The sequence below is a fragment of the Allobosea sp. CS1GBMeth4 genome, from assembly GCF_900185715.1.
Lineage (GTDB): Bacteria > Pseudomonadota > Alphaproteobacteria > Rhizobiales > Beijerinckiaceae > Allobosea.
Genome location: NZ_FYAS01000026.1, coordinates 1 through 53,770, shown reverse-complemented (window position 1 = coordinate 53,770; position 53,770 = coordinate 1). Strand labels below are relative to the sequence as shown.

Here is a 53,770-nt window from a genome sequence, read left to right as displayed (position 1 = left end):
CCGCCGGTCGAAGACGAGGCCGCGCGAAAAGCCGCGGGCACCGGAGGCGGAGGGGCTGTCCTGCGCGTAGAGCAGCCACTCGTCGGCCCGGAAAGGCCGGTGGAACCAGAGCGCATGGTCGAGGCTGGCGCCCTGGATGCGCCGGTCGAAGACGCTGGTGCCATGCGCGATCAGGCTGGAATCGAGCAGCAGCAGGTCGGAGGCATAGGCGAGGACGCTCCGGCGCAGGGCCGGCTCGTCGGGCAGGGTCTGAGAAGCCCGGACCCAGACGTTGAACTTCGGCTCGCGCGGACCGTCGACAGCGTAGCGACTGATCTCGACCGGCCGGATCTCGATGGGCCGCTCGCGCCGGTAATAGGCGCGCACGGTTTCGGGCATGTGAGGAAGCACGTCGCGCTCCATGCCGTCGCGGCCCGGAAGCTCCTCCGGCATGGGCACGGCGGGCATCGGCATCTGGTGGTCGTAGCCGGGCTCGGCGATCTGGAACGAAGCGGACATGGCGAAGATCGCCGCCTCCCTCTGCAGCGCGAGCACGCGCCGCGTCGAGAACGAGCCGCCGTCGCGCAGGCGCTCGACCTCGTAGAGGATCGGAAGCTGCGGGTCCCCCGGCAGCAGGAAATAGGCATGGAGCGAGTGCGGCTGCCGGTCCTCGACCGTCCGGCAGGCGGCATAGAGCGCCTGGCCGATCACCTGCCCGCCGAAGACCCGCGTCCAGCCATTGTCGGGGCTGCGACCGCGGAACCGGTTGTTTCCGAGCGCTTCGAGGTCGAAGATCGAGAGCAGGGTGTCGGCGGCGCGGGTCATCGGCTTGGGGCTGGCTCGCTGCGGGGCTTGCGGCGCGGTTCGGCGGAAGGCAAGACGGCACGGTTGCATCAGCGCCGAGCGGCCTTGCCGCGTCAAGCGAGGCGATACGGGGAAGGCCATGGCGCAGAGTTCCGAACCAGCGAGCCGGCGCATCGTCATCGCCGGCGGCGGCATCGCCGGGTTGACGCTCGCGGTCGCGCTGAAGCAGGCGCTGGGCGAGGGTTTCGGCGTCGTGGTCGCCGATCCGGCGCTGGCCGGACCGCCGCGCGCCGACAGCCGCGCCTACGCGGTCGCCGCCGCCGCCCGCAACATGCTGGAGGCGCTCGGGGTCTGGCGCCTGGCCGAGGCGGCGTCGACGCCGATGACCGAGATGATCATCACGGACAGCCGGACCCCCGACGTGGTGCGGCCGGTCTTCCTGACCTTCGACGGCGAGGTCGAGCCCGGACAGCCCTTCGCGCACATGGTCGAGAACGCCGCCCTCACGGCGGCGCTGCTCCAGGTCGCGCGGGCCAACGGCGTCGCGCTGCGGACAGCGGGCGTCAGCTCCGGCGCCATGGAGGAGGGTGGCGGCGTGATCGCGGTAACCTTCTCCGATGGCGGGAGCCTCGATGCGGCGCTGCTCGTCGCCGCCGACGGGGCGCGTTCCAAGTTGCGCGAGCAGGCCGGGATCGGCTGGGTCGGCTGGTCCTATCCGCAATCGGGAATCGTCGCGACGATCGGCCATGAACGGCCGCATGAAGGGCGGGCGATCGAGCATTTCCTGCCTTCCGGCCCCTTCGCAATCCTGCCGCTGCCGGACGGCGGCAAGCTCGGCCACCGCTCCTCGATCGTCTGGACCGAGCGGAGCGCGAACGTTCCGGCGCTGCTGGCGCTCGACGAGAGCGACCTGCTGCTCGAGATCGAGCGCCGCTTCGGCCTCGAACTCGGCGAGATCGCGCTGGAGAGCCGCCCCGGCGCCTATCCCCTCTCCTTCGGCATGGCGCGCCGCTTCGTCGCGGACCGGCTGGCCCTGCTCGGCGACGCCGCCCATGTCGTCCATCCGATCGCCGGCCAAGGGCTCAATCTCGGGCTGAAGGATGTCGCGGCCCTGGCCGAAGTCATCGTCGACGCCGCCCGGCTCGGCCTCGACGTCGGCGGCCCGGACGTGCTGGAAGGCTACGAGACGGGACGGCGTTTCGATACGCTCGCCATGGGCGTCGTCACCGATGGGCTCAACCGGCTGTTCTCGAACGATTCGACGCCGCTGCGGCTGGCGCGCGATCTCGGCCTCGGCCTGGTCGAGCGCATGCCGGGGCTGAAGCGCTTCTTCATCCGCGAGGCCGCCGGGCTGGCCGGCCCGACGCCGCGGCTGCTGAAGGGCGAGATGCTCTGAGGTACTACTCGCCGCGGCGTCCCTGAACCCGGTGGGTCATACCGAGTCGGACCGGCAGGATGCGCGATGCCAGGCCCTACCCGTCCAGTGGCCGCGCTTCCTCCGGCAGCATGATCGGGATGCCGTCGCGGATCGGATAGGCGAGCTTCGCCGCGCGGCTGATCAGTTCCTGGCGGGCGGCATCATATTCGAGCGTCGCCTTGCTCACCGGGCAGACGAGGATCTCCAGCAGCTTCGGGTCGATCCGCGTCGCGGCCGGTGCCGCATCCTCCTGGTCGGGCTTCATCGCAGAGTCCTCCTCAACCCCGGCGGTGCGGCAGATCGGCCAGCATGCCGGCGGCGACCATGAGCTTTGGCAGGGACAGGCCCGACATGGCAATGGCCGAGACGGTGGCGCGGGTGCGCTCGGCCTCGGCGCCACGTTCGTCGAGCCAGCCCTTCACCGCATCGGCTCCGGATTTCCCGGTTGCGATCTCCTGGGTCAGGCTCGCATGGGCGTCGGTGAGGGTCTCGACCGCGCGCTGGCGCGCCAGACGTTCGTAATCGTCGGTCGCCGGCACGGAAGCGGCGGCCGCGGCCAGGGTCGAGAAGCCGAAGATCGAATCGGCTCCGAAATGGATCCGGGCCACCTCGACGAGGTCGCGCTTCGTCCGGCTGGCGATGTCGACGATGTCGGTCGCCTCGGCCAGCCAGGGCAGGCTGGCGACGCGCGCCGCCAATGCGTCCGGCACGCCTTCCGCCGCGAGCGCGGCGATCCGGGCCGCGCGGGCCTGGGCGGCGATGTCCGGCAGTAGCTCGGCGAGCGCGGCCTCGAGCGTCGCGACGCCCGAGGCATAATGGGCCACGGTCTGCTCGATCGCGCCGGGCTCGGCGACGCCGCGGCGCAGGAACCAGCGCATCCGGTCGACGACAAGTTCCTGCGCGGCGGCGTAGAGGCCGATCTGAGTCCTGCCCGGCAGCTTGGCGTCGAGCGCGTCGATGGCGCCGTTCAGCGCGATCAGATCGAAGGAATCGCGGGCGACGGCATAGGCGGCCGCGATCGCCGGGGCGTCGGCGCGGGTCTGGTCGGCCAGCATGGCGACGATGGCAGGACCGCCCCGGTTGATGATGGCGTTAGCGAGCTGGGTGGCGACGATCTCGCGGCGCAGCTTGTGCCCGGCGATCTCGTCGCCATAGCGCTCGCGCAGCGGCTGCGGGAAATAGCGGACGAGCTCGCTGCGCAGGTAGGGGTCGTCCGGCACGGAGGATTCGAGCAGCGCGTCGTGCAGGGCGAGCTTGGCATAGGCGAGCAGCACGGCCAGCTCCGGCCGCGTCAGGCCCTCGCCGCGCTTCTCGCGCTCGATCAGGACCGCATCGGGCGGCAGATATTCGACGCCGCGATCGAGGCGACCCTCGTTCTCGAGCTGCACCATCAGGCGGCGCAGATGCGGCGTCGCCTGGACGCCCTGCGCCTCGGTCAGGGAGAGAGCCAGCGTCTGCAGATAGTTGTTGCGCAGGACGAGCAGGCCGACCTCGTCGGTCATCTCGGCGAGGAGCGCGTTGCGCTTCTCCTCGGGCAGGCGGCCGTCGCGGACCGGACCGGCGAGCGCGATCTTGATGTTGACCTCGACGTCAGAGGTGTTGACGCCGGCGGAGTTGTCGATGGCGTCGGTATTGAGGCGCACGCCGCGCCGGGCCGCCTCGATGCGGCCACGCTGGGTGCAACCGAGATTGGCGCCCTCGCCGACCACGCGGGCGCGGAGATCGGCGCCGCTGACGCGGATCGCATCGTTGGCGCGGTCGCCGACCTGGGCGTCGGTCTCGTCGCTGGCACGGATATAGGTGCCGATGCCGCCGAACCAGAGCAGGTCGACCGGGGCCTTCAGAATCGCCGTCATCAGCTCGGCCGGCGTGACCTCGGCCTTGTCGAAGCCGAGCACCTGCCGGATCTCTGCCGAGAGCGGGATGCTCTTGGCCTGGCGCGAGAACACGCCGCCGCCTTGCGAGATCAGCGACTTGTCGTAATCGGCCCAGGAGGAGCGCGGCAGGGCGAACATGCGCTGGCGCTCGAGCAGGCTCCTGGCCGGGTCGGGATCGGGATCGAGGAAGATGTCGCGATGGTCGAAGGCAGCGACCAGCCTGATCGCCGGCGAGAGCAGCATGCCGTTGCCGAAGACGTCGCCCGACATGTCGCCGACCCCGGCGACGGTGAAGGGCGTGGTCTGGATGTCGACGTCCATCTCGCGGAAATGCCGCTTCACCGCCTCCCAGGCGCCGCGGGCGGTGATGCCCATGCCCTTGTGGTCATAGCCCTGCGAGCCGCCGGAGGCGAAGGCGTCGCCGAGCCAGTGGTGCTTCTCGGCCGAGAGCGCATTGGCGGTGTCGGAGAAGGTCGCGGTGCCCTTGTCGGCGGCGACGACGAGATAGGGGTCGTCGCCGTCATGCCGGACCGTGTCCGGCGGCGGCACCACCGTCTCGCCGTCGAGATTGTCGGTCAGCTCCAGCAGGGTGCGCACGAAGATGCGGTAGCTCTCGGTGCCTTCGGCGAGCCAGGCCTGGCGGTCGCTCGCCGGCGGCAGGCGCTTGGGCACGAAGCCGCCCTTGGCGCCGACCGGCACGATGACGGCGTTCTTGACCTGCTGCGCCTTGACCAGGCCGAGCACCTCGGTGCGGAAATCCTGCGGCCGGTCCGACCAGCGCAGGCCGCCGCGCGCGACCTTGCCGAAGCGCAGATGGACGCCCTCGACCCGCGGCGAATAGACGAAGATCTCGTAGAGCGGGTGCGGCAGCGGCATGCCGTCGACGCGGCTGGAGGCGAATTTGAACGAGATCGTGCCGCGCGGATGTCCGTCCTCGCCGATCTGGAAGAAATTGGTCCGCAGAGCGGCGTCGATCAGGTTGACGAAGCGGCGCAGGATCCGGTCCTCGTCGAGGCTGGTGACGTCGGCGAGCGCCGCTTCGATCCGCTCGCGCTCGGCCTTGACGCGCCCGGCCCGTTCCGCCTCGGGCAGGCGCGGATCGAATTTGGCGACGAAGAGCTCGACCAGGCCGGTGGCGATGCCGGCATGCCGCGTCAGCGCATCGGCGATGTAGTCCTGCGCATAGGGAGCGCCGACCTGACGCAGATAGCGGCCGAGCGCGCGCAGCAGCGCCGCCTCGCGCCAGGCGAGGCCGGCGGCGAGGACGAGCTGGTCGAAGCGGTCGGATTCGGTCAGGCCGCGGAACTGCGCCATCAGCGCCGCCTCGACCGTGGGATCGAGCTTCTCGATGTCGATCTCGCCGCCGCCGGCGCGCTCGAGCGTCATGTCGTGCAGCCAGACGCGGGCTTCTCCGCCGGCCTCGGCGCTCTGCTGCGGCGCGATGTTGAAGGTGCGCTCGTTGACGACGCGGAAGCCCATGTTCTCCAGCATCGGCACGCGCTCGGAGAGCGAGATCGCGATGTCGCGCGAGAACAGCTTGAGGTTGGCGCGAACCGCGCCGTCGCCCTCGCGGCGATAGAGATCGACTGCGCGCGGCCGGTCGTCCGAGAGCTTCTGCAGCACCTCGATGTCGATCAGCGCGTCCTCGGCCGAATAGCGCTCGCGATAGGCGGCGCCGAAGGCTTCGGCGTAGCGCTCGGCGAGGGCGCGCGCGGCGGGGCCGGCCTTCTGCCCGTCGAGCGCATCCTTGAGCCCGTCGCCCCAGGTGCGGACGATCGACGCGATGCCGGCTTCGAGCGCCTTGCGGTCGATCTTGGGCGTGCGGCCCTCGTCGCGGCCGATGATGTAGTGCGTGCGGGCGAGCGGGCCCTCCGGATAAGCCGGATAGGCGGCGGAGACGCGGCCCTGGTAGATGCGGGCGAGGAACTCGCCGACGCGACGGCGCACCGTGGTGTCGTAGCGGTCCTTCGGGATGAAGATGAGCGCCGAGACGAAGCGGTCGAACTCGTCGGCGCGGGCGAGGGCGCGGATGCGTGGCCGCTCGGTCAGCTGCATGATGTCGAGGGCGAAGCGTTCCAGCGTCTCGACATCGATCTGGAAGAGCTCGTCGCGCGGGAAGGCGTCGAGCACGTTGTAGAGGGCGCGGCCGGAATAGCTCGACGGGTCGAAGCCGGTGCTCTTCAGCACGCGCGCGACCTTGAGCCGCAGATAGGGAATGGCGCGGGCGCTGCCGGTATAGGCATTGGAGGTGAGCAGGCCGACAATGCGCAGCTCGCCGTCGAGCCGGCCGTCGGCGGTGAAGAGCTTGACCCCGACATAGTCGAGATGGACGCGGCGGTGGACCCGGCTCTTGACGTTGGCCTTGGTGATGATCAGCGCCTGGGGCTTGGCCAGGAAGGCGCGGATCTCCGGCGTCATCACCACGAGCTCGCGATTCTTGCGCAGAACCCGGACATGCGGGTCGCGCAGGATGCCGAGGCCGGAGGAATCGACCGGGTCGGCCGCGGTGTCGCCACCCGCGAAGCGGTAGGCGCGGACGCCGAGCAGGGTGAAATTGTCGCTGGCGATCCATTCGAGGAAGTTCAGCGCCTCGGCGACCTCGTCCTCCGGCAGCGGCGGCGGGTTGGCGCGATAGGACTGGATCACCTCGGTGATGCGGCCGCGCATCGCCGCCCAGTCGTCGACGGCGAGGCCGACATCGACATAGACGCGGGCGAGGCCGGCGGCGAGCCGCTCGCGCGCTTCGGGCGTGTCGATCCGGTCGAGATGGATATGGATCAGGCTCTCCCGGCGGGTGCCTTCGACCGCGCGGGCCGCGGCCTCGCCCGCGAGCGAGGCGAAGGCACCGTCCTCCTTGCGCATCACGGCGAGGATGGGGTGAGCGACCAGGCGCGGCTCGTAACCCTGCTCGGCCAGCTCGGCCAGGGTCGAATCGAGCAGGAAGGGCTTGTTGTCGTTGACGACCTCGAGGATGGTGATCTGGCGCTCGCGCTCGCCTTCCGCCACCGCTTCGTCCCGGAAGCGCAGATTGGGTTCGCCGGGCTTGCGTCGGCCGCTCAGATGGGCGTAGGCCGCTTCGGCGGCGCGGGCCAGCAGATCCGGCGGCAGCGCGACGAGATCCTCGGCGACGGTGCGGCCATAGAGCAGCTTGGGGAATTCGACAGGCATCGCGGAGCCGAGCTCGCGGGCCGCCACCTCGATCGCGGTGACGGCCGCAGCCGTGGCATTCGCTTCCCGCTTGGCCATAATCGCCTTCCCCCTGCTATTTTGCCGAAGCGATGACATAGCTCATCTGCCGCCGCAACTTTCGTCGCATCGCGGCAGACAGATTGCACCAATATGGCGCGGAAGCGGCAGGATCTGCCCGATCCGCGCGCATATCAGCGCGAGGAGTGCAGAGATGACGACCAAGCATGACAAAGCGATGGTGGGCGAAGCACCGGCGAAGCAGGATGCTCCGCCTGCCGTCATGGCGCTCGCGCTGGCGCCGGCCGAACTGTCCGGGGAGATGCAGGCCTATTTCGCCAAATGCGAGGAGAAGCTCGGCTATGTGCCGAACGTGCTGCTGGCCTACGCGCATGACGATGCCAAGCTCACGGCCTTCGCCACCCTCTACAACGACCTGATGCTGGCGCCCTCCGGCCTGTCGAAGCTGGAGCGCGAGATGATCGCCGTCGCCGTCTCGAGCGTGAACCGCTGCTATTACTGCCTCACCGCGCATGGACAGGCGGTGCGGCAGCTGTCCGGGGACCCCGTGCTCGGCGAGATGCTGGTGATGAACTATCGCGCCGCGCAACTCTCGCCGCGGCACCGCGCCATGCTCGATTTCGCGGTGAAGCTGACCGAGACGCCGCACCGGATCGAGGAGGAGGATCGCGAAGCCCTGCGCAAGGTGGGGTTCGGCGAGCGCGACATCTGGGACATCGGCGCGGTCGCGGCCTTCTTCAACATGTCGAACCGGCTCGCCTCGGCGGTCGATATGCGGCCCAATGCCGAGTACCACGGGGCGTCCCGGTAGCCGCCAAAGAAAACGGCCGGCGGAGACCGCCAGCCGTGAGTTAGCCTGGACTGGTTGGCCCGGCCCGCCGCAGCGCCGGAGGGGCTGGGGGGCTGACGTGTCCGGAGCCGGACAGGCCGGGCCGTCTAGGCAACGAATCGGAGTTGAACGCCGCAACGGGGCGGTCGCTTGGCGCAAGCGCGGCGAAATCGTGGCAATTGGACCGCCGCCGGCCGAGCGGTAGGAAGGTGGCCGGGCCGTCTTGCCAGCGGCGGGAGCCAGGCGCATCATTCCTTGCCGGATAAGGGGCCCGGGGGCGCCGCGCCGGCGAATTCCGACCATTCCAGGCGGAACGGCCGGATGGGAGGCGCGCCGGCCAACATCGGACAGGAGGCGCCATGAGCGAAAGCGAAACTCCGCCAGCGCAGCGAGCGGGCGCGGTCGTCGCCTTCCCCGCTGCCGCCGCGCCCTCTTCCGTCACCTTCGACCGGCGTGAGCTGAACGAGCTGTTCAATCTCTATGGCCGCATGGTCGCGGCCGGCGAGTGGCGGGACTACGCCATCGATTTCCTGCGCGACAAGGCACAGTTCTCGGTCTTCCGGCGGGCGGCCGAGGTGCCGCTCTACCGGATCGTCAAGGATCCGTCGCTGGCGCGGCGCCAGGGCGCCTATTCGGTGGTGACGGCGACCGGGCTGGTGCTGAAGCGCGGCGCCGAGCTCGGCCGCGTGCTGCGCGTGCTCGACAAGCGGCTGAGCGTGGTGAGCTGAGCCGCCCAGCGGGACTCTGCCCAAAGCAAAGCCCCGGCCGCAGGCCGGGGCTTCGTGTCTTCAGGCTGTCGGCCCGGTCACTCCTGGCGATTGCCGAAGAGCGAGAGCAGCAGCTGGAACATGTTGACGAAGTCGAGGTAGAGCGACAGCGCGCCGTTCACCGAGAGCTTCGCGGCGCTCTCCGCGTCGAGGCCCGAATACAGGTACATCTCCTTCAGGCGCTGCGTGTCCCAGGCGGTCAGGCCGGCGAAGATCAGGACGCCGATCACCGAGACCGCGAAGCCGAGCGCGCTCGAGGCGAGGAAGATGTTGACGACCGACGCCAGGATCAAACCGATCAGGCCCATGATCAGGAAGGAGCCCAGGCCCGAGAGCGACTTCTTCGTGGTGTAGCCGTAGAGGCTGAGGCCGCCGAAGGTCGCCGCGGTGATGAAGAACACCCGCGCGATCGATTCGCTGGTGAAGACGACGAAGATCGACGACAGCGAGACGCCCATCACCGCCGCGAAGGCGAAGAACATGGCGCGCGCCGAAGACGAGCTCATCTGCTCGGCCCGGAACGAGAAGAAGAAGATGAAGGCGAGCGGCGCCAGCATCACCACCCATTTCAGCGGGCTGAGATACAGCGCCTGGCCGAGCGGCGTCAGCGCGGTGACCTTGCCCGTGGGCGAGTAGCCGGCGATCGCCAGCATGGAGATGCCGATGGCGAACAGGCCGGTGATGGCCAGGCCGATCGTCATGTTGTTGTAGACGCCGAGCATGAACGAGCGCAGGCCCTGGTCCAGCTCGACGGCGCTGGTCTGCTGTGCGCGGCCGGCACCCCAGACCTGAGCGTTGCGGTCGAAATCGCTCATGGAGAGAATTCCCCTTGAAACTATGCCTGGCCGGCAGCGCGCATCGCGCCGCCCGCCGTCGCGCACCATCGTCGCGACAGCGTGAAATATGAGGTGGATCGCGCGGCCTTACAAGGGGTCAGCATGGTTAGCGCTGCCGCCGGCATAGAAATTCGCCGGACAGTGGATGCAACATTACCAACTGTCCATGTTTATGATGCGCTGCGACGACTCAGAACTCATAAATTCCTCAGATGAGAAGCGGGCGCTTTCGACAGTATTTGTAGCGTCCCGATCAACCCGAACACGACGGTGACCACGACCGCCGCAGTCGCAACGACAATAGCGCCCGTCGGATCGGGAACGAAATCTATCTTCATCACTTGCGTGACGACACCCCAGCCCGCCGCGGCACCTGCCAGAAGTCCGAACAGGGCCGAAACGACGCCGATGCCTGCGTATTCGAGGATGTACGACGAAAGTATGAAGCGCCGGGTCGCGCCGAGGGTCTTCAGGATCATCGCGTCATAGAGCCGCGCCCTCTGGCCGGCAGCGAGCGCGCCGGCCAGAACCAGCAGGCTCGCGGCGATGGCGAGGCTGGAGGCGCCGCGAATCGCGCCGGCGAGCTGGCCGACGATGCCGTTGACCGCGTCCAGCGCGTCCTTGACCCGGACCGCGGTCACCGCCGGGAAGGCGATGGCGAGCTGGCGCATCAGGGCGGCGTCGCCGGTCGCGGGCGTGGCGCCGGCGTCGGTCACGGTGGCGAGATTGGTGTGAGGTGCGCCTGCGAAGGTGTTGGGCGAGAACACCATGACGAAGTTGATGCCGAGCGAGCGCCATTCGATGTCGCGGAAATTGGCGATGCGCGCGGTGATGGTGCGGCCGAGCACGTTGACGCTGAGACGGTCGCCGAGCTTGAGCCCGAGACCCTCGATCGCGCGGGCGTCGAAGGAGACCAGGGGCTCGCCGCGATAGTTCTCCGGCCACCATTCGCCGGAGGCGAGCCGGGAACCCTCCGGCATGGTCCGGGCGTAGGTGATGCCGCGGTCGCCTTCGAGCACCCAGGCCATCTGCTCGCTCGCCTTGACCTGCTCGGCCGGCACGCCGTTCAGGCTGACGATGCGCCCGCGCATCATCGGCACGCGCTCGACATGTGCGCCCGGGCGCCGTTCGGCGAGGAAGCCGTCGAAGGCGGCGGCCTGGGCGTTGGGAATGTCGAGGAAGAAGAAGCTCGGCGCCTTCTGCGGCAGCGACTGGGTCAATTGCCGCCTGAGGCTGACGTCGATGAAGGCGAGAGTCGAGAGCAGAGCGACGCCGAGCCCGAGCGAGAGCACCAGCGAAGGCGTCAGGGCGCCGGGCCGGTAGCTGTTGGCGAGCGCCATGCGCAGCGCCGGCCGGCGCGGGCGTCCGGCGCGGCGCGCCAGCGCCATCACCCCCCAGGCGACGAGGCGGAGCAGCAGGAAGACGCCGGTGGCGGCGGCGATGTAGATCAGCGCGATGCGGCGGTCGTAGGCGAAGACGAGCGCGACGCCGACCAGGCCGGCGAGCGCGGCGAGGAAAAGCGCGAGATAGATCCAGCGCGGCCGGCGCCGGTCGGGCTCGACCTGATCGCGGAACAGGGCCGAGACCGGCACGTCATGGGCGCGGCCGAGCGGAAGAATGGCGAAGACCAGTGCCGTCAGCAGGCCGTAAAGGGCGGCGATGGCGAGCTCGGCCGGGGCGAGCGTCGGCTCGAAGGGCAGCGGCAGGATGTCGGCCAGCGCATAGCCCAGCGCGAAGGGCGCCGCCGCGCCGAGCGCGAGTCCGATCGCGATGCCGAAGCCGGCGACGAGCATCACCTCGGCGAGGTGGATGGCGACGACGCGGCCGCCGGTCGCGCCGATCGCCTTGAGCGTGGCGAAATCGAGCCGCTTGGCCTCGACGAAGCGGCGGACCGCATTGGCGACGCCGACGCCGCCGACCAGGAGAGCCGTCAGTCCGACCAGGGTCAGGAACTGGGTGAAGCGCTCGATATTGCGCTGGAAGTTCGGAGCGGCATTGGCGCGCGACCGGATCTCCCAGCCGGCATCGGGCTGCTCGCGCGCGGCATCGGCCAGCAGGCGGTCGAGGGCGGCGTCGGAATTGTCGCCGGCCGGCAGGATGACGCGGGCGGTCCAGCGCACCAGACTGCCCGGCTGGAGCAGGCCCGAAGCGCGCAGCGCTTCCTGCGAGACGATCAGGCGGGGGCCGAAGCCGACGCCGGCCGCGATCTTGTCCGGCTCGGAGACCAGGCTGGCACGCAGCTGGATGCGCGCCGAGCCGATCAGCACGGTGTCGCCGGGCTTGAGGTCGAGCCGGCCGAACAGGACGGGGTCGGCGATGCCGCCATAGGTGCCGTCGCGCGGCGCGAGCAGATCGGCGCTCGGGGTCGCCGGATCGGTGCGCAATTCGCCGATGCTCGGATAGGCGCCGTCGACCGCCTTGAGCTCGACCAGGGCCGCGCCCTTCTCGCCCGCATTGGCCATGCTGCGCAGGGTCGCGATGGTCGAGACGCGGCCATGGCGGGCGAGGAAGGCGTGCTCGCCGGCGGTCGGCTCGCGATGAATCAGGCTGAAGGCGGCATCGCCGCCGAGGATGCGCCGGCCTTCGCGGCCGAGGCCTTCGCTGAGGCCGCGCGAGGCCGAGGAGACGGCGGCGATCGCCATGACGCCGAGCGCGAGGCAGGCGATGAAGACGCCGAAGCCGCGCAGGCCGCCGCGCAGGTCGCGCCAGGCGAGGCGCAGGGCCAGCTTCAGGCCGGCGGAGCGGCGCGCCGGAGCGGAGGAAGGAGCCGGCGACGGTCTGACGGGGGCGTGCATCAGATCGCCAGCGCCTCGGTGCCGGCTTCGGTCTCGATGCGGCCGGCGCGCAGACGTACGGTGCGGTCGCAACTCGCCGCGAGCGACAGATCATGGGTGACGAGCACGAGCGTCGCGCCGCGCTCGCGCCGGAGCGCGAAGATCAGGTCGACGATGGAGCGGCCGGTACTCTCGTCGAGATTGCCGGTCGGCTCGTCGGCGACGAGGATCGCCGGATCGGGCGCGACGGCGCGGGCGATGGCGACGCGCTGCTGCTCGCCGCCGGAAAGCTGGGCCGGGTAGTGGTCCATGCGTTCGCCGAGGCCGACATTGCGCAATTCGGCCGCGGCGCGCTCGAAGGCGTCCTCCATGCCCGCCAGCTCCAGCGGCAATGCGACGTTCTCGCGCGCCGTCATGGTCGGCACGAGATGGAAGGACTGGAAGACGATGCCGATATGGCGGCCGCGGAAGACGGCGAGCGCATCCTCGCCGAGCACGCTGAGATCCTGGCCCGCGACCTTCACAAGCCCGGAATCGGGCCGCTCCAGCCCGGCCATGGTCATCAGCAGGGTCGACTTTCCGGATCCGGACGGGCCGACCAGGCCGGTGGCCTGTCCTTGCGGGATCGCCAGCGAGACGCCTTTCAGGATATGGACGCGGGCGGCGCCGCGCCCCAGACTGAGGTCGACATCGCTGAGTTCGATCGCCGGGGTTGCCTCGCTCGCCGCCATGTTTCCGCTTTCATCCCATCCGATGCCGCCGCTTCGACTTCCGCTCCGAGCCGAAGGGATCAGAACCGCCATGCGTCGCGCCGCCACCCGATATGGGCGCTTGCCTCCGCGAATCCAGCCGTCGCCGCGGATTTGGGCGATGCTGCTGCTCGTCCTGGCCAGCCTGGGTTCCCTTGCCATGAACAGTTCGAGCTTCGCCCAGACCGGGACCGTCAAGCTGGTCGCGCTCGGCGACAGCCTGACGGCCGGCTACAACCTTCCCGGCAGCGCCGCCTTCCCGTCGGTTCTCGAGACGATGCTGCGCGCCAAGGGAATTTCCGTTGAGATCGTCAATGCCGGCGTCTCCGGGGACACTTCGCAAGGCGGGCTCGAACGGCTCGACTGGTCGGTGCCCGACGGAACCGACGGCGTCATCCTCGAGCTCGGCGCCAACGACGCCTTGCGGGGCGTCGACCCGGCGCTGACGGAAAAGTCGCTCGACGCGATCGTGACCAGGCTGAAAGCGCGCGGCATCCCGGTCCTGCTCGCCGGAATCTATGCGCCGCGCAGCAACGGCCCCGATTACGTCGCGCGTTTCGATGCGATCTATCCCAGGCTCGCCGAGACGCACGGGCTGATCCTCTATCCCTTCTTTCTGGACGGGATCGCCGGGGACCGGGTATTGAACCAGCCCGACATGCTGCATCCGACGGCTGAAGGCGTGCGCGTCATCGCGCAGCGCATCCTGCCGACGGTGGAGCGGTTCCTCGCCTCCCTGCGCCCGCGCTCCTGAGCAAGGGCGCGTCCCGTCGCCATCTTGTCGTGCGCGGCGCGCCACCGGCGCCCGCCATCGGAGCCTTTCGTCATGGAATATCGCCGTCTCGGCCGCACCGACCTCCAGGTCTCGGCGATCTGCCTGGGCACGATGACCTGGGGCCAGCAGAACACGGAAGCCGAGGGCCATGAGCAGATGGACTATGCGCTCGACCAGGGCGTGACCTTCTTCGACACGGCCGAGCTCTATTCGATCCCGCCCAAGCCGGAGACGCAGGGCTCGACCGAGCGGATCATCGGGAGCTGGTTCAAGGCGCGCGGCAATCGCGACAAGGTGATCCTCGCCTCCAAGGTGATCGGCCGCTCGGCCAATGACTGGTTCCGCGACGACAAGGGCCCGACCCGCGTCAACCGCAGGCAGATCGAGGAGGCCGTCGACAAGAGCCTGAAGCGGCTGCAGACCGACTATATCGACCTCTACCAGATCCATTTCCCCGACCGGCCGATGGCGTGGGGCTCGAACCCGACGCGCTTCAACCAGGCGGCGTTCACCCAGGCCGAGGACGAGACGCCGATCGCAGAGCAGCTCGACGCCTTCGCCGCGATGGTCAAGGCCGGCAAGATCCGCCATCTCGGCCTGTCGAACGAAAGCGCCTGGGGCACGATGAGCTTTCTCGCCGAGGCGAAAGGGACCGACCGGCCGCGCGTGCAGTCGATCCAGAACGCCTACAACCTGCTGAACCGGACCTTCGAGACGGCGCTGGCCGAGATCGCGATGCGCGAGCAGGTCGGGCTCCTGGCCTATTCGCCGCTCGCCCAGGGCTATCTCTCCGGCAAGTACCTCGACGGCGCGCGTCCGGCGGGGGCGCGCACGACGCTGTTCGACCGCGGTCAGCGCTACCAGACCCCGGGTGCGGAGGAGGCGATCAAGGCCTACATCGCGCTCGCCCGCGAGGCCGGGCTCGATCCCGTCCAGATGGCGCTGGCCTTCGTGACCTCGCGCTGCTTCGTCACCTCCAACATCATCGGGGCGACCAGCATGGCGCAGCTCAGGACGGCGATCGGCTCGGCCGCGGTCGGGATTCCGCCCGAGCTCGAGGCGCGGATCGACGCGATCCACCAGCGGTTCGGCAATCCCTGCCCGTGACCGCTCCGTCGTGTTCCGGTCTCCGCCCGAGCATGACGGCGGCCAGGCCGGCTTGTGAACCGCGGCGCATGGTGCGAGGTTGCCGTCTCGCCAGAGTCACAAATGCCAGGCACTGATTCGCCATGCCCCGGCTGTTCACCGCCCTGGAGATTCCCGCCGAGGTCGCCTCGAGCCTGACGCTGCATCGCGGCGGATTGGTCGGAGCCCGCTGGATCGAACCCGCCGATTATCACGTCACGCTGCGCTTCCTCGGCGATGTCGACCGGCGCACGGCCCATGACGTCGACAGCGTGCTCCACGATGTCGGCGGCGAGCCGCTGACGATCACGCTCGACCAGCTCGGCAGCTTCGGCGGCGACCGGCCGCGCGCGGTGTTCGCGCGGGTCCAGCCCTCGCAGAAGCTCAACGACTTGCAGGCCGAGCTGGAGCGCCTGATGCGGCGGCTCGGCTTGCCGCCGGAATCGCGCAAGTTCACGCCGCATGTGACGCTGGCGCGCCTGCGCGACGCCTCGCCGGCCGACGTCGCGCATTATCTCGCCCTGCATCCGATCGTCAGGCCGATCAGCTTCACGGCACGGCGCTTCGCGCTGATGTCGTCGCGCGATTCGATCGGTGGCGGGCCCTATGTGCTCGAGGCGGCCTATCCGCTCGGCCTGTCCTATCCGAATCGGCCGGGCGGCGCGATTTCGCAGCGCAGGTGACGGAGGAGGGACGAGATGGGACATGACCGGCCGAAGCGCCTCAGCCCGGAAGCGCGCCAGGAGGCGTTGTCGATCCTGACGGGCTGGACGCTGGTCGACGGCCGGGAGGCGATGAGCAAGCGCTTCGTCTTCCATGACTTCAACGAGGCGTTCGGCTGGATGAGCCGGGTGGCGCTGCTCGCGGAGAAGCTCGATCATCATCCGGAATGGTCGAACGTCTACAAGACCGTCGAGGTGACGCTGTCGACGCATGATGCGGGCGGGCTGACCGAGCTCGATGTCAGGCTGGCGCGCGCCATGGACGCGATGGCGAACTAGGCTAGGCCGGGCCTGCAAAGCGCCGGACCCAGCCGGGCGGCAGGCGCTTGGCGACCGCCTTCAGCGTCGGGCGAAGATGCGGCAGCGCGAAGTCACAGGCGAGCTGGCCACGCCAGCTCAGCGGCACCGTGAAGTCGTGCACCGGCACGGCCCCGTCGGCGTGCTCGCGCTTGGAAGCGTCGGACGGCGCCAGAAGATCGAAGACCGTGCTGCCGCGCGCCCTTGCGCTGGCGAAGGCATGATGGAGGAGGACGCGGCCGACGCCTTCGCGCTCGAAGCCCGCGCTGCAGGCGGCGACATGGCGGAAGCTGCGGCCGTTGCAGTCGAAGGACAGGTCGATCCCGATCGGCGAGCCGTTGCAGCCGACGACGGAGATGCGCAGGCCGGTCTCGCTGCTCCGGTCGGCGGCGAGCGCCGCGAGGAAGCGGCCGAAGCGCTGATCAGACACCACTGCGGGGACGGTGCCGTTCTGGCCGAGCGATGCGCACCTCATCGCGATGGCCTGCTCGGCCAGGGCGCGTGCCTCCGGCCCCGGCGCGACGGAGGAAAAGGTGATGTCGCCGCGCGCGGCGAGCCGGCGCAGGCGGCGGCGATAGCCGGACCGGTCGCGGGCGGAGTAGGCGACGCTCGGCCCGTCGGGCGCGACACGCAGCGCCAGATCGGCGAAGGGCGCCTCCTGTCGCCGCACCGGAGCCGCGAGCGCGAGCAGGCCGCAGTGGCCGAGCGCCGCATCGGCACGGACCAGACGCAGATCGACCAGATCGACACCGCGCCGACGCAGAGCGCCCCAGCCGCGCTCGAGCCAGCGCTCGCGCCGCGGCCCGTCCTCGACGAGGACATCGCCGTATTGCGCGACCGGCGCACCCATCAGGCGCACCACCTCGAGGCCGAGGCGGCGCCGCCGTTCCAGAGGCCACAGCATGACCAGGCGCCCGGCCTCGCGCCCGACGACGAGGCAGATCCGATCGCCATGGGTGAGATAATGGTCGCACCAATGCCGGAGGAAGGCATGGCGCTGGAAGAGCTGGTGCGGCTGCCCGGCACGGGCGAAGAGGGCGTCCCATTCCGGTTTCAGCGCCAGGAAGGCGTCGCGGCCGGTCAGGATCTCGACCGAAGAGCCTCGATCCGCCCGGCTTTCAGGCGCGGACCATCCCTCCGGATTCCGGTGCATCGGCCTGGCGAGCATGCTCAATCCCGAAGGTGGAAACGGCCGACGCTGCCCGGCCGCGCGGCGGGCGCCTCGCCGGCTCCCGGAGCGGCGACGATGTCGGCGCGCGCTTGCGCCAAGGTCAGGAGCGCAGCGCGCGCCTCCGGCAGTCCTGTTGCCTCGTCCAGCATGATGGTCCCCGCAGCGTCTGCAACCGGGGATAGCAGGCGCGTCTTAGAGAATGGTTGACGAGGCCTTGTCGCGGGTGACGACCGCGTTAGGGTTTAGGAAAGCTTATCGGCTGCGCGCCAGCCGCAGGCCGCCAGGGCGGCGTGCATCCGAATCGGCGGCGGAGCCGTGATTTCGAGCGGCTCACGCTTCGGATTGAGCGGAATCGAGACGATTGCGGCGTGCAGATGCAGCCCCGGGCCGGCGTCGCGGGGCGCATCGCCATAGATCTCGTCGCCGCGGATCGGTCCGAAGGTGGCGGCGCAGTGCACACGCAACTGGTGCGTGCGTCCGGTCAACGGCTCGAGCGCGAGCCAGGCGATCGGCGCACCGTCGAACCGGCCGCGTCCGAGGACACGGTAGCGCGTCCGGGAGGGCAGGCCGGCAGGATCGGCCTTCATCCACCAGCCGCGCTCGGGCGAGCGCCGCGCCAGGGGCAGATCGATCAGGCCGGCGTCGTCGCCGGGCTCGCCCTCGACGATCGCCCAATAGGTCTTGCCGATCCGGCCGTCGCGGAAGAGCTGGTTGAGCTGTGCCGTGGCGCGCGGATGGCGGCCGAGCACCAGGCAACCCGACGTGTCCTTGTCCAGCCGGTGCGCCGCCTCCGGACGGCGCGGCAGGCCGAAGCGGAGGGCGTCGAGATAATCGGTCAGCACCGGCATGCTGCGGCCTTTCGCCGCCGGGCCGCGATGCACGGGAAGTCCGGCCGGCTTGTCGATGACCAGCATCATCGCGTCGCGGTGCAGCAGCGCGAAGGGCAGATCGTCCTGCGAAAGGGCTGGTCGCTCGGGCGTCGTCATGGCATTGCGCTAAATAAGACTTCAACGCGACGCAACCCGAAGCTCGCCGCTCGCAGCGGCAGGACGAGCGATGAGCGAGACCGAACCGAAGAAACGCGGCTTCTTCTCGAAGCTGTTCGGACTGGACCAGCCCGAGACGCGGCCTGCGGAACCGGCACCCGCTCCCTTGTCCGCTCCCTTGCCCGAGCCGCCGTCCGAGGCCGTGGCCGAGCCGGCGGACGTCGTGCCCGCGGCCGAGCCGGAGGCGCCGCTGGCGCCCGAGATCCTGCTCGGCGAAGACGCGCCCCTGCCGATCGCTTCCGCGGTACCGGCGCCGGAACCGGTGCAGCCCAGGCGCAGCTGGTGGCGCCGGCTGCGCGACGGCCTGTCGCGCACCTCGTCGGCGCTGACGACCGGCATCGGCGACCTGTTCACCAAGCGCAAGCTCGATGCCGCGACGCTGGAGGACCTGGAGGACATCCTGATCCAGGCCGATCTCGGCCTCGCGACCTCGGCGCGGATCGCCAGAGCGGTGGGCGAGGGGCGCTACGACAAGCAGATCGAACCGGAGGAGGTGAAGGCGATCCTGGCGCGCGAGGTCGAGGCGATCCTGACGCCGGTCGCGACGCCGCTTGCGATCGACGCCACCAGGAAGCCGTTCGTGATCCTGATGGTCGGGGTCAACGGCTCGGGCAAGACGACGACGATCGGCAAGCTCGCGGCGAAGCTCCGGGCCGAGGGCAAATCGGTGATGCTGGCGGCGGGCGACACTTTCCGTGCCGCCGCGATCGAACAGCTCAAGGTCTGGGGCGAGCGCACCGGCGCGGAAGTCGTCTCCGGCCAGCAGGGCGCGGATTCGGCGGGACTCGCCTTTGAGGCGTTGCAGCGCGCCAAGGCCCACGGCACCGACGTGCTGCTGATCGACACGGCCGGACGGCTGCAGAACAAGACAGGGCTGATGGACGAGCTGGCCAAGGTGGTGCGGGTGATCCGCAAGCTGGATGCGGAGGCTCCGCATGCGGCCCTGCTCGTCCTCGACGCGACGGTCGGCCAGAACGCGATCAGCCAGGTCGAGGCCTTCCGCGAGACCGCCGGGGTCAGCGGCCTGGTGATGACCAAGCTCGACGGCACGGCGCGGGGCGGCATCCTGGTCGCGCTCGCGGCGCAGTTCGGCCTGCCCGTGCATTTCATCGGCGTCGGCGAGAGCGTCGACGATCTGGAGCCGTTCTCGGCCCGGGATTTCGCCCGCGCCGTGGCAGGATTGGGAGAAGCGGCATGAGCCGGACGGCGGCGAGCACGACGGAAGCGAAGCCGATCAATCCGCTCGTCAAGCTGGCGCTCGAATTCGGGCCGCTGGCGGTGTTCTTCTTCGCCAACTCCTATGGCGACCGCTGGTTCGGCATCGCCGAGGACCGGCGTATCTTCGTCGCCACCGGCATCTTCATCGCGGCCTCGCTGATCGCGCTGGTGCTCTCGAAGATCGTGATGAACCACCTGCCGCGCATGGCGATCGTCAATGCCGTGGTGGTGACCGTCTTCGGCGGGCTGACGCTGGCGCTCGACGATGCCTTCTTCATCAAGGTCAAGCCGACGATCGTGAACACGCTGTTCGGCTGCGTGCTGCTCGGCGGCCTGCTGTTCGGCCGCTCGCTGCTGGCGCTCGTGCTCGACAGCGTGCTGCAGCTCGACCGCGTGGGCTGGCGCAAGCTGACCCTGCGCTGGGGGGTGTTCTTCTTCGTCCTCGCCGCGCTGAACGAGCTGGTCTGGCGCACGCAGAGCCAGGATTTCTGGGTCGCCTTCAAGGTCTGGGGCGTGATGCCGCTGACCATGATCTTCGCGCTCGCGCAGACGCCGCTGATCCTCAAGCACGAGCTCAAGCGCGAGGAGGCGGAGTAAAGCTTCCGCATTGTCATTCCGGGTCCTCGCTATGCGGCGCCCCGGAATGACAGACGAGGAGCGGCCCTATTTCGGCGCGAGCCGAATCGCGCCGTCAAGGCGGATCGCGGTGCCGTTCAGCATGTCGTTCTCGACGATGCTCCTGACCAGCGCCGCATATTCCGCCGGCCGGCCGAGGCGCGAGGGATGGGGCACGGAGACGGCCAGCGAGGCGCGCGCCTCGTCGGGCAGGCCGGCGAACATCGGGGTCTCGAACAGGCCGGGCATGATCGTGACGATGCGGATGCCGACGCCGGCGAGATCGCGCGCGACCGGGAGCGTCAGGCCAACGACACCCGCCTTGGAGGCGGCGTAGGCAGCCTGACCGATCTGGCCGTCCTCGGCGGCGACGGACGCGGTGCAGACGAAGACGCCGCGGCCGCCATCCTCGGTGACCGGAGCGACCGCGGCGAGCGCGACCGCGGATTTGGCGATCAGGCGGAAGGTGCCGGTCAGGTTGATCGCGACCGCCTTCTCGAAGGTGGCGAGGTCATGGGCGACGAGCTCGCCGGTGTCGCGCTTCTTCGAGACGACGCGGCGGCCGGGCGCGATGCCGGCGCAGTTGACGAGGATGCGGGCGACCCCATGGGCGGCACGCGCCTTCTCGAGGGCGGCGTCGACCGACTGCTCGCTGGTGACGTCGCAGGCGCAGAACAGCCCGCCGATCTCCCTGGCGACGGCTTCGCCGCGCTCGGCGTTCAGATCGAACAGCGCGACCTTGACGCCATGGCCGGCGAGCATGCGCGCCGTACCCTCGCCGAGGCCGGAGGCGCCGCCGGTGACAATGGCGGCGATGGACGAGTCGAGCTTCATGGCGTTCCCCGGGCTTCTTGACGATTCCGGAACGGCTTTAGAGGCGTGCAGCGTCGCCTCCAAGGGGGTTCGGCGTGCAATTCTGAGTCGATCCCTTGTGCAGCCCTGCATGCGGGGCCACATTTTCGCGTCGACGGTGTGCCAGGCATGGTGCCGGTGCCGAGGGAGAGGATGGATGAGCGACAGCTTCGGCTTCGGACAGCGCTTCACCGCGGAGGAGATGGCGGCGATCCGCAAGAGCCTGCGCGACGAGGAGCGCTTCGGGTCCGAGTTCCTCGGCCGGCTGAAGCGGGTGGCGAAGCGCATTCCCTTCGCGGAAGACCTCCTCGCCGCCTGGATCTGCGCGCGCGATCCGGCGACGCCGCGGCGCGTCAAGCTGACGCTGCTCGCCGCGCTCGGCTATTTCGTGCTGCCGCTCGACGCGCTGCCCGACGTAATGCCGCTGCTCGGCTTCACCGACGATGCCGCCGTGATCGCGGCGGCGCTCGCCGCCGTCGCCGGCTCGATCACGCCGCAGCATCGCGACAAGGCCAGGGCGATGCTGACCGATCTCTGATCGGTCCAATGGTGGAGTTCAGGGAACCAGCACGACCTTGCCCTGGGCCTTGCGGCCAGCGATCAGCGCGAGCGCCTCGGCGGCCCGTTCCAGCGGAAAGGCGGCGTGGACATGGGCGCGGATCCGGCCCGCGGCCGCCCAGGCGAGCAGGCGTTCCATATTGGCGCGGTGGCCAGCCGGATCGCGCCTGACGAAATCGCCCCAGAACACGCCGCGCAGGTCGCAGCCCTTGAGCAGCAGGAGATTGAGCGGAATCCTCGGGATCTCGCCGCCGGCGAAGCCGACGACGAGGTAGCGGCCGCCCCAGCCCATCGAGCGCAGCGCCGGCTCCGCGAGCGCGCCGCCGACCGTGTCGTAGAGCGCATCGAGCCCGTCGGGAGCGAGACGCCGCAGGCCGGCTCGAAGGTCGTCGGCCGCGTAGTCCAGCGCCTCCTGAGCGCCATGCGCGCGGGCGAGCGCGAGCTTCTCCGGCGAGGAGGCGCAGGCGATCACCCGCGCGCCGAGCAGGGCGCCGATCTCGACCGCGGCGAGCCCCGCCCCGCCGGCGGCGCCGAGAATGGCGAGCGTCTCGCCCGGCCCGACGCCGCCGCGCTGGATCAGCCCGTGCATCGCCGTGCCATAGGTGACGAAGAGGCCGGCGGCCTGGCGATCGTCGAGCCTGTCGGGAATTCGGATGGCCGCCTCGGACGGGACGACGACGATCTCGCGCGCCGCGCCATGGCCGAGCCAGGCGGCGACGCGCTCGCCGACGCGCCAGCCCGTGACGCCCTGGCCGAGGGCGCAGACGACACCGGCGCATTCGGCCGAGGGCGAGAAGGGCAGGGGCGGCTTGACCTGATAACGCCCCTCGATGACCAGCGTGTCGAAGAAGTTGAGCGCTGCGGCCGTGACGCGAATCGCGATCTCGCCGGGGCCGGGCTCCGGTTCGGGCAGGTCGCGGATCACCAGCGTCTCCGCCGGTCCGAGGGCCTCGCACAACAGCGCCTTCATCGATCCTCCATTCCGTCCGGCCGATTCCTTCGCCTCCGTCCAAGGCTGGCACAGGCGGAAGCCGAACGGAACCGGGCCGGGTCTGCCCTAAACTATTGAAGGAGAAGGCGTCGCCTGCCCGCGCGCGCAAGAGCGAGCATTCGCATTTTCGCCAGGATCGTGACATTCTATCCGGCGCGCTGCGTCTTCCGGATCGCCGATCCCGCGCATTCTCCATTCGGCGTTAAGGTTTTTGTCGGTTACTGGCGATCCATGATTCGCATCTCGGCTCTCTCTTCCGCCCGCCGCTCGCTCCAGGCCGCAGCCCTGCTCGGCCTGGCGGCCCTGACCTTTGCGGCCGCGCCCGTGCAGGCGCAGCGCGCCACCGGCAACAAGCCGCAGCCGGCGAAGACGGCCGCCGTCGGCGGCCAGGGCCAGGCGCTGCTGCTCGAAACGGCCGGCAAATGGCAGGCCTTCTCCTCGCAACAGGGCCGCTCGAAGATCTGCTACGCCTTGTCCAAGGCCGAAAGCCGCTCCCCCGCCAACCTCAAGGACGTGGAGGGCCTGCTGTTCATCTCCAGCCGCCCCGGCGAGGGCGTGCGCAACGAGATCAGCCTGGTGATGAATTTCGACCTCAAGGAGGATGTCGAGCATCAGGCGATCATCGGAGCTGAGCGCTTCGCGCTGGTCGCCAAGGGCCAGAATGTCTGGCTGAAGAATCCGGCCGAGGAAGGCCGCATGCTCGATGCGCTGCGCAAGGGCTCGGGGCTCGAGATCAAGGGCACGTCGAAGCGCGGCAATCCGACCAGCGACAAATACTCGCTCGCCGGCATCTCGCAGATCGTCAAGCGGGCCGAGGAGGCCTGCAAATAGGCCGGCAAGCGGGCTGATTTCGCGATTGGCCGCCCTCGTGCTATGAGGCGGCCAATTCCGGGCGGAATGCGCCCGCTGCGAGCCGAGTTCCGATGAATCCGTCTGTTGCCCAAGCCGCCGCTCCGGCGGCCGAACCCGTTGCGCGGCGGCCCTCGCTGGTCGGGCGCACGCGCCCCGGCCTCGGCGAGGCGCTGGCCGAGATCGGCGTTCCGGAGAAGGAGCGGCGCATGCGCGTCGGCCAGCTCTGGAACTGGATCTACCATTACGGCGTCCGCGACTTCCAGGAGATGACGACGATCGGCAAGGGCCTGCGCGCCCAGCTCGCCGAGCGCTTCTCGCTCGACCTGCCGGAGGTCACCGCCGAGCAGGTCTCCAGCGACGGCACCCGCAAATGGCTGCTGCGCATGCCGCCTGCCGGCCCGCGCGACCGCGGCGCCGAGATCGAATGCGTCTACATCCCCGAGGTCGACCGCGGCACGCTCTGCGTCTCCAGCCAGGTCGGCTGCACGCTGACCTGCACCTTCTGCCATACCGGCACGCAGCGTCTCGTCCGCAACCTCACCACCGAGGAGATCGTCGCGCAGCTGATGGTGGCGCGCGAGCGGCTCGGCGATTTCCCGAACCGGACCCCGCCGGAAGGCGCCTTTGTGCCTGGTGATGGCGGCCGCTTCGTCTCGAACATCGTCTTCATGGGCATGGGCGAGCCGCTGTACAATTTCGACGGGGTGCGCGATGCGATCGCGGTGATCTCCGACGATCAGGGCCTGTCGCTCGGCCGGCGGCGCATCACCGTCTCGACCTCGGGCGTGGTGCCGCAGATCGGCCCGCTCGGCGACGAGATGGGCACGATGCTGGCGATTTCGCTGCATGCGGTGCGCGACGATCTGCGCAACGAGCTGGTGCCGCTCAACAGGAAATACCCGATCAAGGACCTGCTCGAGGCCTGCCGGACCTATCCGGGGTTATCGAACGCAAAGCGCATCACGTTCGAATACGTGATGCTGAAGGGCGTCAACGACAGCGATGCCGAGGCGCGCGAGCTGGTGCGCCTGCTCAAAGGCATCCCGGCCAAGATCAACCTGATCCCGTTCAATCCCTGGCCCGGCACGCGCTATGAATGCTCGGACTGGGAGCGGATCGAGCGCTTCTCCGAGATCGTGTTCAAGGCCGGCTATGCCTCGCCGGTGCGCACGCCGCGCGGGCGCGACATTCTCGCCGCCTGCGGCCAGCTGAAGAGCGAGACCGAGAAACTCTCCGCCCGCGCCCGGCTGATGCTGGAGCAGGGCGAAGCCGAAACCGCGGCGGCCGCGCACTGACATGCTGCGCTGGCTGTTGCTGATCCCGTTCGCGCTGCTCTTCGCGGTCGGCGCAGGCCTGGTCGCGCTTTTGGTCGCGGGTGTCGCCTCGCCCGATCTCGGCCTGCTGGTGGGCGGCGGTTTCGAGAGGCTGATGTCGACCCTGTTCGATCAGGCCGAGCGCGGCTTCGATCCCGGGCCGACGGCGGAGGCGGCCTTCGCGCTGCTCGGCCGGCTCGGCTTCGCCATCCTGGTGCTGCCGGTGGTGCTGGTGGCGGTCGCGTCCGAGCTCTTCCGCCTGCGCAGCGGCCTGATCCAGAGCGGTCTCACCGGGCTGCTGGCGGCGCTGCTGCCGCTCGCCGTGCTGGGCATGACGAGGGCGCCGAACGCGGCCGAGATGCAGGTGGTGGCGGCGCTCTTCCTGGTCGGCGCCGCGACCGGCTTCGTCTACTGGCTGATCGCCGGCCGCGGGGCAGGCGGGGAGCCGAAGGCGCCCGGGCAGGGCTGAACGCCGGCGCCGGCCGCCGCAGCGTCTCTGACCTAACGTCATTGACCGTCATGCCGATCCGGCTACAGTCGCGACATGCTGGAATCTCGGCTGAGCCAATCGCTGCCGGGACGTTTCCCGCGCTTCGGCAGGTGTCGCAATGCTCGCCGTCCTCCATCGTGCTTCGCTGATCGCCGCGTTCCTGCTGCCATGGGGCGGAACCGCCCTGGCCCAGCCGGCCCGGCAGCCGGTCGCGCTGGTGCTGATACCGGGCGCCGGCGGCATCCATCCCCGGGACTTCCTGGTGATGAGCCAGCCGATCTTCCGCACGGCCGGGCTGGAGACCGACATCACGACCAGCGCCTCGCAGGCCTCGTCGCTGGTCTCGGATTTCAAAAGCAAGGGTTATCGCGTCACGCTGGTCGGCATGAGCCTGGGCGCCGTCACCGCGGCGCAGGCGATCGCCGGCGGCGCGCGGCCGGACGCCGTCGTCTTCGCCGCCGGCGGGCTGCTGCCGCCCGGTACGCCGAACGGATCGGTCGTCGAGACGCTCGGCAATCCCGCGAGCCTGCCGCGGACGCTGATTCTGCATCATCGCGACGACGAATGCCATCTGACGCCGCCGCAGGCCGTGCCCGATTTCGTGCGCTGGTCGCGCGGCAAGGCCCGCACCGCCTGGATCAGCGGGGGCGGCGGCCCCGGCCAGCCCTGCCGGCCGAACAGTCCCCACACCTTCACCGGCCGCACCGAGGCGGCCGCGGCCGCGATCGTCAACTTCGCCAGGGGGCGCTGATCCGGCTCAATCCCCGATCGCCACGCCCTCGCGCCGGCCATCGGCGCCGCCGAGATAGCCTTCCGGCGTCTTGACGATCGCCTGGATGCCCGAGGTCATCTCGAGCAACCGGACCTCGTGGCCCCTGGCCTCCAGCGCGGCCTTCCAGCCTTCCGCCTCGCTGCCCTTCTCCAGCTCGGTCGGGCCGTTGCGGCTGCCGAAATTGGCGAGGTCGACGGCGCGCTGCGGGTCCAGCTTCCAGTCGAGCAGCGCGACCAGCGTCTTGGCGACATAGCCGATGATCTGGCTGCCGCCGGGCGAGCCGGTGACGGCGTAGAGCCGGCCGAAAGCGTCGAAGACGATGGTCGGCGCCATCGAGGAGCGCGGTCGCTTGCCGGGCTCGACCCGGTTGGCGACCGGCTTGCCATCCTCCGACGGCGCGAAGGAGAAATCGGTCAATTCGTTGTTGAGCAGGAAGCCGCCCTTGGTCATCAGGCGCGAGCCGAACCCATCCTCGATGGTCGTCGTCATCGAGACGGCGTTGCCGGCGGCATCGACGACCGAGATGTGACTGGTGCCGTTCTCGATACCATCCGACGGCGCGAGCAGCAGCGCGCGCTTGTTCGGCGGGCTGCCGGCGCTGGCCTTGCCCATCGCCCTGTCCGGGCTGACCAGCCTCGCCCGCTCGCGAATATAGTCCTCGTCGATCAGCCCGGCGGCCGGGACGCTGACGAAGGCCGGATCGCCGAGATAGAGCGCCCGGTCGGCGAAGGCGAGCTTGCCGGCCTCGGCGACCCAGTGCGCCGCCTCGGCGCCGGGGCCGAGGCGAGCCATGTCCCTCGTCGCGAGGACGCCGAGGATCTGCTGCACGGCGATGGCGCCCGAGCTCGGCGGGCCCATGCCGCAGAGCGTATAGGCGCGGTAGCGGCCGCAGAGCGGCGCGCGCTCCTCGACCTTGTAGGCGGCGAGGTCGTCGAGCGTCATGTCGCCGGGATTGTTCTTGTGGCCGGTGACGGTCGCGACGATGTCCTGCGCGATCTCGCCCTCGTAGAAGGCGCCGGCGCCGCGCTGGGCGATGGCGCGCAAGGTCGCGGCGAAGGCCGGGTTCCTGAGGGTCGTGCCGGCCGCCCTGGGCTTGCCGTCGGCCTCGTAGAAATAGAGGGAGGCACGCGCGTCCCGGCTGAGGTTCTTCTCGAGGGCGAGCAGGCCGGCGAGGCGCGGCGAGATCGCGAAGCCCTCTTCCGCCAGCTTGATCGCGGGGGCGAAGAGCTCGGCCCAGGGCAGCTTGCCCCAGCGCTTATGGGCCTCTTCCAGCAGCCGGACCGTGCCGGGCACGCCGACCGAGCGGCCGCCGACGACGGCATCGACGAATTTCATCGGCTTGCCGTCGGCGCCGAGGAAGCGCTCGGGCGTCGCGGCCTTCGGGGCGGTCTCGCGGCCGTCGAGCGTGGCGAGCGTCCGGCCGGCCTCGTCCCAGTGCAGCAGGAAAGCGCCGCCGCCGATGCCGGAGCTCTGCGGCTCGACCAGGTTGAGCACGAGCTGGATGGCGATCGCGGCGTCGGCGGCGCTGCCGCCGGCGCGCAGGATCTCGCGGCCGGCGGCGGCGGCGAGCGGGTTGGCGGCGGCGGCCATGTAGCGCTGCGCCGTGCCGAGCGTCTTGGCGGTGCGCCCGGTGGCGGCTTCCGGCGCGGGCGCCATGGTCTGGGCGGGGGCGGCGGTTACCGCGGCGAGCCAAAGCCCGAGAACAAGTATCCTGCGGGCGCGGAAAGCGGGCACCTTGAGCGGCATGGTCCTCTCCTCATCGTCGGCGGCGCAGACTAGCGCGCTTGCCGGCTGGGACGCCATGCTCGTGGCGTTGGTTTGATCTGCCTCGCGGCACGGCTATGGTCGAACCCTGATTTGTCTCGCCAAGCCGAAGGGGTTCGTCATGGTCCTCGCGCAGTCTCCGGCTCTTCGCCGGCCCCTCGTCATGCTGATGGTCGGCCTGTTCGGCCTGATGCTCGCGGGCTGCGGCTACAACAACGTGCCGACGCTGGAGGAGAGGGCCAAGGCGGCCTGGGGCGAGGTGCAGAACCAGTATCAGCGCCGCGCCGACCTGATCCCCAACCTGGTCGAGACGGTGAAGGGCTATGCGCAGCAGGAGCGCGAGGTGCTCACCCAGGTGATCGAGGCGCGCGCCAAGGCGACGCAGGTCAAGGTCGATGCCTCGACGATCACGGACCCGGCCAGGTTCAAGGAATACCAGGACGCGCAGAATCAGCTTTCCGGCGCGCTCGGGCGCCTGATGGTGACGGTCGAGCGCTATCCAGAACTCAAGTCGAACCAGAACTTCCTGGCGCTGCAGTCGCAGCTGGAAGGCACCGAAAACCGCGTCGCCGTGGCGCGGCGCGACTACATCCAGGCGGTGCAGGCCTTCAACACCGAGATCCGGACCTTCCCGGGCGTGATCTGGGCGCGCCTGTTCTGGGGCGCCAAGCCGATGGAGAGCTTCTCCGCCACGGCCGGCGCGGAACGGCCGCCGGCGGTGAAGTTCTGATTGTTGTCGTTCCGTGTGCTCTGGCGGCCGTGATCAGGCGCGGGAAACCCCTCTCCCGGATGGGAGAGGGGCAGGGGTGAGGGCCCGCCCTTTCCGGAGAAGGAGCTGTGGCGTGGTTGTGCCTTCTGCGGAAACGGCAGGCCCTCATCCGGCGCTCCGCGCCACCTTCTCCCATCCGGGAGAAGGAAAGAGGGCGGCTCGCCCAGTCGTGGCGGCGTGGTTCTCCCTGCTCCTTGTCCTCCTCTTCCCCGTGCTCGCCACAGCCGCCGAGCCGAACTATCCCGCCCTCGCCGGCCGCATCGTCGACAATGCGCGCCTGCTCGACGCCGAGGCTTCCGCCCGGATCGAGCAGAAGCTGAAGGCGCATGAGGACAAGACAAGCGATCAGGTCGTCGTCGCGACCCTGCCCTCGCTGCAGGGCTATCCGGTCGAGGAGTTCGCCAATGGCCTGTTCCGGGCCTGGAAGCTCGGCGAGAAGGCCAAGAACAACGGCGTCCTGCTGCTGGTCGCGCCGGCCGAGCGAAAAATCCGCATCGAGGTCGGCTACGGGCTCGAGGGCGCGCTGACCGACGCGCTCTCCAAGGTGATCATCACCACGGCGATCGCGCCCAAGTTCAAGAATGGCGATTTCGCCGGCGGCATCGAGGGTGGCGTCGACGCGATCCTGTCGATCCTGACCGGGGATGCCGAGGAGTGGCAGCGGCGCGCGCAGATCCGCAGCGACGAATCGTCCTGGGTCGAGACGGCCGCCGTGATTTTCGTCATGATCCTGCTGTTCATCCTGGTCGCGAGCTTCATGCGCGAGCTCGGCCGTTCCTCCGGCGGGGCGCGGCGGCACCGGACCCGGGATGGGCGCTGGATCGTGCTGCCGCCCTCGGGCGGCTCGGGCTGGGGCGGTGGCTCGTCCTCCGGCGGCTGGGGTTCGGGCTGGGGCTCCGGCTCGGGCGGGTTTTCGGGCGGCGGCGGCTCGTCCGGCGGCGGCGGCGCTTCGGGGGATTGGTGAGATGCTGAATTCCGACGATCGCGACGCCATCGCCGACGCGGTGCGCGAGGCGGAGCGGCAGACCTCGGGCGAGATCGTGGTCGTCGTCGACCGGGCCGCCGGCAGCTATGTCGCGGTGCCGCTCGTGCTGGCGCTGGCGCTCTCGCTGTTCGTGCCCTGGCCGTTCCTGCTGCTGACGACATTGAGCGCATCCAGCATCTTCCTCGCCCAGCTGATCGCGGCGGCGATGCTGCTCTCGACCCTGCTCTGGTACGGGCGCGGCGGGCGGTTCGTGCCGGGCTTCGTCAAGCGCCGGCAGGCGCACGAGACCGCGCTGCGCGAATTCACGGCGCGCGGGCTGACGCTGACGCGCGGACGCACCGGCGTGCTGCTCTACATCGCCCTGCAGGAGCGCTACGCCGAGATCGTCGCCGATGCCGGCATCTCGGCCAAGGTGGATGGCGAGATCTGGCAGGGGATCGTCGAGCCGCTGCTGGCCGCCGCGGCGCAGGACGCCCTGCGCGAGGGGCTGATCGCGGCGGTGCGCGATATCGGGGCCGTGCTCGCCGCCCATGCGCCGCCGGCCGCCGACGATCTCGACGAACTGCCCAACAAGGTCGTGATCCTGTAGCGGCCCCTCGGCCGGCTATTTCGCCGGGCCGCGCGCGGCGCCGAGGATCGCGCTCTGGCGGGTGTAGAGATCGGCCTGGACCAGCACGACATAGCCGTCGGCCTTCGCGGCGGAACGGACGGTCTCGAGCGGCACGGTCAGCGTGGCGCTGGCGCCGTTCCATTCGCCGATGCGGCTGATGCCGCGCACGACATTGGCGTAGGTCACGGTCTTGCCGCTGTTCTCGCCGCGCTCGATCGGCACGGTCGCGGTGCGGCTGAGCTGCAGCAGCCACACCACCGCCGGCTTCTCGCCCGCATAGGGTGCGGCGCCCAGCGAAACGCGCAGCGCGCCATCCGCCTCGGCGAGGTCGACCTTCACCGGGAAACCGTCCCTGGGCTGCTCGCGCACGAGCTTGTCGATGCCGCCCCTGTCGGAGCCGACGATATGGGCGGCGCCGTTCACGACCGCCTGCGGCGTATAGATCTGGCCGTCGCCGCGCGCCTTGGCATAGAGCTTCTGGCGCTTGCTGAAGACCTCCTGGCCGAGCGTGTCCTTCCAGCCGAGATAGTCCCAGTACGTCACCGGCAGGGTCAGCGTGATCAGGCGCGGATCCTTGGCGAGCTCGACGAAGAGCGCGTCCGCGGCGGGGCAGGACGAGCAGCCCTGGCTGGTGAAGAGCTCGACCACCGCCTTCGGCTGGGCCGCAGGCTGCTGGGCAGGCGCCGGGGACGCTCCGAAGACCAGGAGAGCGGCGGCGGCGATTTGGCGGACGTGGCGGACCATCGGCTCGAACTCGGCGCCAGCATACAAGCAGGCCGTTACCAAAAGCGCTACTCTTCGCTCAATTGGAAATCACGTTGGCTTGAAAAGCGGCGGCTGCGGCGCCTGCTCGCGAAAACGTGCCAGGGCCTCGGCGCCGATCAGGTTCGGCCGCCAGCGCCGGTGCATCCAGAGCCATTGCTCGGGATGCTCGCGGACCCAGCCTTCGACGACCGCCGTCATCATCGCCATGGCGCCGGTGACGTCGATCTCGCCATTGGCGTCGCGCGGCAGGTCGAGCGGCGGGGTCAGCTCGATGCGGAAGCGGTGGTTCGGCAGGCGGACGACGCGCACCCCGTGCACCGGGCATTCGAAGCGGCGGGCGAACTTGCCGAGGATCGGGTTGGTCAGCGCCGGGCGTCCGAGGAAGGGCACGACCACGCCGCGGGTGAAATGCTGGTCGATCAGCATGCCGAGATGACCGCCCTGCTCGAGCACGCCCTGCATGGCGAAGGCGGCGCCCTGCTTGGCCGCCGCCAGCCCGCCCATGGCGCCCGAGCGGATCTCGTGGACGACGGCGGCGATCGCCGGGTCGTTCGGGGCGCGGAAGACGGCGGTGGTGTCGAGGTCGTAGGTGGCGGCGCAGATCGCCGGCAGCTCCCAGTTGCCGAGATGGGCGGAGAAGATCAGCCCCGGCCTGCCGTCGTCCTTCAGGGCGATGAAGTGCTCGATGCCGACGACCTCGATCCGGCCGTTCGGATCGGGGTTGTGGTAGTCATAGTCGAACAGCGTCTTGAGATGGGCGTATTCGGCGACGGTGCGGCCGAGATTCTCCCAGCCGCCGCGGACGAGACGCCTCGCCTCCGCATCGGCGATGCCGGGGAAAGCGGCGCGGACATTGGCGTAGGCCACCCGGTTGACCGGGATCAGCGGGCTCACGCTGCGCAAGAGCCAGCCGCCGAGATCGGAGGCCCGTTCCGGCCCGAGCGCGCGCAGGAAGGCGAACAGACCCCGGATGAGGCCGATCATCAGCGTCGCGCCGATGCGCGTTGCGAATTGCTTCAGCTGCCTCAAGGTCCGAGCCCAGTCCGCCGGCGCAGCGTCCGGAGGACCTCGCCATCGCGGCGCGACTTGCGGGATTGCGGCCGGCGCGTCAAGTCGAGCCGGCTCACGCGGTCGTCTCAGAGGGTGACGATGACCTTGCCGAAGACCTTGCGGCCCTCGATGCGGGCGAGGCCTTTTTCGAACTCGGCGAGCGGAAAGACGGAGTCGATCACCGGCTTCATGCCGGCCGCCATCTTCTCGAGCGATTGCGCGATGTTCTCGATGCGGCAGCCGAAGGAGCCGGTGATGCGGTATTGCTGCTGGAACAGCTGCATCAGGTTGATCGTCGCCGACGGGCCGGAGGTGGCGCCGCAGGTGACGAGACGGCCGCCCCGCTTCAGGCAGAGCAGCGAGCCGTTCCAGGTGTCGGCGCCGACATGCTCGAAAACGACGTCGACGCCCTTGCGCTTGGTCAGGCGCCGGACCTCGCCCTCGAAGCGCTCGGTCCGGTAATTGATGACATGGTCGGCGCCGAGCGCCCTCGCCTTCTCGCCTTTCTCGTCGTCGCCGACCGTGGTGAAGACGGTGCAGCCGATCGCCTTGGCCATCAGGATCGCGGCCGTGCCGATGCCGGAGCCGCCGGCATGGACGAGGATCGACTCGCCGGGTTCGAGCCTGGCATTGTCGAAAAGCATGTGCTGGACCGTGCCGAAGCCGATCGGGGCGCAGGCGGCCTCCGCGAAGGAGACGCCCTTCGGCGCCTTGATGACCAGGCGCTCCGGCCGGTTGATCAGCTCGCGGGCAAAGCCGTCGATGTGGAAGCCCATGATGCCGGCGACGTTCTCGCAGAGATTGTCGCGGCCCTCGCGGCAGGCCTTGCAGTGGCCGCAGGTCTCGGCGCCGTACATGGTCACCGTGTCGCCCTCGCGGAAGCGCGAGACGCCCTCGCCGACCGCGACGACCTCGCCCGCCGCCTCGACGCCCGCCGCCTGCGGCATCTTGCGCTTGGCGAAGGCCATGCCGCGGAAGCCCCAGAGGTCGAGATAGTTCAGCCCGACGGCGCGGACGCGGATCTGGACCTCGCCGGGAGCCGGCGCCGGCGGCGGCTCGATCTGTTCGAGGCGGAGATCGCGGTCGCCATGGAGCTGAAGCGAAAGCATCGGTCTTGGTCTTTCAGAGCTGGTCCGGCCATTGCCGGGAGGTGTGGATCACGGCGAGGATTTCGACGCGACCGTTGCTGACGCGGTAGGGCAGAATATAGGGCGTTCCGTTCACGACGAGCTCACGGCTCCCGTCGACACGACCTGGCCTGCCCATGTGGGGGTGCTCGCCGAGCTGTTTTCCCGCCTGCCTGAGGCGGCGCACAAGAGCCAAAGCGGCTGAAGCGCTGATCGGCGCGACATAGTCCGCGATCTCATCAAGCTCGACCCGGGCGCGGGCCGTCCAGATGACTTTCATCGACCAGCGTCGATCATGGCTTGCAGCTTGGCTTCGATTGCGTCGAGTTCTTCTTCAGTCGCGAATTCGCCTCGGTCGGCTTCGGCGATGCCTTCCTTGATCCGCTGGATCTGCCAAGCATTCAGTTTGACATAGTCCTGAATCGCTTTCGCCACGAGCCAGTTACGCGAGCGGTCGGTGTCGGCCGCCAGCGCATCGAGCTTGGCAAGCGTCTCCTCGTCGAGGCGGATGGTGAAGGCTGCCGTCACGCTGGTTCACTCCAGTTCACAGTGAACATAAGCGGTTTACAGCGCAGCGCCAAGCGTTCCGCGTTTACCATGTTTCACGTGAAGCGCCGGAGCGGCTCTCAGCGATGGACGCCGAGATGGGCGGTCAGCCCGCCATCGATCGGCAGGACCGTGCCGGTGATGTAGGCGGCCGGCGGGCTCAGCAGGAAGGCGGCGAGGCCGGCGACCTCCTCCGGCCTGGCGAAGCGGCCGGCCGGGATCTGGCCTTCCATCTTGTCGCGATAGGCGGCGTAGGGTGCCATCATGTCGGTGTCGACGAAGCCGGGCGCGATCACGTTGACGGTGACGCCGCGCTTGCCGGTCTCGACCGCCAGTGTCTTGGCATAGGAGATCAGCGCTCCCTTCGAAGCCGCATAGGCGGCATTGCCGGGATTGCCACGCAGCGCCGCGACCGAGCCGATCGCGACGATGCGGCCGGCCCTGGCGCGGATCATGCCGCGCATCAGGCTCTTGGCGAGGCGGGTGAAGGCCCAGAAATTGACCTGCATCGCCGCTTCCGCCTTGTCCTGGACGAGCATGGCGGCGAGCGAATCATAGGGCTGGCCGGCATTGTGGACGAGGCCGAACCAGGGCTCGCCCTCGCATTGCTCGCAGAAGGCGTCGAGCGCGACCTTGTCGGAAAGGTCGAGCGGCAAGGCACGCACGGTGCGGCCGGGCGCGGCCTGCGCGATCTCGGCGGCGAGCGCCTGCGCCTGCTCGCCCGAGGAGCGATAAGTGAAGTCGACATCGTGGCCGTCAGCCACGAGCGCCCGCACGATCGCGGCGCCGACGCCCTTGGCGCCGCCGGTGACGAGAACGCGGGTCATGCCGCTTTCGGCTCCGCCGCCAGCACGAGACAGGTATTCTGGCCGCCGAAGCCGAAGGAGTTCGACAGCACCGTGCGGACCTTTGCCTCGCGCGCTTCGTTGGGCACGACGTCGAGCCCGATCGCCGGGTCCGGCTGGTTGTAGTTGATCGTCGGCGGGATGCGGCCCTTGGCGATGGTCATCAGCGAGATCACCGCCTCGACCGCACCGGCGGCCGTCAGCGTGTGGCCGAGCATCGACTTGTTCGAGGAGATCGGCAGGTTCGCCATGCGCTCGCCGAACACGGCGGAGCAGCTCATCGCCTCCATCTTGTCGTTCTCCGGCGTCGAGGTGCCGTGCGCGTTGATGTAATCGACATCGTCGGGGGTCAGGCCGGCGTCGGCGAGGGCGTCCTGCATGGCGAGGATCGCCGGCTTGCCGTCCGGGCTCGAGCGGGTGCGATGGAAGCCGTCGCCGCGCTCGCCGCAGCCGGCGACGATGCCGAGGATGGTGGCGCCGCGGGCCAAGGCGTGGTCGTAATCCTCCAGCACCAGTGCGCCGGCGCCCTCGCCCATGACGAAGCCGTCGCGGTTCTTGGAGAAGGGCTTGGCGGCGCCTTCCGGCGGATCGTTCTGGGTCGAGAGCGCCGAGAGCAGCGAGAAGCGGATCAGGGCCTCGGCATGGACCGAGCCGTCGGTGCCGATGCAGAGCGCGGCTTGCGTCTCGCCGCGGCGGATCGCCTCGACGCCCATCTGGATCGCGGTCGCGCCCGAGGAGCAGGCCGTCGACAGCGAGATCGGCGACCCCTTGGTGCCGAACCTCTCGGCGATGTGCTCGGCGACGCCGCCGAACAGGAAGAGCTCGTGCATCGCCTTGTGCTTGTGGCGGGCCGCGACGCGCAGCAGCGCGTCGTAGTCGGCGACGCCTTCGATGGACTGCGCCAGCTCCTGCTTCTGCGGCCATTCCATCTCGACCGGCGGCACGGCCATGAAGAGCTCGCCCGGGAAGTCGCCGGGCTGGCCGAGGCCGCTCTGCGCGACCGCTTCCTCGGCGGCGAGCGTGGCGAGCTTCTCCGAGAGCTCGGGCGCGGCGAAAGGCCGGTCGAACAGGAAATCGACGGTCGCGGCGATGGTGGTGCGCAGGCCGTCGGTCGGAAAGCGCTCGATGCGATGGATTCCGGAGCGCCCGGCGGTCAGCGCCTCCCAGTTGGCGTCCTTGCCCTGGCCGAGCGAGGTGACGATGCCGAGGCCGGTGACGGCGACGATCGGCCGGCCCCGGCTGTCGCGATGGCTTGCGCTCATGGCCTCTTCCCTCACGCCTTGACCAGTCGGGCGGCACCCTCGCCGCGCCAATGCGCCGCTCCGGTGACGATCGCCTCGTTCGCCACCCCGGTCGAGAGCGCGGCGGCCGCCAGCGCGATCGAGACCGGGAAGGCCGCTTCCACGGCATGGCCGACGAGGTCACCGGTGGCGACGCGGCGGGCATCCGGCGCCGCCTTGGCGATCGCGGCCGCCTCTTCCTCGGTGATGCCGGCGCAGCCGGTCGCGGCCGAGACGGCCAGGGCGTCGGGCGCGAGCGGGCCGAAGCCGGCGAGCATGTCGTCGAGCGCCCTGGCGACCGAGCCGGGCTGGCGGCGGCTGCGATGGGCGCCGGCATGGCTCAGGCGGGCGTGGACCCTGGCGCCGCGCGCGGCGGCGCGCTCGGCCGCTTCGAGCACGAGGAAGGCTCCGGCGCTGCCGGTGATCATGCCGGGCGCATCGGAGCGCGTGAAGACCGGCGCGAAGCCGGCGGTGCGCAGATAGCCGCCGAGCTCGAACAGAAGCAGCATGTCGCGGCGCTCGGCGTTATAGGCGCCCCCGACGAGGATGATGTCGGCCTGACCGGCCGCGATGCGGGCATGGGCGGTGCGGACCGCGTCGACGCCGGCCTGCTCCTCGCCCATCAGCGTGCGGGAGGCGCCGGTGACGCCGTGGACGATGGCGATGTTGCCGGCGAGCAGGTTGGAGAGCTGGGCGAGGAACAGCGTCGGCCGGAGATCGCTCATCAGCCGTTCGTTGAGGAAGGCGCCCGGCCGGTTGGCGTCTCGCAAGCCGGTCAGGATGGCGGCGTCGACCGCATGGTCGCGCTCGCCGCCGCCGGCGGCGACGATGACCTGGAGCTGACTCTTGGCCTCGGCGTCCTGCTTCAGCCCGGCGCCGTCGAGGGCGAGGCCGGCGGCGTAGACACCGAGGCGCTGCCAGGGCTCCATCTGGCGCTGGTCGGACTTCTTCGGAATCTGCCGGTCGAGCTCGAGCGCTTTCAGCGGGTGCAGCGGATAGGGCGCGAAGCGCTCGGTATCGACGACCGGCGCCGCATTGTCCGCGAGCGCCTGCGCATGTGTCTCGATGCCCTCGCCGAGGCTGGAGGCGAGGCCGATGCCGGTGATGACGACGTCGCGGGCCATGGTCAGGCTGCCTCCGGGGAGAGGCCGATGGCAGCGATGCGGGCCTGCATCAGGGTGCGCATATCGGCGGGGGAGGGCATCAGGCGGAAACGCAGTTCGGCATCGCAGATCGGCTTGCCGGCGAGCGTGATCTTCGCCTTGGTCGCGGCGTAGCCGGAGCCTTCGATCACCAGCTCCGCGCTGGTCTCGAGCTCGGCGTTCGGCTCGACGAAGGTGCGGAAGCGCGCCTTGTCGACGGTCATCAGGAACGGCATCTGCGTCAGGCCGTTGAGGCCGAGGAGCAGATAGCCGGAGGCCTGCGCCATGGTCTCGGTGAGCAGCACGCCCGGAACGAGCGGATGGCCGGGAAAATGGCCCTCGAAGACCGGGCTCTGCGCCGGGACGGTCGAGCGGGTCAGGATTCGCTTCGCCGCCGGATCGAAGCTCTCGACCTTGTCGATCATGTCGAAATATTCGAGGCGCATGCGGCTCCAACCCGTCTCGCCGCGCCGGGGCCTCGCCCCGCCTGCGGCGCTTCAGCGTCCAGAGACGTCCGCGTTCTGGAAACGACGGACATGCCCTGTCTCTCTGTCTTCACGCGATCCCGGGCGCTAAACCGCTGCGCGCTCTCGCTGGAATCGCTCCGGCGGCAGCCCGCCGGGCCCGGAGCTCGCTCAGGCGGCCTTGGCGGCGACGAGATCGTCGATGCGCTTGCACAGGTTCTCGAGGACGAAATACTGCTCGGCCGGCGCCTTGCCCTCGTTGACCTCCTGGGTCCACTGCTCGAGCGGCAGCTTGATGCCGAAGGCCTTGTCGATGGCGAAGGCGATGTCGAGAAAAGCGAGGGAGTCGATGCCGAGATCGTCGATCGCATGGCTCTGGGGCGTGATCTTCTCGCGAGGAATGTCGCAAGTTTCCGAAATGATGCCGGCGACCGTCTCGAACGTGGCGGACATGCGGGTGCTCCCGTCGTGAATGATGATGGCGGACGGCGTCCGGGCGCGTTCGCCCCGCGCCTGCCCCAAGCCCCCCGCCGAGGATGGCTGTGACGCCCCCTTACACCTCGCTGCGGGATAGGACAACCGTCGGGGCCAAACGGAGACGCCCGGCTTGAAGCCGGGCGTTCCAGTATCGTCGCGGCTGAGCTTCAGGCCGCGATGCCGCGCAGCACATAGTGCAGGATGCCGGCATTCTTGAAGTAGTCGAGCTCGTCCAGCGTATCGATGCGGCAGAGGATGGGAACCTTCTTCACCTTGCCGTCGGCATAGGTGATCTCTGCTTCGAGCGTCTGCCGCGGCTTGACCGTGGCGAGGCCCTTGATCGTCACCGTCTCGTCGCCCTTGAGGTTGAGCGAGGCCCAGCTCGTGCCCTCCTGCAGGGTGAACGGCACCACGCCCATGCCGACCAGGTTGGAGCGGTGAATGCGCTCGAAGCTCTGGGCGATCACGGCCTTGACGCCGAGCAGGTTGGTGCCCTTCGCCGCCCAGTCGCGCGAGGAGCCGTTGCCGTATTCGACGCCGGCGAAAATCACCAGCGGCACCTTCTCCGCCTGATAGCGCATCGCGGCGTCGTAGATCGGCAGCTCTTCCTTGCTCGGATAGTGGATGGTGTAGCCGCCCTCGCGCCCGTTCGGGCCCATCATGTGGTTGCGGATGCGGATATTGGCGAAGGTGCCGCGCATCATCACCTCGTGATTGCCGCGGCGCGTGCCGTACTGGTTGAAGTCGGCGACGGCGACACCGTGCTGAGTGAGATAGGCCCCCGCCGGCGAGGCGGCCTTGATCGAGCCGGCCGGCGAGATGTGGTCGGTGGTGATCTTGTCGCCGAACAGGCCGAGGACGCGGGCGCCGACGATGTCGGTGACCGGCGCCGGCTGCTTGCCCATGCCCCGGAAATAGGGCGGGTTCTGCACATAGGTCGACTTGTCGTCCCAGGCGTAGGTCTGCCCCGTCGGAGCCTTGACCCTCTGCCAGTTGGCGTCGCCCTTGAACACGTCGGCGTATTTCGCCTTGAAGATGGCGCGGGTGACGTTCTTGGCGATGAAGGTCTGGATCTCCTTGTTGGAGGGCCAGATGTCCTTGAGATAGACCGGCTTGCCGTCCTTGCCCATGCCGAGCGGCTCCCTGGTCAGGTCCTTCTGGACGGACCCCGCGAGCGCATAGGCGACGACCAGAGGCGGCGAGGCGAGGTAGTTCGCCTGCACGTCGGGCGAGACGCGGCCCTCGAAATTGCGGTTGCCGGAGAGCACGGCGGCGGCGATCAGGCCCTGGTCGTTGATCGCCTTCGAGATCGGCGCCGGCAGCGGGCCGGAATTGCCGATGCAGGTGGTGCAGCCGAAGCCGACCAGGTTGAAGCCGAGCTTGTCGAGATCCTTCTGCAGGCCGGCCTTGGCGAGATATTCGGCGACGACCTGCGACCCGGGCGCCAGCGAGGTCTTGACCCAGGGCTTGGTCTTCAGGCCCTTGGCGAGCGCGTTGCGGGCGAGCAGACCCGCGCCGATCAGCACCGAGGGGTTCGAGGTGTTGGTGCAGGAGGTGATCGCGGCGATGACGACGTCGCCATGGCCGAGATCGAAGGCCTCGCCCTCGACCTTGACGCGGCGCGACAGCTCGGCGGCCTTCTTGTAATCGCTCTCCATCGCGGCGGCGAAGCCGGCGGCGACAGCGCCGAGATCGACGCGACCCTCGGGACGCTTCGGGCCGGCCATCGAGGGCTGCACGGTTGACAGGTCGAGCTCGAGCGTGTCGGTGAAGACCGGGTCGGGCGTGGAACGGGTGGCGAACAGCCCCTGCGCCTTGGTATATTTCTCAACGAGGTCGATGCGCGCCTGCTTGCGCGCGGTCATGGTGAGGTAGTCGATCGTCTCGGCGTCGACCGGGAAGAAGCCGCAGGTCGCGCCGTATTCGGGGCCCATATTGGCGATGGTCGCGCGGTCGGCCAGCGTCAGATTGTAGAGGCCCGGGCCGAAGAACTCGACGAACTTGCCGACGACGCCCTTCTTGCGCAGCATCTGGGTGACGGTCAGCACGAGGTCGGTCGCGGTGATGCCTTCCTTGAGCTTGCCGGTGAGCTTGAAGCCGATCACCTCGGGCAGCAGCATCGACTGCGGCTGGCCGAGCATGGCGGCCTCGGCCTCGATGCCGCCGACGCCCCAGCCGAGCACGGACAGGCCGTTGACCATGGTGGTGTGCGAATCGGTGCCGACCACGGTGTCGGGATAGGCGACCTCGACCGTCTCGGTCTTCTTGCCCTTCTTCACCTTCTCCTTCGCCGTCCAGACGGTCTGGGCGAGGTATTCCAGGTTGACCTGGTGGCAGATGCCGGTGCCCGGCGGCACGACGCGGAAATTGTCGAAGGCGCCCTGGCCCCATTTCAGGAAGCGGTAGCGCTCGCCATTGCGCTGGTATTCGAGGTCGACGTTCTGCTTGAAGGCCTTGGGCGAGCCGAACTCGTCGACGATGACCGAGTGGTCGATGACGAGGTCGACCGGCACCAGCGGGTTGATCTTCTTGGGATCGCCGCCGAGGGCGACGACGCCGTCACGCATGGCGGCGAGGTCGACCACCGCCGGAACGCCGGTGAAGTCCTGCATCAGCACGCGGGCGGGGCGGAAGCCGATCTCCTTGCCGGCCTTGCCCTTGTCGTTCAGCCAGGCGGCGACGGCCTCGATGTCGGCCTTGGTGACCGAACGGCCATCCTCGAAGCGCAGCAGGTTCTCGAGCAGCACCTTCATCGAGAAGGGGAGCCTGGAGATGCCGGCGAGGCCGTTCTTCTCGGCCGCCTTCAACGAGTAATAGACGTATTTCTTCGTGCCGACGGTCAGCGTCTTGCGGCACTTGAATGAATCGAGCGAGGCCATGTGGGCTTTACATCCTGATCAAGGGGTTGCGGTCGCGAGCCGGACCGCCCTTGCGGATGAATCCGGTCGAAGGCCTGTCGCGCATGACGCGCACGCCGCCCCGGGAGTGCCCGAGCCCCGCGCCGGATCGGCGTGCGGCGTAGCCAACGGCTCTATAGATCAATTCCAAGAAGCCCGCTACAGGCTCGATCTGCGTCGGGTGAGGAGTTAAGACGCTTCGCAAGACAGGCTCGGCGTGACCCAGATTCCGTTCCAGAGATTCGCCTTGACGGCCGAAGGGCTCGCCTGCCGGCGCGGCGGGCGCGCGATCTTCGACGGCGTCGGCTTCCGCCTGGCAAACGGCGAGGCGATCGCGCTGACCGGCCGCAACGGCGCCGGAAAGTCGAGCCTGATCGCCATGCTGTGCGGGCGCCTGCGTCCCGAGGCGGGGGAGATTCGGCTCGACGGCTTCGGCGAGACGCCGCTGGCGGAGGCCGCCCATCTGGTCGGGCATCGCGACGGTCTCAAGACCGCGCTGACGGCGGCGGAGAACCTGCGCTTCGCCCGGGAGCTTCTCGGTGCGCCGGGCCTCGACCCGGCCGAGGCGCTCGCGACGGTCGGCCTGCCGCATGCCGGCCCCTTGCCGGTGGGCTATCTCTCCGCCGGCCAGCGCCGGCGCGTGGCGCTGGCGCGGCTCTTGGTGGCGGCCCGGCCGATCTGGCTGCTCGACGAACCGATGGCGGCGCTCGATCTCGGCTCGCAGGCGATGCTGACGATATTGATGCAGGCCCATCTGGCGGCGGGCGGCGCGATCCTGGCCGCGACGCACGGGCCGCTCGGCCTCGACGGCGCGCGCGAACTCAGGATCGGCCCGTGAGCAGCGCCTTCCTCGCCATCTTGAGGCGCGATCTCGCCCTGGCGGTGCGGGCCGGCGGCGGCGGCGAGCTCGCGCTCGTCTTCTTCCTCACCGTCGTCGTGCTGATCCCGTTCGCGCTCGGGCCGGACCTCAACCTCCTGTCGCGGATCGGCCCGGCGATCCTCTGGCTGGGGGCGCTGCTCGCGACGCTGATCGGGCTCGACCGGCTGTTCCAGGCCGACGAGGAGGACGGCTCGCTCGACCTGATCCGCGGAGCCCCCCTGCCGCTGGAGCTCGCCGTCTTCGCCAAGGCGCTGGCGCACTGGCTGACCACCGGATTGCCGCTGACGCTCGCCGCGCCGCTGCTCGGGCTGCTGGTCGCGCTGCCGGCCGAAAGCGTGCTGCCGCTGACCGCCAGCCTCCTGCTCGGCACGCCGGCGCTGAGTTTCATCGGCGCGGCGGCGGCGGCGCTGACGGCGAGCCTGCGCCGCGGCGGACTGATCCTGCCGGTCCTGGTGGCGCCGCTGTGCGTGCCGGTGCTGATCTTCGGCGTCTCGGCCTCCGATGCCGCGCGCGGGCCGATGCCCCTGCAGAGCCCACTGCTGATCCTGGCTGCGCTGTCCCTCGTGGCGGTTGCGGTCGGCTGCATCGCTGCGGCGGCGGCGTTGCGCCAGGCGGATTAGCACCGCACGACAGAGCTCGCTCTCGCGACGGGAACAGGCTCTGCCTTGTCCGGATGACCGACGCGGACGTCAGACCCCGGACAACTCGCCGCGGTCGAGCTCCAGGGCGCAGCCCGAGTTCGACGCCAGACGGGCCACCATGGCGGCGATGTCCTCGAGCGCGACATTGTCGTCGACGAAGCGGAGCCGGATCTCCTCGGCGACGGCGAAGACGTCGACCACGCGCGACTGGCCGACCTTGGAGCGCACGGTGGCTTCGATGTCGCGGCGCATGGGTTCGGATAGCTTGATGAGCATGACAATCCCTCCTGCCTTACAAACTAGACGAAGGGCGCATCCACCGCAATAAAAAAGTAAATAATATCAAATATTTAGTAAGATATGCAGCTGACGTCTCAATGGCATGACGCTAAGGAACCACCGCTGCCGCTGCTGCTTGCGATCGAGCAATTGATACTCATATAGTCACTTACTCATTCTTAGCTCGACGAGGCGCGCCATGCCCGACCTGGAACGGGGCGAACGTCTACAGATCATGCTCAGCGCTGACGAGCTCCGCGCCGTCGAAAACTGGCGCTTCGACAAGCGTATGCCGAGCCGCGCGGCCGCGGTGCGAGAACTGCTCAGGCGAGGCTTGAATGCCGAAGGCTTCGACGTCGCAGCCGATGGCGCCCGCTCCGGCAGCTTCAGCGTGCTCGACAACATCGGGACCGAAGAGCAGGTGCCGTCCGCGAAGGATTAGCTCAGGTCCGAGCCTCAGCGTCGCAGGGGCCGCGCGCCGATTGTGAGCCGGGCCGGCGATTGCTACATGCTCTCTGGTCGAAAGAAGAGCGGAGCCGGCCACCACCTTCATGGCGAGCCTCATCGAACTGGCCAACCCGGCGCGCTTCATGCGCCTGTCGAGCGTGCTGCTGCCCTGGCTCCTGGGCGCGGCGGCGCTTCTGCTCGCCTTCGGCTTCTATCTGATCTGGTTCGTCGCTCCGGCCGACTATCAGCAGGGCGAGACCATCAAGATCATGTACATCCACGTGCCGGCCGCCTGGCTGGCGCTGATGTTCTACTCGATGATGACGCTCTCGGCGCTGGGCGTCCTGGTCTGGCGCCACCCGCTCGCCGACGTCGCCCAGCAGGCCGCGGCCCCGATCGGCGCCTGCTTCGCCCTGATCTGCCTGCTCACCGGCTCGTTCTGGGGCAAGCCGATGTGGGGGACCTATTGGGTCTGGGATGCGCGTCTGACCTCGGTGCTGGTGCTGTTCCTGATCTATCTCGGCGTGATCGCGCTGCGGCGCGCCCTGGACGAGCCTTCGCGCGCCGGCCGCGCCGTCGCCATCCTGACGCTGGTGGGCTGCGTCAACATCCCGATCATCAAGTTCTCGGTCGACTGGTGGAGCACGCTGCACCAGCCGGCCTCGGTGCTGCGGATGGGCGGGCCGACGATCCATCCCTCGATGCTCTGGCCGCTGCTGGTGACGGCGCTCGGCTTCACCCTGCTGGCGCTGGCGCTGCACCTTCTCGCCATGCAGGCCGAGATCCTGCGCCGGCGGGTCAGGACGCTGACGATCTTCGAGGCGGAGCGTCTCGATCGGCTTTCGCTGCAGGCGGTGCGATGATGGACGGGCTCGGGCCCCATGGCGGCTTCATCCTCGCCGCCTATCTGGCGACGGCCCTGATCCTGGCCGGGCTCGCCGCGGCGATCCTGCTCGACCGGCGCGCGCAGAGGCGGGCACTGGCCGCGCTCGAGGAGCGCGGTGCCGGCCGGCGCGGCGGGAGCGCGCCATGAGCGAGGCCGCCGCCTCGCCGGGACGGCGCTCGCCCTGGCTTTACGTCATCCCGCTGGCGGTCTTCGCGGGCCTGGCGGCGATCTTCGCCGTGGGGCTGTTCTCGGGCGACGCCAGCAAGGTGCCGTCGGCCCTGATCGGCAAGCCGGCGCCGGCGATCGCGCTCACGCCGCTGGAGGGGCTGCAGCGCGACGGCCGGCCGGTGCCGGCCTTCGGCATGGCCGATCTCGCCAGCGGCAAGGCGACGATCGTCAACGTCTTCGCGAGCTGGTGCGCGCCCTGCCGGGTCGAACATCCCTTCCTCGTCGCCATGGCGGATTCAGCCGCAGTGAAGCAGGGCAAGGTCCAGCTCGTCGGCTTCAACTACAAGGACGAGGCCGAGAATGCCCGCCGCTTCCTCGGCGCGCTCGGCAATCCCTACTCCGCCGTCGGCGTCGATCGCGCCGGCCGCGCCGCGATCGAATGGGGCGTCTACGGCGTGCCCGAGACCTTCCTGCTCGGGCCGGACGGGCGCATCCTCGACAAGCACGTCGGCCCGCTCGACGGGCAGGCGGCGGCGCGAATGCTGGCGAAGGCTGCGGCGCTGGTGAAGTGACGCGCCGCGACGCGTCATGGCCGGGCTTGCGTCGACCATCTCGGGACGAGAAGGCGCCTGAAAACCCTTCTCCCGCAAGGGGAGGAGGGAGATGATGTCTCAGGCCGCCTTCCTGCCGCTCACCAGGCTCTCGAACAGGCCGCGCCCGTCGGTGCCGCCGACGAGGCCGTCGATCAGGTTTTCGGGGTGCGGCATCAGGCCGAGCACGTTGCGTCCCGGCGAGTAGATGCCGGCGATGCCGTTGAGCGAGCCGTTCGGATTGGCTTCGGCGGTGACGTTCCCGCCCGCATCACAATAGCGGAAGGCGACGAGGCCTTCGCCCTCGAGCCGGGCGAGCGTCTCGGCATCGCAGATGTAGTTGCCCTCGCCATGGGCGATGCAGACATCGATGACCTGGCCTCTGGCATAGGCCGAGGTGAAGGCGGTGTCGGCGCGCTCGACCTTGAGATGCTGGCGCTTGCAGACGAATTTCAGATCGGCATTGCGGGCGAGCACGCCCGGCAGGAGGCCGGCCTCGCAGGCGATCTGGAAGCCGTTGCAGATGCCGAGCACGAGGCCGCCGCGCGCCGCATGGGCCCGCGTCGCGTCCATGATATGGGCGCGGCCGGCGATGGCGCCGCAACGCAGATAGTCGCCATAGGAGAAGCCGCCGGGCAGGACGACGAGATCGGTGCCGGCCGGCAATTCGTAGTCGCCATGCCAGACATGCTCGACTGCAGCGCCGGCCTGGCGCAGCGCCCTGGCGACATCGCCGTCGCGGTTGGAGCCGGGGAAGGTGATGACGGCGGCGCGCATCGGTCAGGCTCCGATCTCGACGCGATAGTTCTCGATCACCGTGTTCGCCAGCAGCTTCTCGCAGGCCTGCTTCAGCGCCGCTTCGGCCGCGGCCTTGTCGGCGCCGTCGAGCTCGATGTCGAAGACCTTGCCCTGGCGCACCGAGCCGACGCCGTCGATGCCGAGCGATTTCAGCGCGCCCTCGATCGCCTTGCCCTGCGGGTCGAGCACGCCGGTCTTGAGGGTGACGGTGACGCGGGCTTTCATCGGGATCTCCGGAACGGGATGATGCGGGTGCCTTAGCGGTGAATCGGCGATGGCTCAACCATTTCAGCGGCTCGCCCAGGTGGCGCGGGCGAAATCCTTGGCCGCCTGCGCCTCGTCGGTGACCGCGATCGCCATGGTCAGGGCGTCGCCCCTGCGGGCGTAGAGGATCGCGGTCGCGGCGAGGCGGCCGCCGTCCCTGGCGCGGATCTCGACGAGGATGCCGTCGGCGCCGTCCTGCCTGAAGCGGGAGACGGTGGTGGTGCTCTTGGGCTTGCCGGCTTGCTTCGCCTTGGGGCGCTTCGAGAATTCGCGGGCCAGCCTGGCGGGATCGAGCGCGAGCGTCCTTGCCATATCGGTGGCCTCGCGGCCCTCGAAGGTCAGGAGCGCGGCGACGCCGGGCCGCTGGCAATCCTGCGGCGTGCAATAGACGATCGCCTTCGGGCTGATGCCGTCGTTGACGACCCAGTTGCGGATCGGCAGCGGCTCCCAGCCGCGACCTGCGGCGAGCTGGACGAGACCCGGTCCGAAATGGTCGGCGCAGCCGGCGATCAGCACGGCGGCGAGCGCGAGCGCGCCCAAACGCAAACGGGAGCGCAAGCGCCCCCGTCCGGTCGTCATGGTCTCGAAGGCCGCCGTGCTCACTGCACGAGGCGCGGCCCGGTCGGGCCCGGCTTCTCGTTCTCGCCCATGATGCCGAGGCGGCGCGCCACCTCGGTATAGGCCTCGATCAGGCCACCCATGTCGCGGCGGAAGCGGTCCTTGTCCATCTTGTCCTTCGACCGGATGTCCCAGAGCCGGCAGGAATCGGGGCTGATCTCGTCGGCGACGACGATGCGCATCATGTCGCCTTCCCACAGGCGGCCGCATTCCATCTTGAAGTCGACGAGACGGATGCCGGCGCCGAGGAAGAGGCCGGAGAGGAAATCGTTGACGCGGATGGCGAGCGCCATGATGTCGTCGATCTCCTGCGGCGTCGCCCAGCCGAAGGCGGTGATGTGCTCTTCCGACACCATCGGATCGCCGAGGGCGTCGTTCTTGTAGTAGAACTCGATGATCGAGCGCGGCAGCTGCGTGCCCTCCTCGATGCCGAGCTTGGTCGAGAGCGAGCCGGCCGCGACGTTGCGGACCACGACCTCGAGCGGAATGATCTCGACCTCGCGAATCAGCTGCTCGCGCATGTTCAGCCGGCGGATGAAATGCGTGGGAACGCCGATATCGTTCAGGTTGCTGAAGATATGCTCGGAGATGCGGTTGTTCAGCACGCCCTTGCCGTCGATCACTTCGTGCTTCTTGGCATTGAAGGCGGTCGCGTCATCCTTGAAATGCTGGATCAGCGTTCCGGGCTCGGGCCCTTCATAGAGGACCTTCGCCTTGCCTTCGTAAATGCGACGGCGGCGGTTCATCGGGATATACCGTGGCTTGAGGAAATCCAAAGGGTCGGCCTCTCTCTGGACGCGGTCTCCCGCGGCGGGATCATGGCCCTGTTCAGCACGCTCTCGCGCAATCCCGTTGCTCTGTCGAGTTCGATCTTGGCGCGCCGGTCCGGCTGGTTCATGCGGGCCTCGCTCGCTCGGAGCATGCCACGCCCGCGCTATATGGGCCCTTCGCGCCGCAAACGCAACAAAGCTGCGCGGGCGCGGCTTCGCAGCTCGACTCGATCGGATTCGGCGCGGCTCGCACCGCGCGGGCTCTAGCCCGCCTCGCCTTCACATTCTATATGGCGAAGACAGCTATCGCGCCGCATCACGATCGCCGCTCCGAGAGGACAAGAGCCAGATGACCACCTTCGACCAGCGCAAGGACGCCTACGAGAACAAGTTCGCGCATGACGAGGAACTGCGCTTCAAGGCGACGGCCCGGCGCAACAAGCTGCTCGGCCTGTGGGCGGCGGACAAGCTCGGCAAGGGCGGCGCCGATGCCGAGGCCTATGCCAAATCGGTCGTCCTGGCCGATTTCGAAGAGGCCGGCGACGACGACGTGCTGCGCAAGGTCAAGGCCGACTTCGCCGCGGGCGGCGTCACTGTCGCCGACGAGGAGATCCGCCGGACGATGACCGAACTGCTGATCAAGGCGGCCGACGAGATCCAGGCCGGGCGCTGACCGTCCCCGCTTCGGCAGCCGCATTGCGCCCCTGAACGCGGCGCATGCCGCAGCGTTTGCGTTTCACCGCCGGTTCGGTCCAGGCTCGGCGGACCCGCCAGTGGTGAAGAGCGGGCAACCCGGATGAATGCGCCCATGACCGCCGCCAAGCCGACTGTGCTGTCCTCGCTCGCCGAGCGCCTCGCCAGGGGCGAGACGCTGCTCTCCGCCTGGTGCGGGCTCCCCGATCCGAGCATCGCCGCCATCCTGGCGCAGGAGGATTTCGACGCGGTCACGCTCGACATGCAGCATGGCCCGATCACGCTCGGCGAGGTGATCCGGGCGATCCCGCTGATCAACGCGGCCGGCAAGCCGGCGCTGGCGCGCATCCCGGTCGGCGAGTTCCAGAACGTCTCGAAACTGTTCGACTCCGGCGCCTCCGGCGTGATCGCGCCGATGATCAACACGATCGAGGATGCGCGCAGGCTCGCGGCCTATGCCAAGTACCCGCCGCTCGGCGAGCGCAGCTGGGGCAGCTATGGCGGCCTCGGTGCCTCGGGGCTCGACCAGAACGGCTATCTCAGGCAGGCCAACGGCTTCTCGCTGACCTTCGCGATGATCGAGACGCGGGAGGCGATGGCGATCGTCGACGACATCCTCGCCCTCGACGGCATCGACGCGCTGTTCGTCGGCCCGTCCGACCTCTCGATCGCGCTGTCCGGCGGCGCGTCCGTCAATGCCTCGGCCAAGGAGGTCGACGACGCGCTGCGCCACATCGTGGCGCGGGCGGACGCGGTGAGGAAGCCGGTCGCCTTCTATGCGGCGAGCGCCGAGCGTGCGCGGCAAGGCGTCGAGCTGGGTGCGCGGCTGGTCACGGTGATGAGCGATACCGGTTTGTTGCGCGCCGCGAGCCAGGCGGCGCTCAAGGTGATCAAGGGCTGACTCCGCCGCGGCATCTCCGCAATCTCAGGCGTTGATGCCCTCGCGCGACTTCAGCACGGCGTAATAGGCCCAGAGCAGGCGCGCGGCGACGCCGCGCCAGGGCCGCCAGGCCTCGGCGAGCGCCGAGAGCTCGGCGGCCTTCGGCCGCATCGGCAGGCCGAAGGCGACCCTGGCCGCTTCCTGGACCGCGAGGTCGCCGGCGGCGAAGCCGTCGCGATGGCCGAGGCAGAACAGGAGATAGACGTCCGCCGTCCAGGGGCCGATGCCGGAGACGGCCGTCATCCGCTCGTGGACGAGTTCGGGCGTCGCGGTTTCGAGGGCGCGCAGATCGAGACGGTCCTCGACGATGGCGGCGGCGACGGCGCGCAGCGTCTTCTGCTTCGGCCGCGACAGGCCCGACAGGCGCATCTCCTCGTCGCCGGCGGCGAGGATGCGCTCCGGCGTCAGCGGCGCGAGCACGCTCTCGACCTTCGCCCAGACGGCGCGGGCGCTCGCCACCGAGAGCTGCTGCGAGACGATGATCGAGGCAAGGCTGGGAAAGCCGCCCTCGCGCCGGCGCAACGGCGGGATGCCGGTGCGGCTGATGATCCGCTCCCAGACCGGGTCGAGGCGGGCGAGGGCGGCCATGCCCTGTTCGAGATCGGCGGTGCAGGTGATCGTCGGCATGTCGGTCCGCTCTATCGCCGAGCGCCGTTCCGGGTTCTGTCAGGATGCCGGACTTGGCGGGGCGCGCGGCCGACCATAGACAGGGGGTGATGGCCCCGTCTTCCCCCGTTTTCCGCTTCGCACCCAGCCCGAACGGGCGGCTGCATCTCGGGCACGCCTATTCGGCGCTGCTGAACGAGCGGCTGGCGAAGCGCTGCCATGGCAGGCTGCTGCTGCGGATCGAGGATATCGACCTGACGCGCTGCCGGCCGGAATTCGAACAAGGGATTCGCGACGACCTCGCCTGGCTCGGGATATCCTTTGCGCCTAATCCGCGGCGGCAATCCGAGCATTTCGAGGAATATCGCCGGGCGCTGGACCGGCTCGACGCGATGGGGCTGGTCTACCCCTGCTTCTGCTCGCGCCAGGAGGTGAAGGCGGCCGTGCGCCGGCGCGAGGCCGGGACCGGCGTCCCCTGGCCGCACGATCCGGACGGCGCACCGCTCTATCCCAGAACCTGCCGGGGCTCGAGCGACGACGCGGTGCGTCGGCGCCGGGAGGCGGGCGACGCGCATGTGCTGCGCCTCGCCATGGATCGCGCGCTGGCGCGAACGGCGGGAGAGCCGCTGGCCTACCGGCTGTTCGACGAGAGCGGGGCGGAGCGCGAGGTCGCGGTCGAGCCGGCGCGCTGGGGTGATGTGGTGCTGGCGCGCCGGGACGTGCCGACGAGCTATCACCTCTCGGTGGTGGTCGACGACGCCGTGCAGGGCGTCAGCCATGTCGTGCGCGGGCGGGACCTCGAAGCCGCGACCGACATCCATGTCCTGCTGCAGCGCCTGCTCGGCCTGCTGACGCCGCGCTATCATTTTCATCCGCTGCTGAGCGACGAGAGCGGGCAGAAGCTGGCGAAGAGCCGGTCGTCGCGCAGCCTCGCCGATCTGCGCGCGCAGGGAGCGACGCCGGAGGCGGTCCGGCGGCAGCTCGGTTTCACGTGAATCGCTCGCCCACCGGCACGGCTTTCGGGCGAGGCTTCAACCGACACCCAGGAAGGTCAGCCAGCCGATCGTGGTGAACAGCGAGAGCGCCGTCGACAGCGCGATCGCGCTCGAGGCGTCGGCGACGCCCTGCCGGTAGCGCTCGGCGAAGAGATAGGCGTTGATGCCGCAGGGGCAGGCGGCAAAGAGCACGGCGACGCCCGACCAGGCCATCGGCATGGAGAAGAGCCGGGTCGCCAGCAGGAAGACGATCAGCGGGTGCAGGACGAGCTTGAGGAAGCTCAGCACCGCCGGCAGGCCGAGGCCGGAGGCGAGGCCGTGGCGGCGGAGTGCGATGCCGAGGCTGATCAGCGCGCATGGCACGGCGGCTCCCGCGATCAGCTCGACGATCGACCAGAGCGGCGTCGGAACCAGGCCGACGAAGGGCCGCGCGGCGCTGCCGAGCAGGATGCCGACGACGATCGGATGGGTGAACAGGCGCCTGAGCAGCAGGCGGGGCGAGGTGCCCCTGCCTTCGGCGAGCAGGGTCGCCGCGGTCATCGTCACCGGCAGATGCACCGCGAGCAACAGGCCGAGCGGAACGGCGCCGGCCTCGCCATAGGCCTTCAGGATCATCGGCACGCCGACGAAGACGGTGTTCGACTGGGCCGCGGCGAAGCCGGAGACGACGAGCTCGGGGCCCTTGCGGGCGAACAGGCGCCGCGCCACGAGCTGGGCGATCAGCCAGACGATGGCGAGGCCGGCGAAATAGGAGATCCAGTAGCCCCAGGGCTGGTCCGGCGGGATCGCCGCGGTCGCCAGCGTCTTGAACAGCAGGCAGGGAACGGCGAGCACGAAGACGAAGTCGGAGAGCCCCTCGCCGGTGGTCTCGCGCAGCAGCCTCAGCCAGCGGGCGGCATAGCCGATGGCGATCAGGCCGAAGACGGGCAGGACGATGAGCAGGGAGGAGAGCATCTGGCGCGGGGGGCGGAAGGAGTGTCAGCGCAGCTGCGCGGTCTGGCCTCCGGCCCGCTCGATCAGCCCCTGGATCTCGTCGCGCTGGCGTTTGAACTCGGCGAGCGCCCTGCCGTCGAGCTCGCGGCCGCGCGGCACCTTGATCTTCATCGGGTTGACGAAGTTGCCGTTGACCATGACCTCGTAGTGCAGATGCGGCCCGGTCGAGAGGCCGGTCGAGCCGAGGAAGCCGATCACCTGGCCCTGGCGGACCTTGACGCCGGGCGCGATGCCCTTGGCGAAGGCCGACTGGTGCGAATAGGTGGTGACGTAGCCGTTGGCGTGCTGGATCTCGATGCGCCGGCCATAGCCGGAATCCCATTCGGCCTTGATCACGGTGCCGTTGCCGGCGGCCAGGATCGGCGTGCCGATCCGGTTGGCCCAGTCGACGCCGGTATGCATCTTCGAATAGCGCATGATCGGATGGTAGCGCATGCCGAAGCCCGAGCGCATCTCGGCATCGGTGATCGGCTTGCGCAGCAGGAACTTCTTCAGCGACCGGCCGTCGCCGTCGAAATAGTCGATCAGCCCGTCCTCCGGCGCCTGATAGCGGAAGACCTGCCGGGACTCGCCGCCGACGGTCAGGGTGGCCGAGAGGATCTCGGCGCGCTCGCCCTCGTCCTCGTCGGTGAAGATGACTTCGAGATTGTCGCCGCCGCGCACGCGCTGCTGGAAATCGAGATCGTAGGAGAAGATCCGGACGAGCTCGTCGATCAGCGGCCGCGGCAGGTCGTGGCGCAGCCCGGTTTCGTAGAGGCTCTCGTAGAGACGCGCGCCCGTGCCGCCCTCGCCGTCCTCCTCGTCCTCCTCGTCCTCGGCGCCGGTCTGCGATTTCTGTTGCGGGCCGGCGGTCTCGGCCCGCGGCAGGTTGACCGGAACGAAGGCGCCTCGGTCGTTGACCGCGATCGCGGCGGCAGGGCGGCCGTTCTCGAGCAATGCGACGCGGACGATCTGGCGGGGATCGCCCGGACGCGGCCCCGGGGCGAACAGCGCCTGCAGCACCTGGCCCTCCGGCAGGGCCGAGACCTTCACGCGGCCGTCGAACGCCTTGATCATCGAGACGATCTGATCGCGGTTGGCGCCGGCATTGCGCACCACCGTCTCGAAATTCTCGCCGCGGCGGGTGATCAGCAGCTTCTCCTCGACCAGCGGCTCGCGCGAGGCGGCCATCGGCGTCTTGGCGGCGTTGGTGACGTTCTCGGGCACGACGCGGACCTCGATGCCGGAGAAGGAGGTGTCGGTCGCGGGCGCATAGGAGAGCAGGCCGCCGCCGGCATTGGCCTGGTTGCCCTGGGCCAGAGTGCGGCTCAGCATCAGCTGCGGCGGGATCGGCAGGGCGGCGCGGCGATCCGCGGCGGCGAGGTTGGCGCGCTCCTCCTCCATCTGGTTGACGACGTCGGCGTCGGTGAGGCTGGCCTTGCCGGGCGCAATCGACAGATCGGCGAGGTCGCGCTTGGTGATCGAGACGTCGGCGTCCGGCATCTCGGTGACCGGCTCGGCATAGCGCTCGCTGCCGGGGGCGCCCTCGGCAAACAGCCGCAACGGATTGAAGGGCGGGATATTGGCGGCATAGACGCCGCTGGTCAGCGAGAGATTGGTCGACAGCCGCACGAAGGGACGGACACGGATGACCTCGCGGTCGCCGATGCGCTGCGACATCGGCGCGCGCAGCGTGTGCCGCGCCGAGGCGATCGGCTGCTCGGCGACGAGCTTGTCGCCCTTGCGGGCGCCGCCCCCGGCCGAGGTCGTCTGATGCGGCGTGACCGGCTCGGGGCGCTCGACGAAGCTGGTGTCGCCGCGCACGGCGACGAGAATGGCGCCGCCGAGCAGTGCCGCGCCACAGGAACCGACGAGAAGGCAGGCGGCGAGCCAGCGCAGCGAGACGCCGCGGCGATCCATGCCGGCGGGCGCGGCGCCGGTCGGGGTGATCGGCGGGTCGATCCCGAGATCGACGAGCAGCGCCGTCGCTTCCGGCGTCAGCGGCTCATGCGGCGCTCTCAGGTCCGGAGGGGCGTTCATCGGGCGTCTGGCAAATCCATTGAAACGCCCGCTGGGCGCCGAGGTCGATGCCGCAGATCGGCTCGGCTCCTCTATAGGAGAGAAACCATGCCTGCGTCCCACCCCGGAATCAATCTCGGCGGATTCCGACGAAGGGCGCGGCGCGGACGATGCGGCTGTGGGAAAGAATTGCGGCTGTTTGCGGGCGAAGCCGGCGCAGGCGGGCGCGGGGCGGGATCGGCGCCGGGCGAGAGCGGACGATCCGCCCGAAATCGCGAGCCGGATAAAAAATGCGGCCCTGTCGAAAAATCGTCATTTGGCGTGTTGACATGGTTCGGGGGTTCCTCCTATAACGCGGCCATCGAGACGGCGCCGCCGGTGTGCGGGGCCGCTCTACTGCGCTTCATATGAACGCTAGGCGTTTAGGCCGATTGGTAAGTCGGCGGC

56 protein-coding genes (1 of these 56 cut by a window edge) are annotated in these 53,770 nt (G+C 69.4%); 26 read left to right on the top strand and 30 right to left on the bottom strand.

Annotation, left to right across the window (positions count from 1 at the left end; genetic code table 11):
• A protein-coding gene (locus CS1GBM4_RS16740; protein WP_186419881.1) for an acyl-CoA thioesterase II crosses the window boundary here: on the bottom strand, window positions 1–804 show its 5' portion. It extends 63 nt beyond the left edge of the window; the window shows 804 of its 867 coding nt (coding positions 1–804); the start codon lies at window positions 802–804; the stop codon falls past the left edge of the window.
• Window positions 805–922: 118 nt separating this feature from the next.
• Between CS1GBM4_RS16740 and CS1GBM4_RS16735 the strand changes: the two genes are divergently transcribed.
• Complete coding sequence (locus CS1GBM4_RS16735; RefSeq protein WP_186419880.1) at window positions 923–2,179, top strand: ubiquinone biosynthesis hydroxylase; 1,257 nt, start codon at window positions 923–925, stop codon at window positions 2,177–2,179.
• Between the two features lie 76 nt (window positions 2,180–2,255).
• Here CS1GBM4_RS16735 and CS1GBM4_RS16730 read toward each other — a convergent pair whose 3' ends face one another.
• Together CS1GBM4_RS16730 and CS1GBM4_RS16725 are read right to left on the bottom strand one after the other, a co-directional pair.
• Window positions 2,256–2,465, bottom strand: coding sequence for a Trm112 family protein (locus CS1GBM4_RS16730; protein ID WP_186419879.1), 210 nt, complete (start codon window positions 2,463–2,465; stop codon window positions 2,256–2,258).
• Window positions 2,466–2,478: 13 nt separating this feature from the next.
• Window positions 2,479–7,323, bottom strand: a complete 4,845-nt coding sequence (locus CS1GBM4_RS16725; RefSeq protein ID WP_186419878.1) for an NAD-glutamate dehydrogenase — start codon at window positions 7,321–7,323, stop codon at window positions 2,479–2,481.
• Between the two features lie 178 nt (window positions 7,324–7,501).
• On the opposite strand from CS1GBM4_RS16725, the gene CS1GBM4_RS16720 reads away from it, so the two are divergent.
• Window positions 7,502–8,095: a peroxidase-related enzyme gene (locus tag CS1GBM4_RS16720; protein ID WP_186419888.1), complete on the top strand. Its 594-nt coding sequence runs from the start codon at window positions 7,502–7,504 to the stop codon at window positions 8,093–8,095.
• Window positions 8,096–8,472: 377 nt separating this feature from the next.
• Complete coding sequence (locus CS1GBM4_RS16715; protein WP_186419877.1) at window positions 8,473–8,841, top strand: DUF2794 domain-containing protein; 369 nt, start codon at window positions 8,473–8,475, stop codon at window positions 8,839–8,841.
• A 77-nt stretch (window positions 8,842–8,918) separates the two neighbouring features.
• On the opposite strand, the gene CS1GBM4_RS16710 is transcribed toward CS1GBM4_RS16715, so the two are convergent.
• The 3 genes from CS1GBM4_RS16710 to CS1GBM4_RS16700 form a co-directional block, all read right to left on the bottom strand.
• Window positions 8,919–9,695: a Bax inhibitor-1/YccA family protein gene (locus CS1GBM4_RS16710; RefSeq protein ID WP_186419876.1), complete on the bottom strand. Its 777-nt coding sequence runs from the start codon at window positions 9,693–9,695 to the stop codon at window positions 8,919–8,921.
• A 218-nt stretch (window positions 9,696–9,913) separates the two neighbouring features.
• Window positions 9,914–12,511: an FtsX-like permease family protein gene (locus CS1GBM4_RS16705; RefSeq protein ID WP_186419875.1), complete on the bottom strand. Its 2,598-nt coding sequence runs from the start codon at window positions 12,509–12,511 to the stop codon at window positions 9,914–9,916.
• On the bottom strand, window positions 12,511–13,221 hold the full coding sequence (locus tag CS1GBM4_RS16700; protein WP_186419874.1) for an ABC transporter ATP-binding protein: 711 nt from the start codon (window positions 13,219–13,221) through the stop codon (window positions 12,511–12,513). Before CS1GBM4_RS16700 ends, CS1GBM4_RS16705 begins: the two co-directional genes overlap by 1 nt.
• A 178-nt stretch (window positions 13,222–13,399) precedes the next feature.
• Between CS1GBM4_RS16700 and CS1GBM4_RS16695 the strand changes: the two genes are divergently transcribed.
• The 4 genes from CS1GBM4_RS16695 (at window position 13,400) to CS1GBM4_RS16680 (ending at window position 16,140) form a co-directional block, all read left to right on the top strand.
• Window positions 13,400–13,993, top strand: coding sequence for an arylesterase (locus CS1GBM4_RS16695; protein WP_244607267.1), 594 nt, complete (start codon window positions 13,400–13,402; stop codon window positions 13,991–13,993).
• Between the two features lie 72 nt (window positions 13,994–14,065).
• Window positions 14,066–15,121: an aldo/keto reductase gene (locus CS1GBM4_RS16690; RefSeq protein ID WP_186419872.1), complete on the top strand. Its 1,056-nt coding sequence runs from the start codon at window positions 14,066–14,068 to the stop codon at window positions 15,119–15,121.
• A 122-nt stretch (window positions 15,122–15,243) separates the two neighbouring features.
• Complete coding sequence (thpR, locus tag CS1GBM4_RS16685) at window positions 15,244–15,822, top strand: RNA 2',3'-cyclic phosphodiesterase (protein ID WP_186419871.1); 579 nt, start codon at window positions 15,244–15,246, stop codon at window positions 15,820–15,822.
• A gap of 15 nt (window positions 15,823–15,837) precedes the next feature.
• Window positions 15,838–16,140, top strand: a complete 303-nt coding sequence (locus tag CS1GBM4_RS16680) for a 4a-hydroxytetrahydrobiopterin dehydratase (protein ID WP_186419870.1) — start codon at window positions 15,838–15,840, stop codon at window positions 16,138–16,140.
• 1 nt (window position 16,141) lies between these two features.
• Here the strand turns inward: CS1GBM4_RS16680 and CS1GBM4_RS16675 are convergent, their stop codons facing one another.
• Together CS1GBM4_RS16675 and CS1GBM4_RS16670 are read right to left on the bottom strand one after the other, a co-directional pair.
• Window positions 16,142–17,326, bottom strand: a complete 1,185-nt coding sequence (locus tag CS1GBM4_RS16675) for a GNAT family N-acetyltransferase (RefSeq protein WP_186419869.1) — start codon at window positions 17,324–17,326, stop codon at window positions 16,142–16,144.
• Between the two features lie 245 nt (window positions 17,327–17,571).
• On the bottom strand, window positions 17,572–18,315 hold the full coding sequence (locus CS1GBM4_RS16670) for an RNA pseudouridine synthase (protein ID WP_186419868.1): 744 nt from the start codon (window positions 18,313–18,315) through the stop codon (window positions 17,572–17,574).
• A gap of 70 nt (window positions 18,316–18,385) precedes the next feature.
• Here CS1GBM4_RS16670 and ftsY point away from each other — a divergent pair, with 70 nt between their 5' ends.
• Window positions 18,386–19,573, top strand: coding sequence for a signal recognition particle-docking protein FtsY (gene ftsY / locus CS1GBM4_RS16665; protein ID WP_186419867.1), 1,188 nt, complete (start codon window positions 18,386–18,388; stop codon window positions 19,571–19,573).
• The gene (locus CS1GBM4_RS16660) at window positions 19,570–20,190 is read left to right on the top strand and encodes a septation protein A (RefSeq protein WP_186419866.1); all 621 of its coding nucleotides are present in this window, start codon (window positions 19,570–19,572) and stop codon (window positions 20,188–20,190) included. Before ftsY ends, CS1GBM4_RS16660 begins: the two co-directional genes overlap by 4 nt.
• Window positions 20,191–20,256: 66 nt before the next feature.
• Here CS1GBM4_RS16660 and CS1GBM4_RS16655 read toward each other — a convergent pair whose 3' ends face one another.
• Entirely contained in the window at window positions 20,257–21,042 is a 786-nt protein-coding gene (locus CS1GBM4_RS16655; protein WP_186419865.1) for an SDR family NAD(P)-dependent oxidoreductase, read from the bottom strand.
• 175 nt (window positions 21,043–21,217) lie between these two features.
• On the opposite strand from CS1GBM4_RS16655, the gene CS1GBM4_RS16650 reads away from it, so the two are divergent.
• Window positions 21,218–21,598 carry a YkvA family protein gene (locus CS1GBM4_RS16650; protein ID WP_186419864.1) on the top strand — a complete coding sequence of 127 codons (381 nt, stop codon included), beginning with the start codon at window positions 21,218–21,220 and terminating at the stop codon, window positions 21,596–21,598.
• Window positions 21,599–21,616: 18 nt separating this feature from the next.
• On the opposite strand, the gene CS1GBM4_RS16645 is transcribed toward CS1GBM4_RS16650, so the two are convergent.
• Window positions 21,617–22,588: an NADPH:quinone oxidoreductase family protein gene (locus tag CS1GBM4_RS16645; protein WP_186419863.1), complete on the bottom strand. Its 972-nt coding sequence runs from the start codon at window positions 22,586–22,588 to the stop codon at window positions 21,617–21,619.
• A 252-nt stretch (window positions 22,589–22,840) separates the two neighbouring features.
• On the opposite strand from CS1GBM4_RS16645, the gene CS1GBM4_RS16640 reads away from it, so the two are divergent.
• From CS1GBM4_RS16640 to CS1GBM4_RS16625, 4 genes are all read left to right on the top strand, one after another.
• Window positions 22,841–23,440, top strand: coding sequence for a hypothetical protein (locus CS1GBM4_RS16640; protein WP_186419862.1), 600 nt, complete (start codon window positions 22,841–22,843; stop codon window positions 23,438–23,440).
• A 92-nt stretch (window positions 23,441–23,532) separates the two neighbouring features.
• Window positions 23,533–24,756, top strand: coding sequence for a 23S rRNA (adenine(2503)-C(2))-methyltransferase RlmN (gene rlmN, locus CS1GBM4_RS16635; RefSeq protein WP_186419861.1), 1,224 nt, complete (start codon window positions 23,533–23,535; stop codon window positions 24,754–24,756).
• A 1-nt stretch (window position 24,757) separates the two neighbouring features.
• The gene (locus CS1GBM4_RS16630) at window positions 24,758–25,243 is read left to right on the top strand and encodes a hypothetical protein (protein ID WP_186419860.1); all 486 of its coding nucleotides are present in this window, start codon (window positions 24,758–24,760) and stop codon (window positions 25,241–25,243) included.
• Between the two features lie 139 nt (window positions 25,244–25,382).
• Window positions 25,383–26,015: a hypothetical protein gene (locus CS1GBM4_RS16625; protein ID WP_186419859.1), complete on the top strand. Its 633-nt coding sequence runs from the start codon at window positions 25,383–25,385 to the stop codon at window positions 26,013–26,015.
• 6 nt (window positions 26,016–26,021) lie between these two features.
• Here the strand turns inward: CS1GBM4_RS16625 and ggt are convergent, their stop codons facing one another.
• The gene (gene ggt, locus CS1GBM4_RS16620; protein WP_186419858.1) at window positions 26,022–27,782 is read right to left on the bottom strand and encodes a gamma-glutamyltransferase; all 1,761 of its coding nucleotides are present in this window, start codon (window positions 27,780–27,782) and stop codon (window positions 26,022–26,024) included.
• Between the two features lie 181 nt (window positions 27,783–27,963).
• Here ggt and CS1GBM4_RS16615 point away from each other — a divergent pair, with 181 nt between their 5' ends.
• The 3 genes from CS1GBM4_RS16615 (at window position 27,964) to CS1GBM4_RS16605 (ending at window position 30,143) form a co-directional block, all read left to right on the top strand.
• On the top strand, window positions 27,964–28,530 hold the full coding sequence (locus CS1GBM4_RS16615; RefSeq protein WP_244607266.1) for a LemA family protein: 567 nt from the start codon (window positions 27,964–27,966) through the stop codon (window positions 28,528–28,530).
• Between the two features lie 208 nt (window positions 28,531–28,738).
• Window positions 28,739–29,533 (top strand): TPM domain-containing protein, encoded by a 795-nt coding sequence (locus tag CS1GBM4_RS16610; RefSeq protein ID WP_186419856.1) that lies wholly within the window; start codon window positions 28,739–28,741, stop codon window positions 29,531–29,533.
• Between the two features lies 1 nt (window position 29,534).
• Window positions 29,535–30,143: a hypothetical protein gene (locus tag CS1GBM4_RS16605; RefSeq protein ID WP_186419855.1), complete on the top strand. Its 609-nt coding sequence runs from the start codon at window positions 29,535–29,537 to the stop codon at window positions 30,141–30,143.
• Between the two features lie 15 nt (window positions 30,144–30,158).
• On the opposite strand, the gene CS1GBM4_RS16600 is transcribed toward CS1GBM4_RS16605, so the two are convergent.
• From CS1GBM4_RS16600 to acnA, 11 genes are all read right to left on the bottom strand, one after another.
• Window positions 30,159–30,908 carry a DUF1223 domain-containing protein gene (locus CS1GBM4_RS16600; protein WP_186419854.1) on the bottom strand — a complete coding sequence of 250 codons (750 nt, stop codon included), beginning with the start codon at window positions 30,906–30,908 and terminating at the stop codon, window positions 30,159–30,161.
• Between the two features lie 69 nt (window positions 30,909–30,977).
• Window positions 30,978–31,913, bottom strand: coding sequence for a lipid A biosynthesis lauroyl acyltransferase (locus tag CS1GBM4_RS16595; protein WP_244607265.1), 936 nt, complete (start codon window positions 31,911–31,913; stop codon window positions 30,978–30,980).
• A 152-nt stretch (window positions 31,914–32,065) separates the two neighbouring features.
• Window positions 32,066–33,088 carry a zinc-binding dehydrogenase gene (locus CS1GBM4_RS16590; protein ID WP_186419852.1) on the bottom strand — a complete coding sequence of 341 codons (1,023 nt, stop codon included), beginning with the start codon at window positions 33,086–33,088 and terminating at the stop codon, window positions 32,066–32,068.
• Between the two features lie 13 nt (window positions 33,089–33,101).
• The gene (locus CS1GBM4_RS16585; RefSeq protein WP_186419851.1) at window positions 33,102–33,386 is read right to left on the bottom strand and encodes a type II toxin-antitoxin system RelE/ParE family toxin; all 285 of its coding nucleotides are present in this window, start codon (window positions 33,384–33,386) and stop codon (window positions 33,102–33,104) included.
• Complete coding sequence (locus tag CS1GBM4_RS16580) at window positions 33,383–33,634, bottom strand: ribbon-helix-helix protein, CopG family (protein WP_186419850.1); 252 nt, start codon at window positions 33,632–33,634, stop codon at window positions 33,383–33,385. Before CS1GBM4_RS16580 ends, CS1GBM4_RS16585 begins: the two co-directional genes overlap by 4 nt.
• A 98-nt stretch (window positions 33,635–33,732) precedes the next feature.
• Complete coding sequence (locus CS1GBM4_RS16575; RefSeq protein WP_186419849.1) at window positions 33,733–34,479, bottom strand: SDR family oxidoreductase; 747 nt, start codon at window positions 34,477–34,479, stop codon at window positions 33,733–33,735.
• Window positions 34,476–35,759, bottom strand: coding sequence for a beta-ketoacyl-ACP synthase (locus CS1GBM4_RS16570; protein WP_186419848.1), 1,284 nt, complete (start codon window positions 35,757–35,759; stop codon window positions 34,476–34,478). Before CS1GBM4_RS16570 ends, CS1GBM4_RS16575 begins: the two co-directional genes overlap by 4 nt.
• Window positions 35,760–35,770: 11 nt before the next feature.
• Window positions 35,771–36,901, bottom strand: a complete 1,131-nt coding sequence (locus CS1GBM4_RS16565) for a beta-ketoacyl-ACP synthase (protein ID WP_186419847.1) — start codon at window positions 36,899–36,901, stop codon at window positions 35,771–35,773.
• Window positions 36,902–36,903: 2 nt separating this feature from the next.
• Window positions 36,904–37,365 (bottom strand): 3-hydroxyacyl-ACP dehydratase FabZ family protein, encoded by a 462-nt coding sequence (locus CS1GBM4_RS16560; protein ID WP_186419846.1) that lies wholly within the window; start codon window positions 37,363–37,365, stop codon window positions 36,904–36,906.
• Between the two features lie 189 nt (window positions 37,366–37,554).
• A complete protein-coding gene (locus CS1GBM4_RS16555) occupies window positions 37,555–37,836 on the bottom strand; it encodes an acyl carrier protein (RefSeq protein WP_066473700.1) in 282 nt (93 codons plus the stop codon).
• Between the two features lie 191 nt (window positions 37,837–38,027).
• On the bottom strand, window positions 38,028–40,739 hold the full coding sequence (gene acnA, locus CS1GBM4_RS16550; protein WP_186419845.1) for an aconitate hydratase AcnA: 2,712 nt from the start codon (window positions 40,737–40,739) through the stop codon (window positions 38,028–38,030).
• A 235-nt stretch (window positions 40,740–40,974) separates the two neighbouring features.
• Here acnA and ccmA point away from each other — a divergent pair, with 235 nt between their 5' ends.
• The gene (gene ccmA / locus CS1GBM4_RS16545) at window positions 40,975–41,595 is read left to right on the top strand and encodes a heme ABC exporter ATP-binding protein CcmA (RefSeq protein ID WP_244607264.1); all 621 of its coding nucleotides are present in this window, start codon (window positions 40,975–40,977) and stop codon (window positions 41,593–41,595) included.
• Complete coding sequence (gene ccmB / locus CS1GBM4_RS16540; protein ID WP_186419844.1) at window positions 41,592–42,257, top strand: heme exporter protein CcmB; 666 nt, start codon at window positions 41,592–41,594, stop codon at window positions 42,255–42,257. Before ccmA ends, ccmB begins: the two co-directional genes overlap by 4 nt.
• A gap of 69 nt (window positions 42,258–42,326) precedes the next feature.
• On the opposite strand, the gene CS1GBM4_RS16535 is transcribed toward ccmB, so the two are convergent.
• On the bottom strand, window positions 42,327–42,554 hold the full coding sequence (locus CS1GBM4_RS16535) for a hypothetical protein (protein ID WP_186419843.1): 228 nt from the start codon (window positions 42,552–42,554) through the stop codon (window positions 42,327–42,329).
• A 202-nt stretch (window positions 42,555–42,756) separates the two neighbouring features.
• Here CS1GBM4_RS16535 and CS1GBM4_RS16530 point away from each other — a divergent pair, with 202 nt between their 5' ends.
• The 4 genes from CS1GBM4_RS16530 (at window position 42,757) to CS1GBM4_RS16515 (ending at window position 44,630) form a co-directional block, all read left to right on the top strand.
• Window positions 42,757–42,999, top strand: coding sequence for a hypothetical protein (locus CS1GBM4_RS16530; RefSeq protein WP_186419842.1), 243 nt, complete (start codon window positions 42,757–42,759; stop codon window positions 42,997–42,999).
• Window positions 43,000–43,108: 109 nt separating this feature from the next.
• Window positions 43,109–43,867, top strand: a complete 759-nt coding sequence (locus CS1GBM4_RS16525) for a heme ABC transporter permease (protein WP_186419841.1) — start codon at window positions 43,109–43,111, stop codon at window positions 43,865–43,867.
• A complete protein-coding gene (gene ccmD, locus CS1GBM4_RS16520) occupies window positions 43,867–44,037 on the top strand; it encodes a heme exporter protein CcmD (protein WP_186419840.1) in 171 nt (56 codons plus the stop codon). Before CS1GBM4_RS16525 ends, ccmD begins: the two co-directional genes overlap by 1 nt.
• Complete coding sequence (locus tag CS1GBM4_RS16515) at window positions 44,034–44,630, top strand: DsbE family thiol:disulfide interchange protein (protein WP_186419839.1); 597 nt, start codon at window positions 44,034–44,036, stop codon at window positions 44,628–44,630. Before ccmD ends, CS1GBM4_RS16515 begins: the two co-directional genes overlap by 4 nt.
• Before the next feature lie 99 nt (window positions 44,631–44,729).
• Here CS1GBM4_RS16515 and purQ read toward each other — a convergent pair whose 3' ends face one another.
• From purQ to purC, 4 genes are all read right to left on the bottom strand, one after another.
• Window positions 44,730–45,425 (bottom strand): phosphoribosylformylglycinamidine synthase subunit PurQ, encoded by a 696-nt coding sequence (gene purQ, locus CS1GBM4_RS16510; protein ID WP_186419838.1) that lies wholly within the window; start codon window positions 45,423–45,425, stop codon window positions 44,730–44,732.
• 3 nt (window positions 45,426–45,428) lie between these two features.
• Entirely contained in the window at window positions 45,429–45,671 is a 243-nt protein-coding gene (purS, locus tag CS1GBM4_RS16505) for a phosphoribosylformylglycinamidine synthase subunit PurS (protein WP_186419837.1), read from the bottom strand.
• Window positions 45,672–45,734: 63 nt separating this feature from the next.
• Window positions 45,735–46,268: a hypothetical protein gene (locus CS1GBM4_RS16500; protein ID WP_186419836.1), complete on the bottom strand. Its 534-nt coding sequence runs from the start codon at window positions 46,266–46,268 to the stop codon at window positions 45,735–45,737.
• Between the two features lie 41 nt (window positions 46,269–46,309).
• A complete protein-coding gene (gene purC, locus CS1GBM4_RS16495; protein ID WP_280177729.1) occupies window positions 46,310–47,104 on the bottom strand; it encodes a phosphoribosylaminoimidazolesuccinocarboxamide synthase in 795 nt (264 codons plus the stop codon).
• A 343-nt stretch (window positions 47,105–47,447) separates the two neighbouring features.
• On the opposite strand from purC, the gene CS1GBM4_RS16490 reads away from it, so the two are divergent.
• A complete protein-coding gene (locus CS1GBM4_RS16490) occupies window positions 47,448–47,771 on the top strand; it encodes a DUF1476 domain-containing protein (RefSeq protein WP_186419834.1) in 324 nt (107 codons plus the stop codon).
• Window positions 47,772–47,906: 135 nt separating this feature from the next.
• The gene (locus CS1GBM4_RS16485) at window positions 47,907–48,692 is read left to right on the top strand and encodes an aldolase/citrate lyase family protein (RefSeq protein ID WP_186419833.1); all 786 of its coding nucleotides are present in this window, start codon (window positions 47,907–47,909) and stop codon (window positions 48,690–48,692) included.
• 24 nt (window positions 48,693–48,716) lie between these two features.
• Here the strand turns inward: CS1GBM4_RS16485 and CS1GBM4_RS16480 are convergent, their stop codons facing one another.
• Complete coding sequence (locus CS1GBM4_RS16480; RefSeq protein ID WP_186419832.1) at window positions 48,717–49,358, bottom strand: DNA-3-methyladenine glycosylase 2 family protein; 642 nt, start codon at window positions 49,356–49,358, stop codon at window positions 48,717–48,719.
• A gap of 89 nt (window positions 49,359–49,447) precedes the next feature.
• On the opposite strand from CS1GBM4_RS16480, the gene gluQRS reads away from it, so the two are divergent.
• The gene (gene gluQRS / locus CS1GBM4_RS16475) at window positions 49,448–50,332 is read left to right on the top strand and encodes a tRNA glutamyl-Q(34) synthetase GluQRS (RefSeq protein ID WP_186419831.1); all 885 of its coding nucleotides are present in this window, start codon (window positions 49,448–49,450) and stop codon (window positions 50,330–50,332) included.
• Between the two features lie 36 nt (window positions 50,333–50,368).
• Here gluQRS and CS1GBM4_RS16470 read toward each other — a convergent pair whose 3' ends face one another.
• A complete protein-coding gene (locus CS1GBM4_RS16470; protein ID WP_186419830.1) occupies window positions 50,369–51,286 on the bottom strand; it encodes an AEC family transporter in 918 nt (305 codons plus the stop codon).
• 24 nt (window positions 51,287–51,310) lie between these two features.
• On the bottom strand, window positions 51,311–53,344 hold the full coding sequence (locus tag CS1GBM4_RS16465; RefSeq protein WP_244607263.1) for a M23 family metallopeptidase: 2,034 nt from the start codon (window positions 53,342–53,344) through the stop codon (window positions 51,311–51,313).
• Between the last annotated feature and the right edge of the window lie 426 nt (window positions 53,345–53,770).

Bases quoted from the DNA above. Each gene is read 5' to 3' on its own strand.
- CS1GBM4_RS16720 (WP_186419888.1), top strand. From the start codon at position 7,502: ATGGTGGGCGAAGCACCGGCGAAGCAGGATGCTCCGCCTGCCGTCATG.
- CS1GBM4_RS16645 (WP_186419863.1), bottom strand. From the start codon at position 22,588: ATGAAGGCGCTGTTGTGCGAGGCCCTCGGACCGGCGGAGACGCTGGTG.
- CS1GBM4_RS16465 (WP_244607263.1), bottom strand. From the start codon at position 53,344: ATGAACGCCCCTCCGGACCTGAGAGCGCCGCATGAGCCGCTGACGCCG.
- CS1GBM4_RS16535 (WP_186419843.1), bottom strand. From the start codon at position 42,554: ATGCTCATCAAGCTATCCGAACCCATGCGCCGCGACATCGAAGCCACC.
- acnA (WP_186419845.1), bottom strand. From the start codon at position 40,739: ATGGCCTCGCTCGATTCATTCAAGTGCCGCAAGACGCTGACCGTCGGC.
- CS1GBM4_RS16585 (WP_186419851.1), bottom strand. From the start codon at position 33,386: ATGAAAGTCATCTGGACGGCCCGCGCCCGGGTCGAGCTTGATGAGATC.
- CS1GBM4_RS16555 (WP_066473700.1), bottom strand. From the start codon at position 37,836: ATGTCCGCCACGTTCGAGACGGTCGCCGGCATCATTTCGGAAACTTGC.
- ccmD (WP_186419840.1), top strand. From the start codon at position 43,867: ATGGACGGGCTCGGGCCCCATGGCGGCTTCATCCTCGCCGCCTATCTG.
- CS1GBM4_RS16725 (WP_186419878.1), bottom strand. From the start codon at position 7,323: ATGGCCAAGCGGGAAGCGAATGCCACGGCTGCGGCCGTCACCGCGATC.
- CS1GBM4_RS16670 (WP_186419868.1), bottom strand. From the start codon at position 18,315: ATGACGACGCCCGAGCGACCAGCCCTTTCGCAGGACGATCTGCCCTTC.
- gluQRS (WP_186419831.1), top strand. From the start codon at position 49,448: ATGGCCCCGTCTTCCCCCGTTTTCCGCTTCGCACCCAGCCCGAACGGG.
- CS1GBM4_RS16565 (WP_186419847.1), bottom strand. From the start codon at position 36,901: ATGGCCCGCGACGTCGTCATCACCGGCATCGGCCTCGCCTCCAGCCTC.
- CS1GBM4_RS16690 (WP_186419872.1), top strand. From the start codon at position 14,066: ATGGAATATCGCCGTCTCGGCCGCACCGACCTCCAGGTCTCGGCGATC.
- CS1GBM4_RS16715 (WP_186419877.1), top strand. From the start codon at position 8,473: ATGAGCGAAAGCGAAACTCCGCCAGCGCAGCGAGCGGGCGCGGTCGTC.
- thpR (WP_186419871.1), top strand. From the start codon at position 15,244: ATGCCCCGGCTGTTCACCGCCCTGGAGATTCCCGCCGAGGTCGCCTCG.
- purS (WP_186419837.1), bottom strand. From the start codon at position 45,671: ATGAAAGCCCGCGTCACCGTCACCCTCAAGACCGGCGTGCTCGACCCG.
- CS1GBM4_RS16700 (WP_186419874.1), bottom strand. From the start codon at position 13,221: ATGGCGGCGAGCGAGGCAACCCCGGCGATCGAACTCAGCGATGTCGAC.
- CS1GBM4_RS16625 (WP_186419859.1), top strand. From the start codon at position 25,383: ATGCTCGCCGTCCTCCATCGTGCTTCGCTGATCGCCGCGTTCCTGCTG.
- CS1GBM4_RS16605 (WP_186419855.1), top strand. From the start codon at position 29,535: ATGCTGAATTCCGACGATCGCGACGCCATCGCCGACGCGGTGCGCGAG.
- CS1GBM4_RS16600 (WP_186419854.1), bottom strand. From the start codon at position 30,908: ATGGTCCGCCACGTCCGCCAAATCGCCGCCGCCGCTCTCCTGGTCTTC.
- CS1GBM4_RS16710 (WP_186419876.1), bottom strand. From the start codon at position 9,695: ATGAGCGATTTCGACCGCAACGCTCAGGTCTGGGGTGCCGGCCGCGCA.
- rlmN (WP_186419861.1), top strand. From the start codon at position 23,533: ATGAATCCGTCTGTTGCCCAAGCCGCCGCTCCGGCGGCCGAACCCGTT.
- CS1GBM4_RS16525 (WP_186419841.1), top strand. From the start codon at position 43,109: ATGGCGAGCCTCATCGAACTGGCCAACCCGGCGCGCTTCATGCGCCTG.
- CS1GBM4_RS16485 (WP_186419833.1), top strand. From the start codon at position 47,907: ATGACCGCCGCCAAGCCGACTGTGCTGTCCTCGCTCGCCGAGCGCCTC.
- CS1GBM4_RS16590 (WP_186419852.1), bottom strand. From the start codon at position 33,088: ATGCTTTCGCTTCAGCTCCATGGCGACCGCGATCTCCGCCTCGAACAG.
- CS1GBM4_RS16530 (WP_186419842.1), top strand. From the start codon at position 42,757: ATGCCCGACCTGGAACGGGGCGAACGTCTACAGATCATGCTCAGCGCT.
- CS1GBM4_RS16655 (WP_186419865.1), bottom strand. From the start codon at position 21,042: ATGAAGCTCGACTCGTCCATCGCCGCCATTGTCACCGGCGGCGCCTCC.
- CS1GBM4_RS16680 (WP_186419870.1), top strand. From the start codon at position 15,838: ATGGGACATGACCGGCCGAAGCGCCTCAGCCCGGAAGCGCGCCAGGAG.
- CS1GBM4_RS16730 (WP_186419879.1), bottom strand. From the start codon at position 2,465: ATGAAGCCCGACCAGGAGGATGCGGCACCGGCCGCGACGCGGATCGAC.
- CS1GBM4_RS16575 (WP_186419849.1), bottom strand. From the start codon at position 34,479: ATGACCCGCGTTCTCGTCACCGGCGGCGCCAAGGGCGTCGGCGCCGCG.
- CS1GBM4_RS16560 (WP_186419846.1), bottom strand. From the start codon at position 37,365: ATGCGCCTCGAATATTTCGACATGATCGACAAGGTCGAGAGCTTCGAT.
- ftsY (WP_186419867.1), top strand. From the start codon at position 18,386: ATGAGCGAGACCGAACCGAAGAAACGCGGCTTCTTCTCGAAGCTGTTC.
- CS1GBM4_RS16640 (WP_186419862.1), top strand. From the start codon at position 22,841: ATGATTCGCATCTCGGCTCTCTCTTCCGCCCGCCGCTCGCTCCAGGCC.
- CS1GBM4_RS16595 (WP_244607265.1), bottom strand. From the start codon at position 31,913: ATGATCGGCCTCATCCGGGGTCTGTTCGCCTTCCTGCGCGCGCTCGGG.
- CS1GBM4_RS16650 (WP_186419864.1), top strand. From the start codon at position 21,218: ATGAGCGACAGCTTCGGCTTCGGACAGCGCTTCACCGCGGAGGAGATG.
- CS1GBM4_RS16705 (WP_186419875.1), bottom strand. From the start codon at position 12,511: ATGCACGCCCCCGTCAGACCGTCGCCGGCTCCTTCCTCCGCTCCGGCG.
- CS1GBM4_RS16480 (WP_186419832.1), bottom strand. From the start codon at position 49,358: ATGCCGACGATCACCTGCACCGCCGATCTCGAACAGGGCATGGCCGCC.
- CS1GBM4_RS16630 (WP_186419860.1), top strand. From the start codon at position 24,758: ATGCTGCGCTGGCTGTTGCTGATCCCGTTCGCGCTGCTCTTCGCGGTC.
- CS1GBM4_RS16675 (WP_186419869.1), bottom strand. From the start codon at position 17,326: ATGCTCGCCAGGCCGATGCACCGGAATCCGGAGGGATGGTCCGCGCCT.
- CS1GBM4_RS16570 (WP_186419848.1), bottom strand. From the start codon at position 35,759: ATGAGCGCAAGCCATCGCGACAGCCGGGGCCGGCCGATCGTCGCCGTC.
- CS1GBM4_RS16515 (WP_186419839.1), top strand. From the start codon at position 44,034: ATGAGCGAGGCCGCCGCCTCGCCGGGACGGCGCTCGCCCTGGCTTTAC.
- ggt (WP_186419858.1), bottom strand. From the start codon at position 27,782: ATGCCGCTCAAGGTGCCCGCTTTCCGCGCCCGCAGGATACTTGTTCTC.
- CS1GBM4_RS16660 (WP_186419866.1), top strand. From the start codon at position 19,570: ATGAGCCGGACGGCGGCGAGCACGACGGAAGCGAAGCCGATCAATCCG.
- CS1GBM4_RS16490 (WP_186419834.1), top strand. From the start codon at position 47,448: ATGACCACCTTCGACCAGCGCAAGGACGCCTACGAGAACAAGTTCGCG.
- purQ (WP_186419838.1), bottom strand. From the start codon at position 45,425: ATGCGCGCCGCCGTCATCACCTTCCCCGGCTCCAACCGCGACGGCGAT.
- CS1GBM4_RS16470 (WP_186419830.1), bottom strand. From the start codon at position 51,286: ATGCTCTCCTCCCTGCTCATCGTCCTGCCCGTCTTCGGCCTGATCGCC.
- CS1GBM4_RS16615 (WP_244607266.1), top strand. From the start codon at position 27,964: ATGCTGATGGTCGGCCTGTTCGGCCTGATGCTCGCGGGCTGCGGCTAC.
- CS1GBM4_RS16695 (WP_244607267.1), top strand. From the start codon at position 13,400: ATGAACAGTTCGAGCTTCGCCCAGACCGGGACCGTCAAGCTGGTCGCG.
- CS1GBM4_RS16735 (WP_186419880.1), top strand. From the start codon at position 923: ATGGCGCAGAGTTCCGAACCAGCGAGCCGGCGCATCGTCATCGCCGGC.